Annotated in this window: 46 protein-coding genes, 1 tRNA gene, 1 pseudogene and 1 riboswitch (2 of these 49 only partly in view); of the genes and pseudogenes, 25 read left to right on the forward strand and 23 right to left on the reverse strand. The window is 59.1% G+C overall.

What is annotated here, in order from left to right:
- Positions 1-1,476, forward strand: partial view of an ExeM/NucH family extracellular endonuclease gene (locus ACVWZJ_RS00255; protein WP_457393845.1) — the 3' portion only. 921 nt of this gene lie to the left of the window's left edge; only the last 1,476 of its 2,397 coding nucleotides appear in the window; its start codon lies off the left edge, out of view; it ends in the stop codon at positions 1,474-1,476.
- 277 nt (positions 1,477-1,753) lie between these two features.
- On the opposite strand, the gene cbiD is transcribed toward ACVWZJ_RS00255, so the two are convergent.
- Entirely contained in the window at positions 1,754-2,860 is a 1,107-nt protein-coding gene (cbiD, locus tag ACVWZJ_RS00260; RefSeq protein WP_457393848.1) for a cobalt-precorrin-5B (C(1))-methyltransferase CbiD, read from the reverse strand.
- A 199-nt stretch (positions 2,861-3,059) separates the two neighbouring features.
- On the opposite strand from cbiD, the gene ACVWZJ_RS00265 reads away from it, so the two are divergent.
- Positions 3,060-3,413, forward strand: a complete 354-nt coding sequence (locus ACVWZJ_RS00265; RefSeq protein WP_414350209.1) for a hypothetical protein — start codon at positions 3,060-3,062, stop codon at positions 3,411-3,413.
- Positions 3,414-3,451: 38 nt separating this feature from the next.
- Here the strand turns inward: ACVWZJ_RS00265 and def are convergent, their stop codons facing one another.
- The 4 genes from def to ACVWZJ_RS00285 all read right to left on the reverse strand — a co-directional run bounded on the left by def (position 3,452) and on the right by ACVWZJ_RS00285 (position 5,000).
- On the reverse strand, positions 3,452-4,042 hold the full coding sequence (gene def, locus ACVWZJ_RS00270; protein ID WP_414350211.1) for a peptide deformylase: 591 nt from the start codon (positions 4,040-4,042) through the stop codon (positions 3,452-3,454).
- Positions 4,043-4,179: 137 nt separating this feature from the next.
- Positions 4,180-4,494, reverse strand: coding sequence for a DUF3593 domain-containing protein (locus tag ACVWZJ_RS00275; protein WP_011434312.1), 315 nt, complete (start codon positions 4,492-4,494; stop codon positions 4,180-4,182).
- 3 nt (positions 4,495-4,497) lie between these two features.
- Positions 4,498-4,824, reverse strand: coding sequence for a DUF2499 domain-containing protein (locus tag ACVWZJ_RS00280; RefSeq protein WP_414383209.1), 327 nt, complete (start codon positions 4,822-4,824; stop codon positions 4,498-4,500).
- On the reverse strand, positions 4,824-5,000 hold the full coding sequence (locus ACVWZJ_RS00285) for an NblA/ycf18 family protein (RefSeq protein WP_041437678.1): 177 nt from the start codon (positions 4,998-5,000) through the stop codon (positions 4,824-4,826). Before ACVWZJ_RS00285 ends, ACVWZJ_RS00280 begins: the two co-directional genes overlap by 1 nt.
- A 377-nt stretch (positions 5,001-5,377) precedes the next feature.
- Between ACVWZJ_RS00285 and ACVWZJ_RS00290 the strand changes: the two genes are divergently transcribed.
- From ACVWZJ_RS00290 to ACVWZJ_RS00300, 3 genes are all read left to right on the forward strand, one after another.
- Complete coding sequence (locus ACVWZJ_RS00290; RefSeq protein ID WP_011434316.1) at positions 5,378-5,629, forward strand: RNA recognition motif domain-containing protein; 252 nt, start codon at positions 5,378-5,380, stop codon at positions 5,627-5,629.
- 123 nt (positions 5,630-5,752) lie between these two features.
- Positions 5,753-7,057 carry a metallophosphoesterase family protein gene (locus ACVWZJ_RS00295; RefSeq protein ID WP_011434317.1) on the forward strand — a complete coding sequence of 435 codons (1,305 nt, stop codon included), beginning with the start codon at positions 5,753-5,755 and terminating at the stop codon, positions 7,055-7,057.
- Positions 7,058-7,465: 408 nt separating this feature from the next.
- Positions 7,466-8,659 carry an RNA-guided endonuclease InsQ/TnpB family protein gene (locus ACVWZJ_RS00300; protein ID WP_457393852.1) on the forward strand — a complete coding sequence of 398 codons (1,194 nt, stop codon included), beginning with the start codon at positions 7,466-7,468 and terminating at the stop codon, positions 8,657-8,659.
- 18 nt (positions 8,660-8,677) lie between these two features.
- Here ACVWZJ_RS00300 and speA read toward each other — a convergent pair whose 3' ends face one another.
- A complete protein-coding gene (speA, locus tag ACVWZJ_RS00305) occupies positions 8,678-10,600 on the reverse strand; it encodes a biosynthetic arginine decarboxylase (RefSeq protein ID WP_457393855.1) in 1,923 nt (640 codons plus the stop codon).
- A gap of 447 nt (positions 10,601-11,047) precedes the next feature.
- On the opposite strand from speA, the gene pstS reads away from it, so the two are divergent.
- The 3 genes from pstS (at position 11,048) to ACVWZJ_RS00320 (ending at position 15,499) form a co-directional block, all read left to right on the forward strand.
- Complete coding sequence (gene pstS, locus ACVWZJ_RS00310; RefSeq protein ID WP_457393858.1) at positions 11,048-12,148, forward strand: phosphate ABC transporter substrate-binding protein PstS; 1,101 nt, start codon at positions 11,048-11,050, stop codon at positions 12,146-12,148.
- Between the two features lie 290 nt (positions 12,149-12,438).
- The gene (gene dnaK / locus ACVWZJ_RS00315) at positions 12,439-14,331 is read left to right on the forward strand and encodes a molecular chaperone DnaK (protein ID WP_414329477.1); all 1,893 of its coding nucleotides are present in this window, start codon (positions 12,439-12,441) and stop codon (positions 14,329-14,331) included.
- Between the two features lie 208 nt (positions 14,332-14,539).
- On the forward strand, positions 14,540-15,499 hold the full coding sequence (locus ACVWZJ_RS00320) for a DnaJ C-terminal domain-containing protein (RefSeq protein WP_011434323.1): 960 nt from the start codon (positions 14,540-14,542) through the stop codon (positions 15,497-15,499).
- Between the two features lie 140 nt (positions 15,500-15,639).
- Here ACVWZJ_RS00320 and ACVWZJ_RS00325 read toward each other — a convergent pair whose 3' ends face one another.
- Positions 15,640-16,470 (reverse strand): RNA methyltransferase, encoded by an 831-nt coding sequence (locus ACVWZJ_RS00325; RefSeq protein WP_011434324.1) that lies wholly within the window; start codon positions 16,468-16,470, stop codon positions 15,640-15,642.
- 67 nt (positions 16,471-16,537) lie between these two features.
- Here ACVWZJ_RS00325 and ACVWZJ_RS00330 point away from each other — a divergent pair, with 67 nt between their 5' ends.
- The 5 genes from ACVWZJ_RS00330 (at position 16,538) to lpxB (ending at position 21,148) form a co-directional block, all read left to right on the forward strand.
- Complete coding sequence (locus tag ACVWZJ_RS00330; protein ID WP_457393861.1) at positions 16,538-17,119, forward strand: hypothetical protein; 582 nt, start codon at positions 16,538-16,540, stop codon at positions 17,117-17,119.
- Between the two features lie 14 nt (positions 17,120-17,133).
- The gene (gene lpxC, locus ACVWZJ_RS00335; RefSeq protein ID WP_457393864.1) at positions 17,134-17,988 is read left to right on the forward strand and encodes a UDP-3-O-acyl-N-acetylglucosamine deacetylase; all 855 of its coding nucleotides are present in this window, start codon (positions 17,134-17,136) and stop codon (positions 17,986-17,988) included.
- 213 nt (positions 17,989-18,201) lie between these two features.
- A complete protein-coding gene (gene fabZ, locus ACVWZJ_RS00340) occupies positions 18,202-18,702 on the forward strand; it encodes a 3-hydroxyacyl-ACP dehydratase FabZ (protein WP_011434327.1) in 501 nt (166 codons plus the stop codon).
- Positions 18,703-18,935: 233 nt separating this feature from the next.
- On the forward strand, positions 18,936-19,913 hold the full coding sequence (lpxA, locus tag ACVWZJ_RS00345) for an acyl-ACP--UDP-N-acetylglucosamine O-acyltransferase (protein WP_414382304.1): 978 nt from the start codon (positions 18,936-18,938) through the stop codon (positions 19,911-19,913).
- Positions 19,914-19,939: 26 nt separating this feature from the next.
- On the forward strand, positions 19,940-21,148 hold the full coding sequence (lpxB, locus tag ACVWZJ_RS00350; RefSeq protein WP_011434329.1) for a lipid-A-disaccharide synthase: 1,209 nt from the start codon (positions 19,940-19,942) through the stop codon (positions 21,146-21,148).
- Here the strand turns inward: lpxB and ACVWZJ_RS00355 are convergent.
- A complete protein-coding gene (locus tag ACVWZJ_RS00355; protein WP_011434330.1) occupies positions 21,145-22,617 on the reverse strand; it encodes an NAD(P)/FAD-dependent oxidoreductase in 1,473 nt (490 codons plus the stop codon). The genes lpxB and ACVWZJ_RS00355 overlap by 4 nt on opposite strands.
- Before the next feature lie 34 nt (positions 22,618-22,651).
- Positions 22,652-22,813: pseudogene (locus ACVWZJ_RS00360) on the reverse strand (RNA-guided endonuclease TnpB family protein); the annotation flags it as partial.
- Positions 22,814-22,989: 176 nt separating this feature from the next.
- On the opposite strand from ACVWZJ_RS00360, the gene ACVWZJ_RS00365 reads away from it, so the two are divergent.
- Positions 22,990-23,904 carry a sensor histidine kinase gene (locus ACVWZJ_RS00365; protein ID WP_457393867.1) on the forward strand — a complete coding sequence of 305 codons (915 nt, stop codon included), beginning with the start codon at positions 22,990-22,992 and terminating at the stop codon, positions 23,902-23,904.
- On the opposite strand, the gene ACVWZJ_RS00370 is transcribed toward ACVWZJ_RS00365, so the two are convergent.
- Positions 23,894-24,385, reverse strand: a complete 492-nt coding sequence (locus ACVWZJ_RS00370) for a DUF4168 domain-containing protein (protein ID WP_457393870.1) — start codon at positions 24,383-24,385, stop codon at positions 23,894-23,896. The two genes, ACVWZJ_RS00365 and ACVWZJ_RS00370, sit on opposite strands and share 11 nt — an antisense overlap.
- An 838-nt stretch (positions 24,386-25,223) precedes the next feature.
- On the opposite strand from ACVWZJ_RS00370, the gene ACVWZJ_RS00375 reads away from it, so the two are divergent.
- Complete coding sequence (locus ACVWZJ_RS00375) at positions 25,224-25,565, forward strand: DUF3155 domain-containing protein (RefSeq protein WP_049749658.1); 342 nt, start codon at positions 25,224-25,226, stop codon at positions 25,563-25,565.
- A 221-nt stretch (positions 25,566-25,786) separates the two neighbouring features.
- Positions 25,787-26,044, forward strand: coding sequence for a DUF3146 family protein (locus tag ACVWZJ_RS00380; RefSeq protein ID WP_011434334.1), 258 nt, complete (start codon positions 25,787-25,789; stop codon positions 26,042-26,044).
- Positions 26,045-26,225: 181 nt separating this feature from the next.
- Here the strand turns inward: ACVWZJ_RS00380 and ACVWZJ_RS00385 are convergent, their stop codons facing one another.
- Positions 26,226-28,151: a primary-amine oxidase gene (locus ACVWZJ_RS00385; RefSeq protein WP_457393873.1), complete on the reverse strand. Its 1,926-nt coding sequence runs from the start codon at positions 28,149-28,151 to the stop codon at positions 26,226-26,228.
- 881 nt (positions 28,152-29,032) lie between these two features.
- Here ACVWZJ_RS00385 and ACVWZJ_RS00390 point away from each other — a divergent pair.
- Complete coding sequence (locus ACVWZJ_RS00390; protein WP_457393876.1) at positions 29,033-31,693, forward strand: sensor histidine kinase; 2,661 nt, start codon at positions 29,033-29,035, stop codon at positions 31,691-31,693.
- A 13-nt stretch (positions 31,694-31,706) separates the two neighbouring features.
- Here ACVWZJ_RS00390 and ACVWZJ_RS00395 read toward each other — a convergent pair.
- Positions 31,707-31,779: transfer RNA gene (locus ACVWZJ_RS00395), tRNA-Arg, on the reverse strand.
- A gap of 486 nt (positions 31,780-32,265) precedes the next feature.
- Here ACVWZJ_RS00395 and ACVWZJ_RS00400 point away from each other — a divergent pair.
- On the forward strand, positions 32,266-32,703 hold the full coding sequence (locus ACVWZJ_RS00400) for a hypothetical protein (protein WP_187147245.1): 438 nt from the start codon (positions 32,266-32,268) through the stop codon (positions 32,701-32,703).
- A 102-nt stretch (positions 32,704-32,805) separates the two neighbouring features.
- Here ACVWZJ_RS00400 and rpsT read toward each other — a convergent pair whose 3' ends face one another.
- A complete protein-coding gene (gene rpsT, locus ACVWZJ_RS00405; RefSeq protein WP_011434338.1) occupies positions 32,806-33,135 on the reverse strand; it encodes a 30S ribosomal protein S20 in 330 nt (109 codons plus the stop codon).
- A gap of 87 nt (positions 33,136-33,222) precedes the next feature.
- Between rpsT and ACVWZJ_RS00410 the strand changes: the two genes are divergently transcribed.
- On the forward strand, positions 33,223-34,587 hold the full coding sequence (locus ACVWZJ_RS00410) for a CRTAC1 family protein (protein ID WP_011434339.1): 1,365 nt from the start codon (positions 33,223-33,225) through the stop codon (positions 34,585-34,587).
- Here ACVWZJ_RS00410 and moaA read toward each other — a convergent pair.
- On the reverse strand, positions 34,584-35,561 hold the full coding sequence (gene moaA / locus ACVWZJ_RS00415) for a GTP 3',8-cyclase MoaA (RefSeq protein WP_011434340.1): 978 nt from the start codon (positions 35,559-35,561) through the stop codon (positions 34,584-34,586). The genes ACVWZJ_RS00410 and moaA overlap by 4 nt on opposite strands.
- Before the next feature lie 196 nt (positions 35,562-35,757).
- Positions 35,758-37,665 (reverse strand): cation:proton antiporter, encoded by a 1,908-nt coding sequence (locus ACVWZJ_RS00420; protein WP_011434341.1) that lies wholly within the window; start codon positions 37,663-37,665, stop codon positions 35,758-35,760.
- A 246-nt stretch (positions 37,666-37,911) separates the two neighbouring features.
- Positions 37,912-38,010: riboswitch (Glutamine riboswitch) on the forward strand.
- A gap of 79 nt (positions 38,011-38,089) precedes the next feature.
- Here ACVWZJ_RS00420 and ACVWZJ_RS00425 point away from each other — a divergent pair.
- Positions 38,090-38,542 carry a DUF4278 domain-containing protein gene (locus ACVWZJ_RS00425; protein ID WP_011434342.1) on the forward strand — a complete coding sequence of 151 codons (453 nt, stop codon included), beginning with the start codon at positions 38,090-38,092 and terminating at the stop codon, positions 38,540-38,542.
- 248 nt (positions 38,543-38,790) lie between these two features.
- On the opposite strand, the gene glnA is transcribed toward ACVWZJ_RS00425, so the two are convergent.
- Positions 38,791-40,215: a type I glutamate--ammonia ligase gene (gene glnA / locus ACVWZJ_RS00430; RefSeq protein ID WP_011434344.1), complete on the reverse strand. Its 1,425-nt coding sequence runs from the start codon at positions 40,213-40,215 to the stop codon at positions 38,791-38,793.
- A 465-nt stretch (positions 40,216-40,680) separates the two neighbouring features.
- On the opposite strand from glnA, the gene trxB reads away from it, so the two are divergent.
- Positions 40,681-42,111 (forward strand): thioredoxin-disulfide reductase, encoded by a 1,431-nt coding sequence (gene trxB / locus ACVWZJ_RS00435; RefSeq protein WP_011434346.1) that lies wholly within the window; start codon positions 40,681-40,683, stop codon positions 42,109-42,111.
- A gap of 86 nt (positions 42,112-42,197) precedes the next feature.
- Here the strand turns inward: trxB and purL are convergent, their stop codons facing one another.
- From purL to psaM, 3 genes are all read right to left on the reverse strand, one after another.
- Positions 42,198-44,504: a phosphoribosylformylglycinamidine synthase subunit PurL gene (purL, locus tag ACVWZJ_RS00440; RefSeq protein ID WP_011434347.1), complete on the reverse strand. Its 2,307-nt coding sequence runs from the start codon at positions 44,502-44,504 to the stop codon at positions 42,198-42,200.
- Between the two features lie 21 nt (positions 44,505-44,525).
- Positions 44,526-47,039: an ATP-dependent DNA helicase RecG gene (gene recG / locus ACVWZJ_RS00445; RefSeq protein ID WP_414408264.1), complete on the reverse strand. Its 2,514-nt coding sequence runs from the start codon at positions 47,037-47,039 to the stop codon at positions 44,526-44,528.
- A gap of 206 nt (positions 47,040-47,245) precedes the next feature.
- Positions 47,246-47,338 carry a photosystem I reaction center subunit XII gene (gene psaM / locus ACVWZJ_RS00450; RefSeq protein ID WP_011434349.1) on the reverse strand — a complete coding sequence of 31 codons (93 nt, stop codon included), beginning with the start codon at positions 47,336-47,338 and terminating at the stop codon, positions 47,246-47,248.
- Between the two features lie 371 nt (positions 47,339-47,709).
- Between psaM and glyA the strand changes: the two genes are divergently transcribed.
- The 3 genes from glyA to ACVWZJ_RS00465 all read left to right on the forward strand — a co-directional run bounded on the left by glyA (position 47,710) and on the right by ACVWZJ_RS00465 (position 50,834).
- A complete protein-coding gene (glyA, locus tag ACVWZJ_RS00455) occupies positions 47,710-49,035 on the forward strand; it encodes a serine hydroxymethyltransferase (protein ID WP_049749659.1) in 1,326 nt (441 codons plus the stop codon).
- 24 nt (positions 49,036-49,059) lie between these two features.
- Positions 49,060-50,169, forward strand: a complete 1,110-nt coding sequence (locus ACVWZJ_RS00460; RefSeq protein ID WP_414342225.1) for a glycosyltransferase family 4 protein — start codon at positions 49,060-49,062, stop codon at positions 50,167-50,169.
- A 98-nt stretch (positions 50,170-50,267) separates the two neighbouring features.
- On the forward strand, positions 50,268-50,834 hold the full coding sequence (locus tag ACVWZJ_RS00465) for a hypothetical protein (protein WP_457393884.1): 567 nt from the start codon (positions 50,268-50,270) through the stop codon (positions 50,832-50,834).
- Positions 50,835-50,839: 5 nt separating this feature from the next.
- On the opposite strand, the gene ACVWZJ_RS00470 is transcribed toward ACVWZJ_RS00465, so the two are convergent.
- Positions 50,840-51,367, reverse strand: a complete 528-nt coding sequence (locus tag ACVWZJ_RS00470; protein WP_011434353.1) for an adenine phosphoribosyltransferase — start codon at positions 51,365-51,367, stop codon at positions 50,840-50,842.
- Between the two features lie 210 nt (positions 51,368-51,577).
- Here ACVWZJ_RS00470 and ACVWZJ_RS00475 point away from each other — a divergent pair, with 210 nt between their 5' ends.
- Positions 51,578-52,015 (forward strand): hypothetical protein, encoded by a 438-nt coding sequence (locus ACVWZJ_RS00475; protein ID WP_457393887.1) that lies wholly within the window; start codon positions 51,578-51,580, stop codon positions 52,013-52,015.
- Between the two features lie 45 nt (positions 52,016-52,060).
- Here the strand turns inward: ACVWZJ_RS00475 and ACVWZJ_RS00480 are convergent, their stop codons facing one another.
- From ACVWZJ_RS00480 to ACVWZJ_RS00490, 3 genes are all read right to left on the reverse strand, one after another.
- The gene (locus ACVWZJ_RS00480; RefSeq protein ID WP_457393890.1) at positions 52,061-54,010 is read right to left on the reverse strand and encodes an NHL repeat-containing protein; all 1,950 of its coding nucleotides are present in this window, start codon (positions 54,008-54,010) and stop codon (positions 52,061-52,063) included.
- 322 nt (positions 54,011-54,332) lie between these two features.
- The gene (locus tag ACVWZJ_RS00485; RefSeq protein WP_148202778.1) at positions 54,333-55,577 is read right to left on the reverse strand and encodes a C39 family peptidase; all 1,245 of its coding nucleotides are present in this window, start codon (positions 55,575-55,577) and stop codon (positions 54,333-54,335) included.
- A 454-nt stretch (positions 55,578-56,031) separates the two neighbouring features.
- A protein-coding gene (locus tag ACVWZJ_RS00490; protein ID WP_011434357.1) for a DNA-3-methyladenine glycosylase crosses the window boundary here: on the reverse strand, positions 56,032-56,458 show its 3' portion. The gene runs 152 nt beyond the window's last position; only the last 427 of its 579 coding nucleotides appear in the window; its start codon lies off the right edge, out of view — the gene reads right to left on this strand; the stop codon is at positions 56,032-56,034.

A 56,458-nucleotide genomic window follows, 5' to 3' on the forward strand; every position in this document is an offset into this window, starting at 1 on the left:
AACTACTTCAACACCTTCGGCAACGCCTGCTTCCCCAATAACTCCTCCTGTCGGGGAGCCAGCAACGCCACCGAGTTCACCCGCCAGCGGGATAAGCTCATCGAGGCTATTCGCCGCATGGATGCCGATATCGTAGGCCTCAACGAGTTAGAAAACGATGGATACGGTTCGAATAGTTCCATTCAGGATTTGGTGAACGGGCTCAACCAGGTCATGGGGGCAGGAACCTACGCCTTTGTGAATGTTGGAGTGCCCAACCTGGGCGGCGATGCCATCACCAACGGCTTTATCTACAAGCCAGCTACGGTTGAAATTGCCCCCGGCACTAACCCGGCCTTCCTGGACACAGGGGAATTCACCCAAGGCCCCGGACGCTTCCATCGTCCTCCTCTGGCTGTAACCTTCCGGCAGCGGAGCAACAACGCCACCTTCACTGTTGTGGTCAACCACTTCAAGTCCAAGGGTTCTCCCTGCGATCCTATTGACAACGATCCCTTCCAAGGCAATTGCAACGGCAACCGCACCCGGGCCGCTCAGCAACTCTTGAGCTGGCTCGCCACCAATCCAACTGGCTCCACCGATCCGGATGTGTTGATTATGGGGGATCTCAACTCCTACGCTATGGAGGATCCGATCAAAACTCTGGAGGCGGGCGGGTTCATCAACCTCAATGGCCCCAACAGCTACTCCTTTAGCTTCCAAGGACAGTGGGGATCTCTGGATCATGCCCTGGCCAACAGCAGTCTGAGACCCCAAGTTACAGGCTCAGCTAAGTGGCACATCAACGCTGATGAGCCCGTGAGCTTGGACTACACCCTGAGCTTCAAGAGTCCCTCTCAGCAGAGCCTCTTCTACGCCAGCGATCCCTTCCGCTCTTCCGACCACGATCCGGTGCTCGTTGGCTTGAACCTGACTCCGGCCCCAACACCGACGCCGACGCCCACACCGACACCAACTCCTCCTTCCGTTAACCTGCCTTTGACAGAAGGCTTTGATAACTGCAACCCTGCTCCAGCCGGCTGGCAGATTGTGGATGTGGACGGCGACACCAGTCGTTCCTGGCGTTGTGTCAACTCCCTTGCCGAGGCCAACGCTTTCAACGGTCAGCAACCGGGTAATGACTGGCTGATCACTCCTCCTCTGAACCTGGCTTCCGTCAGCAACCCAGTTCTGACCTTCCGCAATCGGAGTTCTTTTAGCGATAACGGCCTTCCTCCTTCGCAACAACTAAGCGTTCTTTACTCCACCAACTACAGCGGTGCAGGCACTCCAGCGGCAGTGAATGCAGCCACTTGGACTGCTCTGACGATTCCCACTCTCTCTACGGGCAGCTTCGTCGACTCCGGCCCGATTTCTCTGGCTGGGATCCAGCCTTCCAACCGTGTTTACATTGCCTTCCGCTATCGCTCTTCTGGTACAGCTTCCGGCTCGGCCACTCGCTGGCGGGTGGATAGTGTCAACATCTCCGGGAACTAGGTGTGGGATCCTAGTGCCAACCTGAGTCTGATTGGCAGTGGCTGGGAAAGTGGATCTGCTTCCTCAGCCGTAACGCTCTCCTATGTGGTCTTGGCCGGGATCCACCGTTGCTCAGCGGGTTTCGAGCAGAGGGATTGACTTTTGGAGCACGGACTAAAGGGAGAGGAGCCGGGGGTGGTTGCCTTTGGCGGCACGGAGCGCTTAAGACACTTCGGGAGAAAAATGGTTGAGGATCCGGGGGGATTGCAATGTCCTCGTCTCAATCGAAATGACCTCATTATGGGATCCCCACCTGGGCGCAGATGTGCCCCTGTCGGTCGAACAACGTCACCGCCAACAGCAGGGATCGACCGGCATACTTTTGCACATAGCCTGTGGCTCGCTCCAGGATTTGGCGAGCCAACTCCTGCATCACGGGTGCTGCCCAGCCAAGGCCATCCAGATGGTGCACCGCTGCCTCTACTGTCCGCAACTCCAGCACTTGCCGTGCCTGTTCTGCTGTTCCTCCGCGCCGGATCAGGGCTGCCGCCAGAATTTCCAAGCGAGCATCGGCCACGTGGCTGGAAGTGGTGAAGATCCCCCCTGCCAGCTTGATCAGCTTGCCGTGGTAGCCGATCAAATGAATGGACTCCGCCCCCCGCAGCGCCGCTTCCACCAGCAACGGCCCTATCCAATTGGCTACTCGCAGGATCTGGTCTTCCGGGATCCCTTGCCCCAGCGCCACCTGCTGCCCATGGCTGCCCACGCAAAAGATCAAATGCTTGTGCCGCTCCAACTTTTGTTGCAGCTCTTGGCGGGCTTGCTCTAAGCTCTCAACACTTGAGGAAGGCTCCACCTCCGCCCGCGTTCCCAACAGGGCCAGCCCTTCCAGCACCCCAAAAGCGGCATTGGAGGTGCGCTCGGCCAGCAGCTTTCCTTCCGGCAAAATGATGCGCACCCGCAGGCGGCAGCCCTCTGGGATCCCGGGCAAAAGATTGATCTCAAACAAACGGCGGGCATAGGCATAAATGGCCGGGCTGCCATCGGTGCGTCGCCCCAGCCCTTCCCCGGCTTCCAAGATCAAGGGGGGATCCTCGGGATCCCTCTCCTCCAACCTCACCCAAGCCCAGACCGGTGTGTCGCGGGTGAGATCCAGGTGGGGGCCGGGATCCGAGCGGGTAATGGCCAGAGCTGTTGCCTTCTCCAAGGCAGCTACCTGCTCCACCGGGATGTGGATCCGAGCCTCAGGGGACTGGGGCTCAGCCTGCACCGCAATCGCCAAGCGCCCCCCTTCCTTCTCCAAAGGGATCCCCAGAAGGTGGTGAAGAGCAGCTCTGGCCGAAGCAACGGCGAAAACCGGCAAGGTATAGCCCCGCGGTCGGGATCCCTGAACAGCATCCTGCATCTGCACAGATTTTTGCTTGGGAAATGGGTAACCGGAAAACCAAAATCTCCGGAAAATGCACACCTCAATTGTGGCTTGTGAGAGAACCCAGGAGTTTCGGGGAACACCTCCCGGAAGCAATCGTTAAATGATCTGGGGGAAGAAGAGGGGATCCGAAATTTGCCTTTTTCAATGAAGGTAGTCGAAAACTGGGGCAGCTATGAGCGAAGCAGTGCAGCACTACCTTGAGCGTCTGGAGTCGCAAATACAGGAGCTAAAAGCTGCCATCGAGCGGATGCCCGAGCAGGTGGTGGCTGTTCTCCTGGCTACCCAGGAAGCCAAAAAAAACACCCCCGCCCCCTCCCGTTACAGCGTTCTAATCTCAGACTTGGTGGAAGATGGCAGCCACAACTTCCTGCTGGATGATGAACCTACTGTGGTGAGCAACCGCAGCATGGGGCATGAGCTGGCCCCCGAAGCCCAAATACAGCGCCTGAGTGCCCAGTTAACCGCTGCCTACAACCGCATTGCCGCTCTGGAAGAGCAGCTCTTGGCCCAGCGCTTGCAACACTAAACCAAACCGACAGTCGTCCGGACCGGTCTGGAAAGGCTTCAACGGGGAACAGCAGAGGGCTTGCCTTTGCGTTGCACATCCTGCATCTGGAAGCCGTGTTTGCGCAGCTCTTGATCCAGCACCAGCTCGTTTTCCACGTGATCCACAAACAACACGCCGTTGAGGTGGTCGATTTCGTGTTGGATCACCCGCGCCAGCAAATCGTCCGCTCGAAGGGTGCGGGGCCGCCCCGTTTCATCCTTAAACGAAACCACAATCCCTTCTGGGCGCACGACCTCGCAAAACACCCCCGGAATGCTTAGACAACCCTCCTGCCCGGCAACGGCCTCGCCAATGTACTCCCGGATCTCCGGGTTGATCAGCACCAGCGGTGGCACCTCCGGCTTATCGGGATAAAGATCCACCACAATCATGCGCTTGGGAATGCCAACCTGCGGAGCCGCCAGACCAATCCCATCAAAGCTGTACATGGTCTGCAGCATGTCCCGGGCAAGCTGGCGGATCTCGTCGTTGACCTGGCTGATGCGCTTGGCCGGCTGCCGCAGCACCTTGTCCCCCATGCGATAAATGTGCAGGGGCGGATGCTTCAGCTTCACTTTGGGAACGGCAACAGAAAGGGTAGCCACCATCCGGCAGATCTCTTCAGAATAAACAGCAGGTATCGGGTCTGGATCCCCATTCTACATTCAGTCCTGGTTGTGCTGAAACCATTGTTGCCTAGCTCTCCTCTCCCTTTGGAGAGGGGGTAGAGGCTTGTTTGGGATGATCATGGCTCAGGGTTGCCGTCGCCAGCCTCTGGAAGTCGTTGGGCCTGTTGGTCAATTCCCTGCTTAAAGCCCAAGGCCACCAAAATATTGGAGAGGGTGAGAAAAGCCTCTGCCCCTCCATGCAAGGGATCCACATTGGCCAGGGAAGTGCCGTAGTGCATCTGAGCGTACAGCCCTGCCGGGATGCTGACGGCCACAAAAAGCAACAACAGCCAAAATCCAACCAAAGCCAAACGTGGGATCCGGCGCAGCCGCGACAGAAAGAATAAAAAGACCAAGTAAGGGAACAGAGAGAGGGCAAATAAACTGTTCATCGCCTAGTCGGGATCCCCCTCCTGTGCAGGCTCGTCGGCTCTCTCAGCTCGCCAAATGCGGTAGGCAGCCCAAGCCAGGGTACAGTTGCCCAGCAAGGTCAAGCTGGCCTGTGCAGTGACCACCCAGTCCAACTTGGGGTCGTTGTCAAACCAGTGCCAGGTGATTGCGCACATTGCCCCCGACAAAGCGGGCAGCATCGCCCAGCTTAGACCTCGCCATTCGGGCCGGCCCACTCGCTCCCCAAATTGCCACACGAGCACAACAGCAGCGATCCACTCCAAAACACTGGCAACGTGAATCCACCAGGTGGGAAGCGAAAGGGCGTGCATCAGGCGCTGAGGGAATGACGCAGCAGTTGGCGGTAAGTGGCCTCCTGCAACAGCATTTGCTTGTGCAGTTTGACCAAAATGTCTTTGGCCTGCTCGGGGCTCATGCGAGAAACCAAGGTCTCGAAAGCCCGCTGGCGAAATTGCTGCTCCAAAGAAAGCTCTAGCGTTTCATCCATCATTATCACCTCAGGGTGCTCAGGTAGAGAGGTCTGCAAAGAGTTCCAACAGCGCAGATCTGGCCAGGTAGTGCAAGCAGGATAATACATATCTTAACAAATCGCAACAACGTGACAAGATGCCGGATCTCGACGTGCCGGAAGGGAGCTTGGCCGAGGCGAGGGCAGAGGCATTCAACCCAATGGCAGAAAAAGTACAGGCCCGTCAAGTTTGACGAAAGCGCATTTTGGATGGGGAAGGGGGAAGATTTTCCGGCAGGGATCCCTTTACATCCCGTCATGTTCGGCGATTCGGCAGGGCTCCATGATAGAAGTGAAGTACTCTGGAGCTTTGTTGCCACCCTTGCTGATTGGTGACTTACTTTGCTTGAATTGCCATGACCATTTTTGTGGGGAACCTAAACTATAAAGCCTCAACAGAAGAACTGAAAGCTTTCTTCCAGCAGAGGTGGAACGTTAAGTCGGTTACAATCCCGATAGACCGAGAGACAGGTCAGACACGAGGCTTCGCGTTTGTGGATCTGGCAACCGAAGCTGAGGAGGACGAAGCCATCGAGAGCGCGAACGGGCAGGAATTCATGGGCCGGCCTCTGCGTTTGGATCGAGCCAGGCCCCGCCGCCAAGCCTAAGCAAAGATTGTTCAACCCTGGGTTTGCCATTCTGGGCAACCAAAGGACTCCGTCCCGCTAACGCGAACGGCAAGGTTTATCCCAACAGATGGGAGAGCTGCAAAGTCTCCAAGAGCGCCCAAGATGGTAAGGTTGCTACATCTTTCCGACATTCATCTGGGCAGTGGTCTTGCCTACGGCCACATTAACCCAGCTACCGGCCTGAATACCCGTTTGGAAGATTTTGTAGCTTCTTTGCGCTTGTGCATTGACCATGCTCTCAACCAAGCGGTGGATCTGGTGTTGTTTGGGGGCGATGCTTTCCCCGATGCGACACCCCCCCCTCTCCATCAAGAGCTTTTTGCCCAACAGTTTCGCCGCCTGGCCGATGCAGGGATCCCAACCGTCCTGTTGGTGGGCAACCACGATCAGTACGGGCAGGGACAGGGAGGCAACAGCCTGGCTATCTACCGCGCTTTGGGGGTCTCAGGCTTTATTGTGGGGGACAGACTGGAAACTCATCGGATCGAAACTCGCGGTGGCCCGGTGCAGGTGACCACTTTACCTTGGCTGAGTCGCTCTGCTCTACTCGCCCAACAGGAAAGCTTGGCGCTTGAAGGGGAAATCCTCGCGCATCAGCTCCTGCAGCGCCTCCGCCTAGCCCTAGAAGGGGAGATCCGCACCCTGCAGCCAGGGATCCCGGCGATTTTGTTGGCTCACGTCATGGTGGAGACAGCCCGCTACGGAGCAGAACGCCATCTTTCGGTGGGCAGAGGATTTACGGTGCCCCTTTCGCTGCTGGCTCGGCCTGCCTATCAATATGTTGCCTTGGGGCATGTACACCGTCACCAGGTGCTGTGTCGGGATCCCTTGATGCTCTATCCCGGCAGCATTGAGCGGGTGGATTTTGGCGAAGAAAAAGAGGAAAAAGGCTGTGTGCTGGTGGAAGTCACCCCTACGGGGGCCAGCTATGAATTTTTGCCCCTGCCAACCCGTACCTTTCACACCATTCGCCTGGATCTGAGCGCAGATCCACCCCAGCAGGCGCAGTCCAAGCTGCTGGCCGCCATCGCCAAGGCCCCCGTGGCCGGCTCCATCCTGCGGTTGATCTACCGCATACGGCCCGACCAGCTAGAGTGCATTGATGAGCGGGCTCTGCACAACGCTCTTGCCCCTGCTTTTAGCTACACCATCGCCCCAGAAGTGGTCAGCCCCAGCCGCATCCGTCTGCCGGGATGGGATCCCAGCCGACTTGAGCCCCTGACGGCTCTGGAGCAGTATTTGGCCAACCGCAGCGATCTGGCCCCCTTGCACAACGATTTGCTGGCCGCCGCCCGTCAGTTGTTGGAGGAATATGCGGATCCCTTGCAGGACTGGGATCCCAACTGGGAGGAGCCGGGAGCTTCAAGCCCTGCCTCAGCAGAAGAGGAGCAGTTGCCTTTGTTTTGAGATGCTCCCTTTGTCGCCTCAGGGTTCGTAGGGGTGGGGATGGGGGATCCCTGTACGAAGAAATCAGGACAGGAGTGCTCGCCAAAGCTGCGGGCTCCTCAAGCTTCAAGTGATCTGAATCACTTCGAAATGGCAAAAAGCAACACAAACTGAGGATTGGGTTGAAGACGTTGGCAACGACGGCATCAGCTCACTCACAGGGAACTGACTCAGACTGGTAGACCTCACACTGCCAGTCTTTTTTTGTTTAGGGCCTGGGGGCTGTGAAGTCGCAGCGAGCGGGGGATCCCTTTCTAGCATTCATGAAATTCCCATCTTCTTTTCTATAGAGTCAGCTAGAAATCGCAGGAGCCCCGCACTGTACCCGTAGGGTCAGTGCCGGGAGGAATGCGAGGTTACAATAGAACCATGACCCAAGTCCTGACCGTCTCCTGCAAGCTCAAGGTAGCCCAGTCGCAAGCCGCCAAATTGGACGCGACGATGGATGTCTTTGTGCAGGCATTGAACTGGGTCAACCAGAACACGCCGGAGAAGATCGTCAACGCGGTCAAGCTGCAATCCCTTTGCTACTACGAGATTCGAGCCCGGTTTGGCTTGTCCAGTAACTTGGCTCAACAGGTGTGCAGACGGGTAGCGGGTTCCCGCAAAGTGGCTAAGCAGAAAAAGCGTCCCGTCAAGGAGTTTAAGAGCGGCTTTGTTACCTACGACGCTCGCATCTTTTCGTTCCGTCAAAAAGACTGGACGGTGTCGCTGACCACGGTGGAAGGGAGAGAACGCTTTGAGCTAGCCATTGGTAACTACCAGAGGGGAATGCTGGCTGGCTCTAACCCCAAATCGGCCACCCTAGTCCAGCGGAAGGATGGCTCCTACTACATCCAGATTTGCGTAGAGAAAAAACCACCCAAGCAACAAGATACCGACAAGGTGATCGGGGTGGACTTGGGGAGGACAGATATTGCCCATACGTCAGACGGGGACAACTGGAATGGACAGCAGTTGAACAGAGTCCGCGACCACTACTCCAAGCTGAGGGCGGCACTCCAACGCAAAGCCAGTAAGGGCACCCGCAGTTTGCGGCGCAGATGCAGAGAACTGTTGCAACGGCTGTCTGGCAAGGAGAGACGCTTTCAAGTGTGGGTCAATCATCGCATCTCCAAAGCTATTGTCTCTAGGGCAAAAGCTACCAACAGCGCTATTGCTCTGGAAGACCTGACAGGGATCCGGGAAAGGGTCAATCAACAGCCACGCAGCAAAACCGAAAGGCGCAGGGCCAACAGTTGGGCGTTCTACCAACTACGTCAGTTTCTGGAGTACAAGGCGAGGGTTGCAGGGGTTTCTCTGATTCTTGTGCCGCCTGCCTACACGTCGCAGACCTGCCACCGGTGTTTGCACATTCATCCCGATCCTGCGCAATCCTACCGCAGTGGCAAGTCGTTCAAGTGTGGGCACTGTGGATGGGAAGGGGATGCGGATTTGAATGGTGCGAATGTGATTGCGCTCTTGGGGGCTGTCGTAAACCAGCCTAGAGGTTCGGGCCTGTTTTGTTCTCTGGTAGAGCAGAGCAGGCTCAGGGCTACTGAAAGCCCGCTCCGTACCGCTTAGCGGTCGGAGTCGGGTAGTTTACTGCAAGTAGGTGTAGGCCCGCAGATTGTCTTCAAAGTGCTGCTGCAAGGCGCGGGCTTGATCCAGCGTGATCTGCCCTCGCTGCAGGGCGGTCTCGGTGGCGTGGTGGAGGGTCTCCACCAGATCTTCGCTGTTGTACTGCACCCAGCTCAGCACCTCGCCGATGGTGTCCCCCTTGATGACTTGGGAAACGTGGTAGCCGCCGGGGCGGGAGCGGATATGCACCGCGTTGGTATCGCCAAACAGGTTGTGCAGATCTCCGAGAATCTCCTGGTAAGCGCCCCCCAGAAACACCCCCAGCAGGTAGGGATGTCCGTTGGGGTCGTGCAGCGGCAAGACCGAGGTGATCTGCCCATCTTCGCCGAAGAAGCGGTTGATCTTGCCGTCGCTGTCGCAGGTGAGATCGGCCAGGGTGGCCCATTGGCGTGGCTCCTCATCCAGACGGTGGATGGGCATGATGGGGAAGACCTGGTCGATGGCCCAGCTATCCGGCAGGGATTGGAACAGGGAGAAATTGCCGTAGTAGATGCTGGCCAACATCTCGTCCAGATCCAAGAGATCCACCGCCACCGGATGCCCCGCTTGGTGCTGCTCGTAGGCCAAGGTGCAGATCTTGTCGGAGCAGTTCCAAAACAGCCGCTCCACTTCAGCTCGCTCCTGCAGGCTGAGGGATCCCTCGGTGAACTGACGCAGAGCAGCCTCCTTCAGCTCCTGACAACGGCGGTAATTGACCACCAGAGTATCGGGCTGGATTTGGTAGTAGAGCTGGTTTAGCTTCTGGATCACCTCTGCATCGGAAGTAAGCTGGGTGGGCATGGGGTAGGGGCTGGCGGCGTTGACATCTTGCACGTCAAACACCAGCACCGACTGGTGGGACATCAGGGCGCGTCCGCTTTCGGTCACCAGTACCGGCGGCTGGATCCCGTGGGGTTCTAGGGCGGTCAGCACGGTCTGCACCACGGTGGCGGCGTAGTCCTCCATGCTGTAGCTCTGGGAAAAAGGATTGGGGGACTGGGATCCGTCGTAATCGACCCCCAAGCCGCCGCCGATATCCAGGTAGCCCATGGGGGCCCCCAGCTTGACCAGCTCGATGTAGATTTGGCTGGCCTCCCGCACGGCCCGTCCATGCACGCTCACCATCGAGATCTGGGAGCCGATGTGGTAGTGCAACAGGCGTAGACAATGCAGCTTGCCCGCTTCCCGCAGCCGTTCCACCACTTGCAAAATCTCGGTGGCCGTGAGGCCGAACTTAGCCCGATCCCCAGCCGAGGTGCCCCAGCGTCCACTGCCCTGGGCGGAGAGCTTGGCCCGTACCCCCAAGATGGGGTCAATGCCCAGTTGGTCGGCAGCCTGCAGCGCCAGCTCCAGCTCTTGCAGCCGCTCCAAAACGATGATGGGTGTGCGCCCCAGCCGCTGGGCCAAGAGAGCCGTCTCCATAAAATCCCGGTCTTTGTAGCCGTTGCAGATCAACAAAGCCCCGGGAGTATCCAGCAGAGCCAGGGCAATCAACAGCTCCGGCTTGGATCCCGCCTCCAGGCCAAAGTGGTAGGCGCGACCGTGTTTCACCACTTCTTCTACCAGGTGGCGCTGCTGGTTCACCTTGACGGGATAGACCCCCCGATAGACGTTGGGGTAGCCAAAGCGCTGGATGGCCTGCTGAAAGCTCTCGCAAATCCGCCGCATGCGGTCGGCCACGATCTCGGGAAAGCGAATCAAGAGGGGCAACTGCAGGCCCCGCGCCACCAGATCCATCACCAAGTGGTACAGGTCAATGCCCGGTTCCTGCTGCTGTAAGCCCTGTGGGGTCACCTCCACATGACCGGCGGCGTTGATACGGAAGTAGGGATCCCCCCAACCTGAGATGCGATAGAGCTTTTCGCTGTCTCGCAGTGTCCAGGGAGAACGAGTCAAAGTCGGCATAGTAGCCCCCCAGATACCGAGATGTGAACAGCGCAGGATTTCTGCACAGAATTCAGAATATATTGCCTTATTCCAGAATATGTCAAGATTTTTCTGGTGCGGGGGGACTCAGGCCCAAAAACCGCTAAGCCTTGCCAGACAAGGCTTTGGCTTGAGGATCTCTGTGCAACTGCCGCAGAAGTCATCTCGCTCAATCTCTTGTTTGCGCTGTTTTTCTTTGTTTTCCTCTTGAATTCTCCGTTTTCCGTCTCTCCTTTCTGAGCTTGGGTCGGATCCCGACTTTTGCTGGGAAGCGTAGCGAGGAATACGGGGATGGCGCAGAGGGAAAGACAGCCACCTGGGGAAAGTGGGCCACGCACGGGATCCCAAGAGCTCTCGCCGGCAACCCTTGACAGGGCCCCGTGGGCAAGACAAGGATCGGGGCGGTGACCTCGGAGAACCTGAACCATGGCTCAACTGCCCCGCTTCCGTCGCCGAGAAGTGTTGCTTTCTTTATTGGCCACCGGCGCTACCTTGAGCGCCTGCCAAAGGGGATCCCGTTCTGACCAACCCAGCGGCAGGGATCCTGTTCCTGCCTCCGGCAGCCAGCCCGCCGACAAAATTTTGCTGATCAACGGAGCCGGGTCCACCTTTCCGGCTCCTCTTTACTTGCGCTGGTTTTCCGATTACCGCCAGGTGGATCCCAAGGTGGAGATCAATTTCCAACCGGTGGGCAGCGCCGCTGGGATCCGGCAATTTATTGACCAGACAGTGGACTTTGCCGCCAGTGATGTGGCCATGACCGATGCCGAGATCGCCGAGGTGAAGCGGGGTGTGGTGATGATCCCGATGACCGCAGGCAGCATTGCCGTAGGCTACAACCTGCCGGGGATCCCTTCTGGACTCAAGCTGTCTCGACCCGTTTTGGTGAAGATCTTTCGCGGCCAAATCGACCAGTGGCGGGATCCGGAGATCCTGGCCCTGAACCCGGAGCTAACCATTCCCGATCTGCCCATCACCGTCTGCTACCGCTCCGATGGCAGCGGCACCACCGATACCTTTACCCGCCACCTGGCGGCCATCGATCCGGCTTGGGCCTCGGAAGTCGGTGCTGGCATGTCGCTGGAGTGGCCGGTGGGCATTGGGGTGAAAGGCAACGAGGGCATGAGCGCCCAAATGCTTCTCAGCGAAGGGGTGATCGGCTACGTGGAGTCGGTCTATGCCCGCGAGCTGGATCTGTCGGTGGCAGCTCTGGAGAACCGCCGCGGCGAGTTCATTCTCCCCTCCCCGGAAGCCTCGGCCCTGGCCTTGAGCGAAATTGAGCTGCCGGAAAACCTGCGGGCTTTTGTGCCGGATCCCGCTGGCCCTGGAGCGTATCCCATCGTCACCTACACCTGGATCCTGACCTACCGCCGGTACTCGGATCCCGCCATGGCCGCCGCCTTGCAAGCCGTGCTGCGTTGGGCCCTCACCGAAGGGCAATCCCTGGCCGAGGAGATGGGCTACCTGCCCCTGGCTGAAACCGTTGTGAACCGCGGCCTGGAGGCGCTGCAGCTTATCCAGAGCTAGCCTGGCAGCAGTCCCCCAAGAGTTGCCAATAGCTGCCAACCCAGGCCATACCCCAAGCGGCACCGAAAGCAAGGCTGCTGCAGGTACGGAGATCCGTAACCGGTCTGCCCTTCAGCCCCGAGAAATGGGCGGCATTCTCGCCCTGGCCTCGCCAACCAGCTGGTTAGGATCGACCCAGGAAGTGACCAAGCATCTGCCGGATTTTCACAGATTGGCTGCCCAAGCTACTTCACACAGGCTGGCGGCGGTAACCGAAGCAATGTACTCAAGAAGAGGAGAATAAGGAGCCGATGGGAAAAGTTGTAGGAATTGACCTGGGCACAACCAACTCGGTTGTCGCCGTAATGGAGGGGGGTGTCCCCACCGTCATCGCCAATGCTGAGGGTACTCGCACCACACCCTCGGTGGTTGCCTTCACCAAAGATGGAGAGCGCCTGGTGGGCCAAATGGCCCGCCGCCAAGCGGTGCTCAACCCGGAAAACACGTTTTACTCGGTTAAGCGGTTCATCGGTCGTAGGTACGATGAGCTGAATGCCGACTCCAAGCGGGTCTCCTACCAGGTACGGCGGGATGAGCGGGGCAATGTCAAGTTATACGCCCCCCGCCTGAACAAGGAATTTGCGCCGGAAGAGATTTCGGCCATGGTGCTGCGCAAGCTAGCGGATGATGCCAGCCGCTACCTGGGCCAGCCGGTCACCCAAGCGGTGATCACGGTTCCTGCTTACTTTAATGACTCGCAGCGGCAGGCCACCAAAGATGCGGGCCGCATTGCCGGTTTGGAAGTGCTGCGCATCATCAACGAGCCGACAGCAGCCTCTTTGGCCTACGGCTTGGACAAGCGCAACAACGAGACCATCCTCGTCTTCGACCTGGGCGGCGGCACCTTCGACGTGTCCATCCTGGAAGTGGGGGATGGTGTTTTCGAGGTGAAATCCACCAGCGGCGATACGCAGTTGGGGGGCGACGACTTCGACAAGAAGATCGTCGATTGGATGGCCGAGCAGTTTAAGCAAATGGAAGGGATCGACCTGCGGCAAGACCGGCAGGCGCTGCAACGGCTAACGGAAGCTGCGGAAAAAGCCAAGATCGAGCTGTCCAGCGTTTCCGAAACCACCATCAACCTGCCCTTCATCACTGCCACTGCCGATGGGCCCAAACACCTGGAGCTGAAGCTCTCCCGCGCTCAATTTGAACACCTCTGTGCCGACCTGCTGGAGCGCTGCAAGGGGCCGGTGGAACAAGCCCTGCGGGATGCCAAGCTCACCAAGGCCGACATCAACGAAGTGGTGCTGGTGGGGGGATCCACCCGCATTCCGGCGGTGCAGCGGCTGGTGAGGGAGCTGCTGGGCAAAGAACCCAACCAAAGTGTCAACCCCGATGAGGTGGTGGCGGTTGGGGCGGCCATCCAAGCGGGTGTGCTGGCGGGCGAAGTCAAAGACGTGCTGCTGCTGGATGTCACCCCCTTGTCTTTGGGGGTGGAAACCTTGGGCGGCGTGGCCACCAAGCTCATCCCGCGCAACACCACCATCCCCACCCGCAAGTCGGAGATCTTCTCCACTGCCGAAGATGGGCAGACCTCTGTGGAAATCCACGTGGTGCAAGGGGAGCGGGAGCTGGCCCGCGACAACAAATCTCTGGGCCGCTTCAAGCTGGACGGGATCCCGCCGGCCCCCCGCGGTGTGCCGCAGATCGAGGTCACCTTCGACATCGACGCCAACGGCATCCTCAAGGTGACGGCCAAAGACAAAGGCAGCGGCAAAGAGCAGAGCATCTCCATCACCGGCGCCTCTACTTTGGATAGCAAAGAGGTGGAGCGCATGATTGCTGAGGCAGAAAAATACGCTGCCGAAGACCGGGCCCGCCGGGAGAAAATTGAGCGCCGCAACAAGGCCGACTCGCTGGCCTACCAAGCCGAGCGGCAGTTGAAGGAGTTGGGCGACAAGATCTCCTCCAGCAAACGCAGCCAAATCGAGACTCTGGTGCGAGAACTGCGGGAGGCCATCCAGCGGGAGGACGACAGCGCCATCCAGAGCAAAGAGCGGGAGCTGCAAGAGGCTCTCTACGCCATGAGCAGCGAGCTGTATCAACAGCCGGGGGCCTCCTCTGGCCCCACTCCCGGCTCAGGGAAAACCTCCGGCGGCAGCGATGATGTGATCGATGCCGACTTCACCGAGAGCAAGTGACTGCTCAGGGATCCCTCCGTGGGCCGCGGGCCCAGGGCGGATCCCGCCCTTACTTGTAGCGCCGATAATGAGGAGGGACGGGATGGGCGATGGCGTCTAGCCCGCCTCCTCATTTTCTTCAGTAGGTCGGAGGGAAGGAGCCCTTGCCGGGGACGCCTAGCCTCGTGGTTTTCTGCCCACTCTCAGCGATTTGCCTGCGGACGCCTCCATGCAAAACTTTAAGGACTACTACAAGATTTTGGGGGTCAGCAAAACGGCCACTGCCGATGAGGTGAAACAAGCCTATCGGCGCCTAGCCCGCAAGTATCACCCAGATGTCAACCCCAACGACAAAGCGGCTGAAGAGAAATTCAAAGACATTAACGAAGCCTACGAAGTTCTCTCGGATCCCAGCAAGCGCAGGCAATACGACCAATTTGGCCAATACTATCAGCAGGGCGGGTTTCGCTCCAGCCGCGATGCCTACACCTACAGCAGCAGCCCCTTCAGCCAAGACTTTGGGGGGAGCGGATTTGGGGGGAGTGGCGTCGATTTCAGCCAATTTGATGATTTTCAAGACTTCATCGATCAACTGCTGGGCCGGGTGCGCAGCCAAACCGCAGACCGCAGCAGCGGATTTTCGGGATCCACTGGCAACACCAGTTACGATGCTGAGGCCACCATCCAGATCAGCATTCCAGAAGCTTTTGAGGGGGGCAAGCGTCGCCTGCGGGTGGGCGGGGATCGCGTGCTCGAGGTAAACATCCCGCCGGGAATTACGCCAGGGAAGCGGATTCGCCTGCGCGGCCAAGGCCACCCCAACCCCAACGGCGGTGCCGGTGATCTGTACCTTAAAATTGAGCTGAAAGACCACCCCTTCTATCGCCTAGAGGGATTCGACGTTTACTGCGATCTGCCCATCAGCCCCAGCGAAGCGGTTTTGGGCGCCCAGGTGGAAGTGCCCACCTTGGATGGGGTGGTGAAGCTGCGGATCCCACCTGGCATGCAGCCGGGGCGAAAGTTGCGGCTGGCGGAAAGGGGATTTCCCAAAGGCAACGGAGAACGGGGGGATTTTTACGTGGTGGTGCAGATCCATTTGCCCACCCAGATCTCCGAAGAAGAGCGAGAACTTTACGAAAAGCTGCAGCGGGTTCAATCCTACGATCCCCGCGCCACCCTTAAGCTCTAGCATTGATATTCTCCGATATTCTCCCACGGCCAAAGCCTCAAGATTCTTGACAAGCGCTCCGCGCCGCCTGAAAGCAGGAAGCCGCCCTTCTAGCTTGCTTCCAGTAGCGGTAGGGCGGGGCTGGAGGCCCAGCCTTGGGGTCAAGATGGGGTCCTGCTGGAATCTGGTTGCGTCGGCGGGACGGGAGCTGCATTTGCTTCCAGAGGTTCCTGACGAGAGCATCCCTGGCTCCATTGCAGTTGCCGCAGGATCCCGCGCAACAAGGCCACCTCGGCTACGGTCAGGCCGGCTCGCTGGAACAGGGCGCGAAACTTGAGCATTTTGCGGCGGGCTGTGTGGGGGTGCAGGTAGCCAATTTGCAGCAACAGCGCTTCTAAGTGGTCGAAAAATCCCTCCAGCAGCTCGAAGGGGGCAAGCCTTTGCGGTGAGGGCATAGGAGGAGCAGGGGAAGGGCTCTGGCAGACGAGGGTGTACAGCTCATAGCAACAAATGGCCACGGCTTGGGCCAAGTTTAAAGAGGGATAGGTCGCATCGGTGGGGATCTGGATCTGGCGATGGCAAAGGGCCAGCTCCTCGTTGCTCAAGCCGCGATCTTCGGGGCCAAACACGAGGGCGGCAGGGCCGGCGGCCAGCAGAGCGGGAAAGGCTTGGCGGGGGGACTGAATTTGCCATTCGGGTGGGTAGGTTTGGCTGCGCCCCGTTGTCCCGAAAACCTGCACACACCCTTGCAGGGCTTCGGGCAAAGTTTGCACCTTCCGGGCTTGATGGAGCAGGTCTGCCCCATGCACGGCTGTGGTGATCGCTTCTATATCGAGGGGATCGCATTGGGGATCCACCAGCACCCACTGCCTGAAGCCCATGTTTTTCATCACGCGGGCAATGGCGCCGAGGTTGCGCGGCCCAGCCGGCTGCACCAATACAAGCCGTACCTGCGCCAGTTGTTCAGGGCCAGAGTGGGGTAATATCGGCATCAGGTTGGGATCCCCCAGAGTGCCTAGAGTAGAGAAGAGGAGCTTGATTTTGTCATAGATTGCATCCATGGGATCCGCATACCGTTGTTGGCTGAGCTTGATTTGTCTGGTGTTGGTGGGATGCTGCTGGGGATCCCCGGCGTTGGCTGCCCATTCGTTGCCCTCCACAGTGGCAGAGGCGGCTCAGGTGTCGCCCCAGCTCGCTCGCGATGGGGGTATAGAGCACCTTTCCCTGACCGTAGCGCGGCAGCGGCTGGAAGCCATTGCCGAGGCCATGCGCTCAATTCGCCTGTGCAACCGGCCCAACTGCCGTTACCGAGATATCGCTGTGGAGGTGTCGGTTCACGATGGTGGTGCAGAGCCCTTCTACGAGGGCAGCATCGACGCCATGATCGACCGTCCTTCCGGCAGCTTGGATAAAGCCCACTACCGGCTGCAGTTTCGCCAGGGGCGCTGGCAGTTGCTGGGGGGCGAAGAGGTGTCCGATGTCTCTTCCTTTTTCTTTGAGGGAGATACCTACGAGGTGTTCAGCGCCTACGGCACCCGCAGCCACAAAGCCAAGTTGGCAGATGCCAGCAGCAACCTGCGCGTGGGCTATCGGGAGCTGTATTACCGCGTTTTCGACCAGGGCCAAGAGCGTTTGCACTAGCGCTGCGGAGCACGATGAGAGGCCGGCAACACACCTTAGCCAGCTCTATTGCCCTAGAAGGCGTTGGCCTGCACACCGGCCTGCCGATTCGCTGCAGTCTGCATCCAGCTCCTGCCGGCAGCGGTCGGGTTTTTGTGCGGGTGGATCAACCGGGATCCCCTGAGATCCCGGCTCGGTTGGGATCCCTGGCCCCTGCCCATCTCTGCACCCTGTTGCAGCAGGGATCCCCCTCTGTTCAAGTGCAGACGGTGGAACACCTGCTGGCCGCCCTTTACATCCTGGGCATTGACAACTGCCGCATCGAGGTGGAGGGGCCGGAGCTGCCGATTCTGGATGGCTCTGCCCTGCCCTTTGTAGAGGCCATTGCCCAGGCCGGGATCCAGGCCCAAGATCAGCCGGCCCTGCTGGGGGTGATCCAAGAACCGGTCACTGTCTGGGCGGGGGAAGCCTTTGTCAGCGCCCTCCCCCATCCTACAGCCCGCTTTACCTATGGCATCGATTTTGCCGATTGCCCGATTGGAGAACAGTGGCTGAGCTGGAGGGAGAACAGGCCGGATTTTGTCCAGTCCATTGCGCCGGCCCGCACCTTCGCCCGCCAGCAGGATGTGGAGCTGGCCCGGGAACGGGGGCTAATCCAGGGGGGCAGCCTGGAAAATGCCATTGTCTGTAGCCAAACCGAGTGGTTGGGGCCATTGCGCTACCCAGATGAGCCGGTGCGCCATAAGCTGATAGATTTACTAGGAGATCTCAGCCTCCTGGGCTGCCGACTGCAGGGGCACATTGTGGCCTACAAGGCGGGCCATGCCCTGCACCACCGTTTGGCCGAGCAGTTGCTCAAGAGTGGATCCCTGCTGATCCATGAAGAGTGAGGGGGAGCAAGGGATCCGGTTGCGCAGCAACAACCCTGCCATCCTCAGTTGCGAGAGCGGTGCGGAGCACTTGTCTTCAAGGGGATCCCCAGGGTGGGATCCGCTTCATTCCCCTCCTTTCCGCAGCTCCCTGGGTGCTCTTTTGGCTGAGTTCTGGCCTGCCGTCCTCCCCGTCCGGGATTTGGTTTTGTCCTCTGCCTCTGTGGGTTCACCATGTCCTCTGATGTCTCTCCTCCTCCCCTTCTCTCGGCTGAGGCAGCCGCTCAATTGGCAACCGCTCCCCCCGTCTTCACAACGGAGCAGATTTTGGAGATCTTGCCCCATCGCTATCCTTTCTTGCTGGTGGATCGGGTTGTGGAGTATCAACCGGGGCAACGGGCGGTGGGCCTGAAAAACGTCACCTTCAACGAGCCTTTTTTTCAAGGGCATTTCCCCAACCGACCCATCATGCCCGGCGTCCTAATCGTCGAGGCCATGGCCCAGATAGGGGGGATCGTGTTGACCAAGTTGCCGGACGTGGCCGGGCGTTTGGCCCTGTTTGCCGGGATCGATGGCGTTCGCTTTCGCCGCCCGGTACTGCCGGGGGATCAACTGCTGCTCTCCGCCGATTTGCTCACCATTCGCCAGAGGCGCATTGGCAAGATGTTCTGCCGCGCTCAGGTGGGAGGGCAACTGGTAACCGAGGGGGAGCTGATGTTCTCCCTGGTGGATTGATGGGCCAACAGCGGCCATCCAGGAGGCGCTCCGGTGTGGGTGTTCTCGCAATTGAGATAAAGTGTTGGGATAGAAAGATGGCTCAGGGGCTGCTTGCGCCTTTCTGTCGGGATACGGTAAACATGTTGTCGCGACAGTGGGGCGTAGCTCTAAGGCTCATCTCCCCTGGAGTCAAGTCTTGGTGATCCTTCGCGGGGTTGGGAGCGTAACCACAGTTGCTGGCTAGGTCGGAAATGAGTTCGTTCGCTTCAGCGGGATCCACTCCCAACATCTCTGCAAGTGCGCCGCACCGCTCACGGGAGCGGATTCATCCCACTGCGGTGATCCATCCGAAAGCTGAGCTGCACGAAACGGTGCAGGTTGGCCCCTATGCGGTGATCGGCGAGCATGTTCGCATTGCTGCCCATACGGTGGTGGGGGCCCATGTGGTGATCGATGGCTGGACGGAAATCGGCGAGGGCAACCACATTTTTCCGGGAGCAGTTGTGGGCACCGAGCCTCAGGATCTGAAGTACAGCGGCGCCCCCTCTCAAGTGGTGATCGGCAGAGGCAATCGCATCCGCGAGTTCGTCACCATCAACCGGGCTACCAATGAAGGGGAAGCCACCCTGATTGGAGATTACAACCTGCTGATGGCCTACACCCATGTCGCCCACAACTGTGTCATCGAAAATCAGGTGGTGATTACCAATGCTGTCTCTTTGGCCGGCCACATCCACATCGAGTCTCAAGCCCGCATCGGCGGCATGGTCGGGATCCACCAGTTCACCCGCATCGGGCGCTTGGCCATGGTGGGGGCGATGAGCCGGGTTGACCGCGACGTTCCCCCCTACATGTTGGTGGAAGGACATCCGGCTCGCATCCGCGGTCTGAACTTGGTGGGGCTGCGGCGAGCCCAAGGGATGGAGGGATCCCTGCCCTTGCTGCGGCAGGTCTACCGATTTTTGTACCGCTCAGGGTTGCCTTTGGAAAAAGCGCTGCAAACACTGCGCAGCAGCCTGTGTGTCGTTTGTAACAGCGGTGCGGAGGGAGAGCGCCATGTCCTTTCCCTACAGGGGAAAGAGTGGGTGGACGAGACGGGATCCCTGCAACATCTGCTGCAATTTTTGGAAGACTCCCTCTCCCAGCCCCAACGACGTGGCCCTCTGCCGGCCCTGCGCGGGAGGGGGGAAGATCCGCCGGTGCAGAGCACTTCAGAGCTGGATGATTGAGAACTGCGGTCGGGAGTGTAGCTCTGGTGAGCCACCTGTTCATCTGCACGGGCGAGGTCTCAGGGGATCTGCAGGCCGGCCATCTGATTGAAGAATTGCTGCGCCAGCGCCCTCAACTGCGCATCACAGCGGTCGGGGGAGAGCGCATGGCTGCTGCCGGGGCCCGTTTATTGCACCGCACTACCGAGATCAGCTCCGTTGGCATTTTAGAGGCTCTTCCCTTTATCGGCCCCGCCCTCTGGACGGAATGGAAGATTCGCCGCTTTTTGGCCCAAGACCCGCCAGATGTGGCTGTGCTGGTGGACTACATCGGCGTCAACAGCCGCATTGCCCGTCTGCTGCAACGGCGGCAGATCCCTGCTGTCTATTACATTGCCCCCCAAGAGTGGGTGTGGTCGCAGGACGCCCGCCTCACCTACCAACTGGCCCAGCAGATGCGGCTGATGTTGGCAATTTTCCCTGAGGAAGCCCGCTACTACGCGGCGGCAGGAGCCCATGTCCAGTATGTGGGCCATCCCCTGTTGGATATTTTGGCCGCTGTGCCCAGCCGTGCTGCCGCCAGAGCCCAGTTGGGGATCCCTGCCGAAGCCACGGTGGTGGTGGTGGTGCCGGCTTCGCGTCGGCAAGAGCTGCGCTCGGTTCTGCCTGTCTTGCTCAAGGCGGCTCAGTTGTTGCAAGCTCACCTGCCTCAGGCACAGTTTTGGGTGCCCCTGGCCTCGCCCCGTTTTGCTGCCCCGATTGCGCGGGCTGCCCGCCGCCTTGGGCTCAACCTCACCCTTTTGGATCCCCAAGCTCTGCCCTTCTTCTCCCCCCACAAAGCTCATCACCTCGCCTTGGCAGCGGCTGATTTGGTGTTGGCCAAGTCGGGCACGGTGAACTTGGAGACGGCCATCTTGGGGATCCCCCAGGTGGTGATCTATCGCCTCAACCCCCTCACCTTCTGGATCGCCCGCCATTGGCTGAGGGTGTCGGTGCCCTTCATGTCTCCGCCCAACCTGGTGCAGATGCGCCCCATTGTCCCGGAGTTGCTGCAGGAGCAGGCCCAGCCAGAGAAGATTGCCCAACTGGCGCTGGAGTTGCTAACTCGGCCCGAACGCAAAGCCCAACTGCAAGCCGACTACGCCGCGATGCGGGCAGCCCTGGGAGAACCCGGCGTTCTGGCTCGCGCTGCCAAGGCCATCCTAGAGGTGTTGGATGGCGCAGCCGGCCCCCAGCGGCATCCCTTTTGCCGCTAGCTCCGGTGACCCAGGGCCCGGGGCACCGCCCGTCCTCCCGCCAGGGCTGCCGTTGAATCTTCCTCTTCCAGATACTCAGCATCTTGGTTGACGCGCCACCCATCGTAGCGCCGTTCCCCCGCCACAATGTTGCGAGCGGCCAAAAGGCCCGTCATCATGGCGTGATCCTGGTTATTGTAGCGGTGCATGCCGTTGCGGCCTGCCACCTGCAAATTGGGCAGTGCTTCTTCCAAAAAGGTTCGAATGGTCTGGATGTGAGCTTGATAGCCGTGATTGTAAACTGGGTAGGCTTTTGGGGCGCGAATGACTGTGCCGCCCAAAACCTTTGCCCTCCCCAGCAGGCCCAACCGCTGCAATTCCAGCGTTGCCAAGGCCATCAAATCCCCATCGGTTTGTCCCCAAAAGGGATCCGTCGCTGAGCAAAAATACTCCAAACCCAAGCAGGTGACCGAGGGATCCGGAACCATGTCCGCGCTCCAATTCTTGAAGTTTTGGATACGCCCCACCCGCACCGAGGGATCGTGAATATAGATCCAGTGATCTGGAAATAGGTTGGGCTCATCCACCAGCAAAGCCACCGTCAAAAAATCCCGATACCGCAGTTGTTCGGCGGCCTCTCGCACCGGCTCCGGTGCTGCAGGTACCAAAGCCCGCACCAGAGAGCGCAGCGGCATGGTGGAAATGAACTGCTCGCCGGTCACCCAAAAGGTCTCTCCCCCTTGAGAACAGGCTTGTACAGCTTGAACTCCGGCCCGGTTCCAGTGGATTGCCGTAACCTTGCGATCCAGTTGTACCGGCTGCCCGGCTTCTGCCAGCAAGGTTTGAACGCGCTCCCACATCTGGCCTGGCCCTAGGCGAGGATAGCGAAAGCGATCGATCAGGGTTTTGATCACCCCCTCTCGGTTGGGGAAAAAGGTTTTACGGATCAAAGAAGCCATCGACAGACCCTTGATCCGCTGGGCTGCCCAGTCGGCGCTGATCTCGTGACAAGGGATCCCCCACACTTTCTCGGTGTAGGTCTTAAAAAAAGTGCGATACAGCCGTTCCCCAAATTGGTTAATGACCCAATCTTCAAAAGATACAGGATTGGGCCTGGGAAAGAGGCGCGCCTTTAGGTAACTGAGCAGACAGAGGGTGGTAAACCCTGGCCCCAGTTTGGCAAAAACATCCGTAGGTCGAATTGGATAATCAAAGAAAACACCTCGGTAAAAAATGTGGGAAAGCCGACGGCAAACCTGCATTTCCGAGCCCAAAATCTCCGTCCACAGAGCCTCAATTTCCGCCGACTTGGAGAAAAAGCGGTGTCCACCGATATCAAAGCGATAGCCTTGGTAGGTTACAGTGCGGGATAGCCCCCCTACCTGCACCGGATCCGCTTCCAAAACCGTTACCGGGTAGCCCTGCTTGTTCAGCTCGTAGGCGGCACTCAATCCAGCTGGCCCCGCCCCGATCACCACTGTGGACTGCACTCTGGATAGCTGCCTTGAGGTACCATCTGGTAATATAGCAAAGGGATTGCAGTTTGACGGCGTTGGCTGTCTTTTGTGGTGTGTTCTGATTCACCCAGTTCAACGCCTGCACAAAGGCATCTATTGTCGCATCCAATTTTGCAGCTTGCGACTGGGACACCTTGAGTTTGCAAGCTACAGTCAGGACTTGGGTCATGCGCCGATTGTACTTCATCAAGGAAGGCCGCATTCCTTCCGGCACTGACCCTGGATAGTGGTGAGTGGGTAGTGACTAGCCACTAGTCACTAGCCACTAATAGAGTGCGGGGCTCCTGCGGGTTCTAGCTGAAAACAGCACGTCCCGGTTGGCTGGCCACCAATCAGGATCTGATCTTGGCCCTGGCCGATCACCTCTCCATCGCCATTCGGCAGGCGGAATTGCTCCAACAGGTTCAGGAGCTGAACCGCACCCTGGAAGAAAAGGTACAGGCCCGCACCGCCCAACTGGATCGCCAGATACAGGAATTGCATCGGCTGGATTGCCTGAAAGATGACTTCCTTAGCACGGTGTCCCACGAGCTGCGCACCCCTCTTTCCAACATGAAAATGGCCATCCGCCTGCTCAGCTCCGTCCTGCTGCCTGCCCAGGGCGCTCCCAGATCCCCGGATCCGGCCAAAATCTCTCAGTACTTGAAGGTGTTGGACAACGAATGTGAGCGGGAGATCAGACTGGTCGAGGATCTGCTGGAACTGCAGCAGTTAGAGGTGCTCAAGGGACTCCGTCCCGCTAACGCGAACGGTTCACAGCGGCCCTGCTGGTTGGAGCTGCAAGAGTGGTTGCCCCAGATCGCGGAGCCCTTTGCTCAGGAGGCCCATAGCCGCCATCAGCGCTTCAGCCTTGGGATCCCTTCAGGACTGCCTGCCATTTTTACCCTGCCGGGAGTGCTAAAGTCGGTGCTGGCGGAATTGCTGAAAAATGCATGTAAATTCACCCCTGCTGGGCACCTGATCAGCCTTCAGGCCACCTGCCATTCCGACCACCTGGACATCCAAGTCCTCAACACCGGCGTAACCATTCCCTTGGAAGAACAAAAGCGGGTATTCGAGAAGTTCTATCGGGTGCCCAGCGTGGATCCCTGGCGGCAAGGGGGGACAGGGTTGGGGTTGGCCCTTGTGCGGCAGCGGGTAAGCCTGTTGCAAGGAAGCATTCACCTCAACAGCGAGGCCAATCGCACCTGTTTTACTTTGCGGCTGCCTCGGGTTCTCCCTGTCTTTGGCCAAGGCAAGCCAGCTCAGCCTAGGGTGTAGGCGTCGGGGTGGCCGGCTTTGGAGAGTTGGAAGCTTCTCCTTCCTGCAAAACTTCTTGCAAGCGGGCCCGAACCCGCTGGTTGAGAACAGGATTTTCGTTGGCCAAGGTCATCAATTCGCGGTATTGAAGCACTGTCAGCCCTTGCTCCTCGACAATGCGGCTGGCTTGGGTTTCTGTGCGCTGCATAATTTGCTCGTACTCCTCCTCGTTCTGGGTTTCCCGCAGTTGGGCGCTCGCTTCCCGGATCAGGGGATCCAACTCCAACAAAATCCGCACCAACTGTTCCACCTGGGCATCGGTGACTTGCTCTGGGGTTAGAGTCGGAGATGCTAGAGGGCTGGGAGTTGCTGTGGCCGGAGCCCCCCCCGAAGTCGGAGAAGCAGTGGCAGCAGGGCTAGGCAGCGGGGTTGCTCCCTGTGCCCAAACCGGCAGGGATCCCAGGCTGAGTCCCAGACCCATCAGCAATCCAAATTTCATCATGCCCAAAACTCCCTAGACCCAGACAAGATAAACCCAAATAGACTTAAGTCCTTGAGGCGCAGCCAAGCCTGAAGTAAGGCTAGCAAGATGCCTGAATTCCGTCTAATCGGTTCAGCGCAGTCCTGGCAGCCCATCAAGCCCATTCCAGCTTGCCGGTCACCTGGCGCGGGATCTATCCAATCCCTACGGTACCAGAACTCCTCACTCCAGGGCTCCCAGGATGAACTCGCGAAAGGGCTGTGTGGACATGCTGGGGATCTCTTGTAGAAACAAGAAGTTGGTTGTAGACTTAGCTAATATACTTATAGTGCACTGTTCGAGGCTAGCCTGGCACTGGAGTGCCCTTCTTTCTCGGCAGTTAAGCAGCTTCAGACTTGCAATTGACTCAGCACCTCAACCCAAGGAGGAGCCTCTTAAATCTGAGTTTAGGTATATGTTCTGTTGAGTATCGTTTCTGTTAATGTTAAACTTGAGGGCAAACTTGATGAGGATATCGTACGTCGGCACCTGACTTTCTTTGTAGGCGTCAGAGCCACTGGATTCCCATCAATGTCAACGGTCAACCTAGCATCAATATAAACGGTCAACATAAAGGGTCAACCTAGCGAGCGCCCAGTCGCCGGCCCTTTTTATAGGCGGTCTTTGCGGGGTCTCTGATTGGATTTTTTAGGGCGCGCCCATAGCTAGCCCTTCGGGGGCGTTGGGGGTAGTTTCTGTTTTTATCGCCTTTGTAAAAGATGATAACAAAAATGGGTAAAAGTTATTGCTTTTCTTAAGCAGCGCTGATATATTCTTTGCGGTTGCGGTTGTTCGGTCATCCTTCTACAGGAGGCTTACATTGGTTAGGAGAAGAAAGCGTAAGAGCCGCCGTCGTCTGGAAGGGCGCAAAATTTTAGATCACATTCCTCAATTTAATCTGGACAGTGGTGAGGAGAAGTCTGTAACCGCTGCTCGAAAATATATTCAGGAGAAGTCTATTCAGCCCCCCGCGCTGATTTTGGTGCGGCGAAATGAGCATACCGTTGATCGGTTTTTTTGGGCGGAGAAGGGGTTGTTCGGCGCGCAATATGTCGAGGAGAACCACTTCCTTTTTCCCAGCCTGCGAGCTTTGTTAGCAGAGGTTGCGGCTGAGAAGCCGGAGAAAAAATCCTCGAAGACCCTTGCAACTGCCGCTCGCTAGCTTCTGGCCAGCTTTTCCTATTAGCAGGAGCTCAGGAAACAGCCCCCCTACCCTGGGGGGTTTGTTGCAGCCGCTCTCAGAAGATCGAAAGAACTGACCCTGTGTACGGGATCCCTCCCCACGGGTTGAGCTCCTGCTGCCTCACTCGCCATACTCGACCTGCTGGCGGCAGCGAGGGAGCCACGCGCTACCCTACAAGGGATCCCGTCGGGAGATGCCGGATGAGCCGACTGCCTCAAACCACTGCCCATATCCAAATTACCCGCCGCTCTTGGCAAGAGGGTGCCATTGAGGGGGAAGTCAACGCCAATGGTTGGGCTTGGCGCTTTTGCTGGCGCTTTCGGGCCGGAGAGCTCAGAGTGGAACCCTCTGTGGGGCGGGCTTTGATTTGCGAGCCCTTGAGCCGTTTTCTGGAAAAATCCGACTATCTGCTGGAACCGGGCAGCAACTACTCGTTTGTGATTCGCAGCAGCTTGTGAACTCTCAATCTGAGCAGATGTGAGCAGAGCTTTTGCCCAGCACCAAAGACCGGGGCTGAGCAATGGAAGGCACCTGCTACGGTGACCCAGAAACCAGGTCTCAAGCCCCGTGGGCGAAGAGTGCCTCCCCTCTCACTCCTGTCGCGCCCAAGCTGTTCGCACTTGAAAGAATCCTCGCCCTCTAGGCAGGGGGGTAGTCAATAAAGCTGCAGCAGCCTTTGGTCTTCGGCGGGGGAGGAGGCACATCCAGAGCCGGGTTGCACTCAAAGAAGCCCAGGGGCTTGAGCATAAAGCCGATGTAGCTAACCGGCATCACCGGCCAGTCCTCGGTGCGGGGGAAGTGATTGCAGCCAAAGCTATACCAGAGCACCAGGCGGGTGTTTTCCAGGGAGCGGTTCGCTTGCGTCCATTTCACCAGCCCTTCGCCACCGGGGTGTTGGTTGGGGTAGTCCCCTGCTGGGAACTTCTCGCCGGGATGGTAGGGCGTGGCCCAGAGGTGGTGGGCCAGGTATCCTGCCCGTCGGTACAGCCAAGAGTCGGGGTGGGCCAAAAGCTGGACGTTTTCCCCCGGCATCAGTTTGTAGGCCACCGGCTGTCCCAGGCGGTTGTGGCGATTGGGGTTGACAATCTTCCAATAGCGGCCCCGCAAGGGATCCACCGTTTGCTTAGCCTCCTGCTCGGTTTTGAGCAGGGTGGAGCGGGCGCGAAAGGCGTTGCCGTGAGGGTTATCCGGCCCCAGAGGCAGAGGTTCTGCATGCACTTCATAGAGGGAGTTGCACGGCCCATCCACCGCCATATCGAGGCGGACAGTGAAAAAGTGCTGGTGGTTGAGGCCAGACAATTGGGGTGCCACCAAGACGCCAAACTCCGGCTCTTCCCCCGGCAACGTGGCGCAAGTGTTGATGATGCCGGTGAGCTTGGCTTCAAACTCCAGCGTGCCATCCTGGTAGAAGTACCAGAAAAAGCCGTAGTCGTAGTTGCCAATGGTGGTGAAAAAGGAAAGCACCAACCGCCGCGAGCGCCGCACCTGCGCCCGTTCCGTGCGCCAGTCGGTGTGCTTCCAAAGGATGCCAAAATCCTCCTCGTGCATGCAGACGGCATTTTTCAAAAGCATGGGCTCACCGCTGTTGGTGGGCAGCCAGGCATCGAAGTAGTAGATTTCCCCCAGACAGTCGCAGCCCAGCCGCAGGGAGTTGGCCTGCATGCCAATGCCGTATTCCCCCACATCAAAGGCATTTTTGCGACAGTGGGGATCCCGCGGATCCCCGTAGGGCACCACCATCTCGGCTACCGAGGCGCGGTAGAGAATGGGGCGAAGGCGGCCTTGATCCTCGTAGCTCACCTGGTGGAGGACGAGCCCCTCTCGCGGGTTAAAGCTGATGCGCAGATCCCACTTCTGCCAGCGGATGTGGTGGCCGTCCACCTGGAAGCTCACCCCTTGGGGCTGAGTGATTTCTAGCGGCTTCAAGTCTTGGCGAAAATCTTTGAAAAACAGCTCGTCGAAGTTACCGGACTCCGGCGGCAAGGGCCACAGACCCCGATCCTCCACCTTGACGACTTGCATGCGGTTGAGGTCAATCCAGGGGTAGAGCCCCTCGATGGGGCGGGCATAGCCGTTGTCGCAAGGGGAAGTACGTAGGAAACAAAAGCCTCGCACCAGCCGCCGCCCTTCTTCTTCCGGGATCCCGAAGTAGCCCACCGTCCAGTAGTCCACCATCACCAAATCCACATCGGCAATCCCCCGCCGCTGCAGAGCCGCCAAAAATTGGGGATCCTCCTTGAGCAGGCGGTCGCAGGCGTACACCTCATCGTCGAGCAGAGGGGGCTGCACGCCCGCAATGAGCTGCCAAGAGCGCACCTGCTGTGTTGACAGAGAGACCACGGCTTCGTAGGTGTTGCCACTGGCCGGATCCAACAGCACCACGAAAGCCTGCCGATCCCACGGCTGCCCCGGCTGCCACGCTTCCATCCAAGGCCGCTCCGGCTCTTGTAGCTGGATGGTTACAAAGCGCCCCTGAGAACTGAGGGGCCGTTGCCGGCGCAGGATCTGCACCACCTGCCGCATCTCCTCAGCACTGAGGGGATCCAAGGGGTGGCCTTGGGACAACGCAGGTTCGCTCGACTGATGCTGTCGATGCAAACTGGGAGAAACTTTACAAACCACAGCAATAACCTTGAATTCTTCGGTTGGAAAATGATTGAGTTGAGCTAGGAAAAAATAGGGAGAAGTCTGCTGAGAAAGGTCAAAGGGATCCCTTCGCTCGCCATGCCGCGGGCCAGCCCATCAACCCAACTCAGAGAATCCAGAAAACCTAACAGCAGGCTAAACAGACTATCCTGTTGCCATCGCCAACATCGGGCAACTTTGCAAGAGATACCCGGGGAAAGGAAAACTTAAGCCAAAGCCCAAGGAAGTGAAGACAACCTCGGCCCTGCTAATTGTCCAGATCTAGCAATCTTCTGTTTCCCCGTCCGCTAACCAAATGAAGAGGGCAACGGCACCTTGAGAAGCCGCGCCAGGGCGAACAGGAAACCGTCAACCCATCGGGAAAATCTGAATACAGGTCTTACTACAGATAAACCCAAACTCGAGAGCAGGAGAAGTTTTCTGTGATTAAACGTCAGGCTCAACGTTGCACAGGAAAGCATAAAAAAGAAGAAACGCTTCACGCAGGCTAAGGGCAGGATCACACCGAGAAAGCTCAACGCAACGTCAACTCTCGCAAGAGCGCAAAGACATCTCGAAGCCTGCCCTAACCCTACCTGCCAGGGGGATCCCACCACTTGGGATCCGAAACGCAACCGACCATCACTATAGCAGAGGCACCCCCCTTTCCCACAAGCCCGGCCCAAAGCCTCCCGGTCGCATCAGCAGGGTGTGACCCTAGGCCTTCTCCCCGTGAAGTTGAAGTCCAGCTCAATAGGATCTCCCAGGTTCTCTGAAAATTGTCCACAATGAGGCAGGGCTCATAGAATCTGGTGAGGGAGATGGCTTCAACTCGATACCGCCTGGTGCCGGTGCGGCCAGGAGACGGCAGCTTTTATCCAGAGCATCTCTATTTGGCCTTAGAAGCCACCCAACTGGGCTATTGGCAACTGGATCTGCGCACCTGGGAGTTGAGTGCTTCTCCCCAGTGCAAGGCCAAATACGGGCTGGATCCCGGCCAAGATCTCACCCTGGAAGTGTTTTTGCAGCGCGTTCACCCGGAAGATCGCCAAAGGGTGAAAGAAGCTTTGCAGACGGCTGGGCCCAGGGCGGTAGAGGGGGATCCCAACTTTTCGGTGGAATATCGGGTTTACCAGGCCGACGGCCAGATGCGCTGGCAGCTTTCCCAGGGGATTGTGCTCTTGGGGCCGAAAGGGGATCCCGGCCAGGTTGTCGGGGTGACCCTGGATATCAGCGAGCGCAAGCAACTAGAGGCCACCTTGGCCGAGCGAGAGCGCCACTATCGCCAGCTCCTGGAAGCCCTGCCCGACATGCTGCTTTGTCTGGATCGCCAGGGCCGCTGTCTGGAGTTCAAGCCGCCCAGCCATTTTTCTGTCCCCCATCCCCCTGCCTACTACCTGGGCAAAACTCCTGAAGAGCTGTTTCCTGATACCGGTTGCACCGGTGGGGCGGAACCCATAGCCCAAGCCATTCGCGAGCATCTGGAGCTGGCCTTGGCAACCCGGCAAGCTCAAGAGATCGAATACCCCTGCCCAGAGGGATCCCCTCAGCCCCAATATCGCCAGGCCCGCATCGTTCCCTTTGGGGAAGATCAAGTGCTGGTGATCATCAGAAACATCACCCCTCGCAAGCAAGCTGAGCTGAAACTGCAGCGGCAATTGCAGCGAGAAAGACTGTTTAATCAGCTCATTCAGGCCATCAACACCTCTCTGGACTTACCCACCCTATTTGATGTGGCGGTGCGGGAAGTGGGGGCAGTGTTGCAGGCAGCACGAGTTACCCTTTATCAGTACCTGCCCGCTGAGGCCGTGTGGTTGGGCATTGCCAGCCATAGCCGATTTCCTAATTTGCCCAACAATCTGAACCTGCGACTGCCGGATAGCAGGGATTTTATGGTTTTCGATCATTTGAAACGGCTGCAAATTTTTCATGTCCAGGATCCGGAGCAGATTGCCGATCCCTTTGCCATTTATGAGAAGCGAGAATACCAACTGGGCCCTTGGCTGGTGATCCCGGTGGCTTGTCAGGAACAAATGTGGGGCGGGCTATCGCTGCGGCGCCTGACCTCAGATCCGGATTGGCAAACCGATGAGATCGAGCTGGCCAAGGCTATCGGGGAGCACCTGGCGGTGGCCATTCAGCAGGCAGAGCTTTATCAAAAGCTGCAGCAGGCCAATGCCGAATTGGATTACCAAGTGCGGGTGCGCAATGCAGAGCTCGAACAAGCTTACAACGACGAAGCGCTACTCCAGCTCATCACCGAAGAAATTCGATCCACCTTGGACGAACAAAAAATCTTGGAAACGGTAGCCCGAGAACTGGCCCTCAGCTTGAACCTATCCAATTGCGCCATTGCCCTGTATGACCCAGAGCGGCAGGTCAGCGTTTTGGCGGTGGACTATTTGGCCGGAGAAGGGATCCGGCGCTTCCCCCTGGAGGTTTCGTTTGCGGATTTCGCCCATGTGCTTCGTCAGCTCCAGCGCGGACAGCTCTGCCAATTGAGCAACTTCCATCACCCCTGCTGGCCCAACCACGACCGCTACACCCTGATCATCGCTCCCATTTGCGACAAAAGGGATCTGACAGCTCAACACGAGGAACTGCTTGTTTTGGGGAATATTTGTGGCTCCCGTCCACCGGGGCAGATATTTACCGAGCGGGAACAACAGCTCATCCAACGGGTAGCCGGCCAATGTGCCATCGCCATTCGCCAAGCACGTCTTTATCAAACGATCCAGCGTCAGGTGCGGCAGTTGCAGGAGCTCAACCAACTCAAAGATGAGTTTCTGCACATGGTCTCCCACGAAATGCGCACACCTCTCACCAACATGAAGCTGGCTATTGGGTTTCTATCTAAAGCCAACCTAACTGAGCGGGAAAGGCGCTACTTTCAAATTTTGGAGATGGAGACCAACCGCGAGCTGGAGTTAATCAACGACCTGTTGGAATTGCAAGCCCTCGAATCCGGAAACAAAGTCCTCAGACTTACCTGTTTATCTCCCCAGGAATGGATCCCCAATCTTGCCGAGCCCTTCCGGCTGCGGGCTGCGCAGCAAGGCCAACAGTTCCAGGTGGAATGGGATCCCGACCTTTGGCCCCTCTGCACGGATGAGAGCCTCTTGTCGCGGGTGGTCAGCGAGCTTTTAAACAATGCGTGTAAGTACACCCCCCCTGGAGAAAGCATCTATCTGAGCGTGAACCAAGCTAGCTCAAATGGCCGCTTCGGCTGGCTGATCACGGTGCGCAATACAGGGGTGGAAATTCCTGCAGAAGCGTTGCCCCGCCTTTTTGAAAAGTTCTATCGCCTCCCCCAGTTGGATTGCCGCAACGCCGGGGGAACGGGCTTGGGTCTATCGCTGGTTCAAAAGGCAGTGGAGCTGCTGCAGGGATCCCTGCGGGTAGAAAGCCACTCTCGGCAGGTGATGGTTCAGATGTGGTGCCCCCATCAGGGCAGCTTGTCGGAAACCCCAAGCAAGGCTTAGAGGGCAAGGGCAGCGCCTTGCGCAGGACTCGAACCTGCAACCATCGACTTAGAAGGTCGGTGCTCTATCCATTGAGCTAGCAAGGCCGAAGAAAAGGATGCAGAGCCATTATATCCCCGACCAAGTTCCCATTCTCTGACCCCGACCAACCTGCCTCTGACCTTGAGTTCTGCATTGTTGCTTGGGCAAATTGCGCGGTTTGGCTTAGGGAGCCGGGTCGGGATCCCTTCACCATGGGAATGTTGGTTTTCGCTCAGGATATGAACGTCAAAGAGATCGTCTACCAAGCTCTTGGAACGGGACGTCTGGGCGTCTCTCAGGAAACTTGACTGTACGGATAAGGAAGACTTGCAGACGGCAGATGCTTTGAGCAGATGCTTTGATCAGTGCCTTTTTGGATGGCGCTGTGCAGCGGGAGAGCCACAACTGGGCTCCCTGTGCATCGATCCCTTAAAATGGGCGAGCCGAAAGCAGAAAAGTACTCGTTTGAGTTCGAGGATCCCATGCAACCGAGCTATTGGGTCGGAGATAAGTCCAAAATGGGTGTTGAGGTGTCGAAAATTGGGATCCCCATGCCCTTGCTCCCTGATCCTGGCTCAGTTGGGCGAAAGAAAGCTTCTTCCGGCACTCAAGCTCTGTCTCCGGCAGCCAAGCGTCTGCTGCGCCTCTATCACGGTGGTAGCTTCATCTTTCTGGGCCTGTTGTGGCTGGTGGTCGGGATCCCCAGTCTCTGGGCTTTGCGAGCGGATATAGCCCGCCTGTGGGATTACTTTACTTGGACGGGCCTGCGATATGCCTTGTTTCACCGCCCAGGATGGCCGACTTTGGGGTTGTTGCTCTGTGTCAGCTTCACGATGGGGATCCTGATCGCCCAAAGCCGCTATGAGCTGTTCGGCCTGTATCCGGTGGAGCGTCTCATGCTGGAGCAGCAATCCCGCTGGATCCTGTCCTTGCCGGTGTGGCATCCGCTGCGGCGCTGGTTGGTGCGCAGGTTGGATACTCAAGATTAGGTTTTGGCTGCCACTTGGGATCCCTGCCGGCACCGAGGCAAAATCTCGTTTGCGTGCGGCTGAAATCCCGCACAAGCACCACTTCCGAAGCAGCAGGAGAATTCAACCATGCTCAACCAAAGCCTCAGCCTGGGATTTTTCCGAGGAAGCCACAGATAGCTTCACAATCCGGGCCAGCCGAGCCTTACGACGAGCGGCTGTGTTTTTGTGCAGGACGCCGGTTTTGGCAGCTTTATCAATGCGGCTGAAAGCAGCACTCATCGCCGCCTGGATTTCCTGCAGAGTTTCTTGCTGTGGGTTGGCGGCATAGGCAGTTGAGAGGGAGATCACTTTCTTCATCAGAGCGCGCACCATGGCTTTGGTGGCTTTATTGCGCAGCCGATTACGCTCTGCGATCTGAACGCGCTTGATGGCAGATTTGATGCGTGGCATGGTTGAAGGGGAAGTTCCAGCGAAGATCCAGCATACCATCAGAGCTGGAAGCTCCACCAGTTCCTATTGTTCTCCGATGGGATCCCCATGTTCCAAGATTGCAGCTCGCAGATCCGCTTTAACCCACCTGCCCTTTTCTACGGGGTTGCCGCTTGCGATTTGGATCGGGATGGGGCCTTTGAGCTGTTTGTGTGCGGGTTCCGCGGCTCCAATCGAGTCTTGAAGTGGGATGGGCAAACCTTGGTGGATCAAGCAGACGACACCCTGGCCGATGCAGGGCGCATGGCAATTGGGGTGGCTGCCGCCGACTTTGACGGGGACGGGCAGGAAGAACTTTATGTCTTGAACACCGATACCTTCGGCGGGCGCAAGCGCTTTGGGGATCGCCTCTTCGACTGGCAGGGATCCGCCTGGGTGGACCTGTTCTCCCTGCCGCAAAACCAAGATGCCCTCAACTTGACGGCAGGTCGCTCTGTAGCCTGTGTGGATCGTCTTGGCCAGGGGAGCTATGGATTTTTCGTAGCCAACTACGGCGGCCCTATGCGCCTCTACGAGTTGGGCCCTAACCAAATGATCGCCGATGTGGCGCCAGAAGCGAGACTCAATCGGGTGACGGGCGGGCGGGGGTTGGTGGCCTTGCCCTTGGTCTCGCAGCGGATGGACATTTTTGCCGTCAATGAGCAGGGGCCCAACTTTCTGTTTCGCAACCGGGGGGATGGCACCTTTGAAGAGATTGCCGCTGAGGTGGGCCTGGCGGATCCGGACGAGCACGGACGTGGCGTGGCGGCGGTGGATCTGGATGGGGATGGACGGCTGGATTTGCTCTATGGCAACTGGGAAGGCCCCCATCGCCTCTGGATCCAGACCCCCGACGGTTTTTTTAAGGATGTAGCCCCCCCGGAGTTGGCTAGGCCCTCCCGCATTCGCACAGTCATCGCTGCCGACTTCGACAACGACGGCTACCCAGAGCTGTTTTTCAACAACATCGGCGAGCCCAACCGTCTGTTTGCTTGGCGCTCAGGCCGTTGGCAAGCCATTGACATTGGAGATGCTGCCGAGCCCCAGGGATTGGGGACAGGAGCAGCAGTGGCCGATGTGGATGGGGATGGTCGTCTGGAATTGTTGATTGCCCATGGGGAGTCTGGCGCCCAGCCTCTCAGCTTCTATCGCCCTCAGGCCAATGCCAACAACTGGCTGAGGGTTCTGCCCCTCACCCGCCAGGGAGCCCCGGCCCGCGGCGCGTTGGTAAGGCTGCTCACCTCCACCCGTACCCAGATCCAGGCCATCGACGCCGGCAGCGGCTACCTCTGTCAGATGGAGCCGGTGGCCCACTTTGGCCTGGGATCCGAAACAGGGGTCAAGGAAATCCAGATCCAGTGGCCAGATGGGAAACAGTTGCAGGTGGCCCACCCACCGGTCAACCAGCTTTTGCGGATCCCTTATCCCCGCTAGCCGCCAATCTGAGACATGGTGCGCCGGTAGGATCCCTGGCTGCCGGTGTCCCGCCCTTTGAAGTTGATATCCGGCTTGATGTCCAGCAATTCCCGCACCTGCTGCCTTAGCCTTTCGGCAGGGATCCCAGCTCGCAGCGGATCCCGCAGGTTGATTTGGCCGGATTCGTTGAGCAGGCAAGGGCGCAGCCAACCGTCGCTGGATAGCCGCATGCGGTTGCATCGATCACAAAAGCACTCCGACATCTGGCTGATAAAGCCCAAGGTGCCTTTTGCCCCCGGGATTCGAAACACATCCGCCGGCCCATTGCCGGCCACAAACCCAGGTTCCAGGCCAAAGCGAGCGCGAATTCGCTGTCGCAGCACCTCAGACTCCACCCAGCCGGCCTGCTGAAAGAGGGCGGCATTGCCAATGGGCATAAACTCGATGAAGCGCACATGCCATTGTCGCTCCAGAGTAAGGGCAGCCAGATCTTCCACTTCCGATTCGTTGAGCCCAGGGATCACCACCACATTCAACTTGAGGGGATCAAACCCCACTTGGTGGGCAACTTGGATCCCGGCCCAGACCTGCCGCCAGCGATCCCGCCCCGTGATCAGTCGAAAGGTCTCGGGGTTGAGGGAATCAAAGCTGATGTTGATGCGGCGCAACCCCGCTTCATAGAGGAGTTGAGCTTTTTGGCTGAGGTTGAAGCCGTTGGTGGTAAGGGCCACATCTCTCACCCCAGGCAGGCTGCATAGAGCCCGGATGAGGTGCTCCAGCCCCGGCCTGAGCAGGGGTTCGCCGCCGGTGAGGCGAAAGCAATCGATCCCCAACGGCAAAAACACCTCTCGAACCAACGTGAGGATTTCCTCATCCGTTAAACGCTCTGGGGCTTGCAGCCACGTCAACTCCGCCTCGTCAGGCATGCAGTACTGGCAGCGGAAATTGCAGCGATCGATCAAGCTGATGCGCAGATAGTTAACGGTCGGCATGGCAAGCTAGGCCCAAAAAAGATGTGGCACCCCCTCCCCCAAGGTGCCGAGCAACGCCGGGGACCCTTTCCGTTGCCTCTGGAAAACCTCCCAGCGTCTCCATCCGCGAAGGCAGCGGGAACTGTCTCCAGGCTTTCAACTTGCGGTGGCCACACCTCCAGTTTGCAGGATACTACGAAGATTGAGGTGCAAATCTCTACTCGGCAGAGCCAGGGATCCCTGCCCATTCGGGTTGAACAGGCCGCTGCCAGCGTTCCCACCAGGCCAGCACAGACTCAGGTGGGTGGCTGTCGTGGCTGCCGTTGGCATTGGCGGGGAGGGGGGGAGAGGGAGGTGGGGCCGGCGGTGTCAGCCAACTGACAGGCGCGGGGATCAGACAACTGGGGTGGAGAGGGCGCAGATCGCGGTAGTGGCTGCTGCGAATGGCCAGGATCTCCTGCTGAATGATGTCTGGGGGTTCTCCCAACTCCAGCAACACATGGCTGCACAGACCCAAGCTGGCCTCGAATTCGGGATGGACGACTTCTCTGGCCCCCAACTGATAGAGCTGTTCGATGTCTTCCTTGTCGGTAGCTCGCACCACCACATCCAATCGCGGCGCCAACTCCAGAGCTCGTTTCAGGCAGAGGCGGATGCTCATGCGATCCGGCAGGGCAATGACCAGAGCGCGGGCCTGGGGCAGGCCAGCTTTCTCCAGCACCAACGGGCTGGCCGCATTTCCGTAGAGGTAAGGGATCCCACGGGAACGCAGGTGTTGGATCACCCGTTCTGACTGATCGATAACCAAGAGGGGGTGACGACGGGCTTCGAGAATGCGCACAATGTCTTGCCCCACCTGCCCATAGCCGCACACCACCACGTGCCCCTGTTGAGGAGCATCGGGGGCCAAAGCGCGGGGCCGCTCGCCCGATTCCAACCAGCGGGCCAAGAAGGGGATCCCGTGTAGCCCGGAAAACAGTCGAGGAGCGCCCCTCAGCAGAAAGGGGGTGAGCAGAAGGGTAACGGCTGTAGTGCTGACAATCAACAAATAGATCTGCCGCGACACCAACCCCAAAGCCTGCCCCTCGCTGGCCAGCACAAAGGAGAATTCGCCGATTTGCGATAGGCCCAGCCCCACCACCACCGCTGCCGGCAGAGTGTAACCAAACAGCCGCGCCAAGGGAGCCACGATGCAAAACTTGCCCACCATCACCAGCCCCACCAGCCCCAGGATCAGCAACAGATGGCCGAGGATAAAGCTGGGATCGATGAGCATGCCGATGGCCGCAAAAAAGAGAGCGGCAAACACATCTCGCAAAGGCTCCACATAGTCCAGGGTTTGGTCGGCGTATTCCACCTCCGAGATCATCAGCCCGGCAATGAAGGCCCCAATCTCGCTGGAAATGCCCAGCCGCTCCGTCAACAGGGCAATCCCCACGCAGAGGCTGATCACCCCCAGCAAAAACACCTCTTTGCTCTCCTGCTGAGCCAAAAGCCGCAAGAAGGCCGGAACGAGCCAAATGCCACTCACCACTGCCCCCAGCCCCACCAGGCCAATTTCCGCTACCGACTTGACCAGGGATCCCGCCAGCTCCGGCAAGGGACAATCCAAAGCCGGCAACACCGCCAACATCAGCCCCACCGCCAAATCTTGCACAATCAGGATCCCCAGCATGGCCTGGGCTTGGGGAGTGCCCATTTGGTTGGTCTCAGTGAGACTTTTCAGCACCACCGCCGTGGAAGACAAGGAGAGCACGGCCCCCAAAAAGATCCCTTGCACCGGCGTCAACCAGCCGCTGACCACCGCCAGCACCGCCGTGATCAAAATCGTCAGGCCAATTTGCAAAATGCCTCCGCCAACGGCGATCCCCCGCACTTTGCGCAATTCTTTCAGGGAAAACTCCACCCCCAAGGTGAACAGCAAAAAGGTCACCCCAAACTGGGCCAAGGTTTCCACCTGAACCAACTCTTTGATCCACCCCAACCCGGTTGGCCCCACCAAGATCCCGGCCAGTAAGTAGCCGAGCAACACCGGCTGCCTCAGCAGCGAAGCCAAGAATCCACCTGCTGCCGCTGCCGCCAATACCGTCACAATGTCCAAAATCAGACGAAAGTCTTCCTGCACAGGGCACCCACCAAGGAATGTGAACTTTTGTAGCCAATCCTGAGGATTCTTCCACGATAATGCTTCCTCTGGCATCTCGGACAGAGTGGAGAACCTGGCCCCAAGCCCTGCACCTTACTTCCCCCAGGGATCCCGGCTGACTAGTCCCGATTAGAGGAAGCTGGCCAGAAACTCAGTGGAAATTTTTGTTAAAACTTGCTGGCAATACCTCAAAACCGTAGCTTATAATACAGAATGTAGATAGAAATCGTTCATCCTCTCGCGTGCTGGGCGGCTCGTTAATGTAGGTAGAGCGACATCACGGCCAGAGGACGGAAGTAGGGAGATATCCCGAAGGAACGCGCCTCAACTCTTCTGGTAACCGTGTGGCTTCTCTTGGGAGAAGGCGAACGGATGAAAACTCAACTCATTGGAGGCGAAGATCATGGCACTCTTTTACCGTGGCGTCGATTACACCCCCTCTTCTGCAACTGCAGCGGTTTCTCCCGGCAAAGTGGGGGGTCGTTACCGGGGGCTGGACTGGCGGTTCCGCCACCTGAGCAAGCCGGTGGTTTTGCCCACCAACCTTGACCTGCTCTATCGGGGTGTTGCTCATCACCTCAAGGCGGCCGAAGGGCCGGCTCAACCCGTTCAGACGGCAGAGGCATCTGCCCCGGTGGCTGCCAATGGCCGTTCTCATGTCTTGGATGAGCTGTCTCGCCGCTTGATGATGAGCCATCAACGCTTGATTCGGATTCGCCAGCAATCCATGCTGCTCCGCGGTACAGAGCAGATTGGCCTGCATGTCAACGTGCGCAACTTCTGGAACCGCATCCAAGGAAAAGTGCATCCCACCTTTCGGCTCAACTACGACCGTAGCCGTGTCAGCATGAGCTGATCTGCCCGTAACTGTTGATGCTCTGGCATGAGCTCAGCGAGAAGGGATCCCGGCTGGGGATCCCCTTTTGGTTTCTGGGTTGAGCTTCCTCAGGTCGATGGACGGCACAGGACGCTTCAACGCTGGCACGAGGTGCTGTTGACCAAAAGTAGCTAAGTTGCCCAAGGGATCCACAATTGAGGGGTGCTATTTCCTCGGAAAAAAACGGGATCCCATCAGGGATCCCGCTGCAGAATCGGCCACACCGCTTAGGCGTCGAAGTAAAGGGCGAACTCGTAGGGGTGAGGCCGCAGATTGATGGGGTTGATCTCGTTGTCGATCTTGTACTCGATATAGGTCTGGATCAGATCCTCAGTAAAGACACCGCCCTCTAGCAAGAAGGCATGATCCTTCTGCAGGTTTTCCAGGGCATCCAGCAGGGATCCAGGCGTGGAAGGGATCTTGGCCAGCTCTTCCGGCTCCAGATCGTAGATATCTTTGTCCAAGGGCTCGCCGGGATGGATCTTATTCTTGATCCCGTCCAGGCCAGCCATCAGCATGGCCGAAAAGGCGATGTAGGGGTTGCAGGTGGCATCCGGGCAGCGGAACTCCAGACGCTTGGCCTTGGGATTGTTGCCGGTCACCGGAATGCGAATGGCAGCGGAACGGTTGCCCTGGGAGTAAGCCAGGTTCACCGGCGCCTCGAAGCCGGGCACCAAGCGCTTGTAGGAGTTGGTGGTGGGGTTGGTGAAGGCCAGGATTGCCGGGGCATGCTTGAGCAGGCCACCGATGTAGTAGAGAGCTGTCTCGCTCAGGTTGGCATAGGTGCCTTCGCTGTAGAACAGGGGCTGGCCATCCTTCCAGAGGGACTGGTGGGTGTGCATGCCGGTGCCGTTGTCGTTAAATAGGGGCTTGGGCATGAAGGTGACGGTTTTGCCGTGCTTGCGGGCCACGTTCCGGATCACGTATTTGTAAACCATCATGTAGTCGGCAGCCGTGATCAGATCGGCAAAGCGATAGCCCAACTCCCCTTGCCCGCCGGTAGCCACCTCGTGGTGATGCTTCTCGATGGGCACCCCCAACTTGCCCATGGTCAGCAGCATCTCGGTGCGGATGTTTTGATGGGCATCGGTGGGCGGTGCCGGGAAATAGCCCTCTTTGTAGCGAGGCTTGTAGCCCAGGTTGCCACCTTTCTCCTCGCGGCCCGAGTTCCAGCGACCTTCGATGGAATCCACGAAGTAGTAGGCCGAGTTTTGGGTTTGGTCGAAGCGAACATCCTCAAAAATGAAAAACTCCGCTTCCGGCCCGAAGTAAGCCGTATCGGCAATGCCCGTCGATTGCAGATAGGCAACGGCACGGGCGGCAAGGCTGCGGGGACAGCGGCTATAGGGCTGGCCAGTGCGCGGCTCAACAATGCTGCAAGTTATGCTGAGGGTGGGCACCTCCAGAAAGGGATCAATCCAAGCCGTCTTGGGATCCGGCACCATGTACATGTCCGACTCGTTGATCGCTTTCCAGCCCCGGATACTGGATCCGTCAAAGGGAAGCCCCTCGGTGAAGGTTTCTTCCTTGATCATCGAGGTGTGGAAGGAAACATGCTGCCAGGTGCCAAAGATATCCACAAACTTGAGATCCACTATCTGGACGTTGTTGTCCTGGATCATCTGAAGCACTTCTTGGGGCGTGGATGCCATTACTCTCTCCTGATTGGGTTGCGGTTAAGACTGGGGGAACTGTGGCTGAAACAAATGGGATCCCAGCAGGTGATCCCCACGCTTCGACCCAGACAGGCCAAAAACGCTCACTCATCCTAGAAAGGCCAACACGGGTATTTTGTAGTTTCTGATACAAAATTCATTTGAGCTCCGCTTTCTGACCAAGACCAAATTGCTGGCCATCTCAGACACCTCTTTTCCTTCTGGCTTGGGTCAACCGGGATTGGGTGTTGGGGATCCAAAACTTGGGCAATGGCCGCCACTTGGCCAACCTCTGGGCAGAGATAACCCTATGGGATGGGCAAAAAAGGCCCCAATGGCCTGAGGCGAGCGAAAATGAGGCTAATAGGCCTCGGCCTCGACCGGTTCGCCAAGGGGTGTTAAGCTAAAGCGTAGTCGTTATGAGTTTGGCTTTTATTCCCATTGCAGAAGGAGAGACATCGGATGACAGAGCAAAGTCGGGTTGAGAATGTGGTGATTATCGGCTCCGGCCCTGCTGGGTTTACAGCAGCCATTTACGCTGGGCGTGCCAACCTGAAGCCGGTTGTGTTTGAGGGGTTCCAGGCGGGCGGGATCCCGGGCGGGCAACTGATGACCACCACCGAGGTGGAGAACTTTCCGGGCTTTCCCGAGGGCATCACCGGCCCCCAACTGATGAAGAACATGCGGGCTCAAGCGCAGCGGTGGGGGGCAGAACTTTACACCGAAGATGTCACCTTTGTGGATTTAAGCCAGCGGCCCTTTGTCGTCTGTTCTGACGAGCGGGAATTGCGCACCCACAGCCTGATCATCGCCACCGGGGCCACAGCCAAGCGCCTACACCTGCCGGGGGAGGAGACCTACTGGAACCGGGGCATGTCAGCTTGTGCTGTCTGCGATGGGGCTATGCCCATGTTCAGAGGGGTGGAATTGGTGGTGATCGGCGGCGGCGATACTGCCTGTGAGGAGGCCACCTACCTGACCAAGTTTGGATCCCACGTGCACATGCTGGTGCGCAGCGACAAAATGCGGGCCAGCAAGGCCATGCAGGATCGTGTTCTCAACAACCCCAAGATCACTGTGCACTGGAACACCGAGGCGGTGGAAGTGATGGGCGACGGCCTGCGCCTGACCGGGGTGAAAGTGCGGAACAACCAAACCGGCGAAATACGCGAGATGTCAGTGGGTGGCCTATTTTATGCCATTGGCCACAAGCCCAACACCGACTTGTTCAAAGGACAACTGGAACTGGATGAAGTCGGCTACATCGTCACCCGCCCGGGATCCGTGGCCACCAGTGTGGAGGGGGTGTTTGCCGCCGGCGACGTGCAGGATCACGAGTTTCGTCAGGCGATTACCGCTGCCGGCACTGGCTGTATGGCGGCCATGTTGGCAGAGCGTTGGCTCTCGGAACACGGCTTGGCCCAGGAGTATCACGTCCTTCCCCAAAGCCATCCTGAACCCAGCCCTGCTGCGACTTCTGCGGCAGAGTCTGCTGGGGATCCTGCTGTTGAGGAGGCCAGCTTTGAGGAGAATGGACAGGATGACTTAGACTTCAGCAAGACTTGCCATGAGGGGAGCTATGCCCTGCGGCGACTCTACCACGAAAGCGATCGCCTGCTCATGGTCAAGTACACCGCCCCCACCTGTGCCCCTTGTCATGCCCTCAAGCCGATCTTGAACAAGATCATCGATGAGTTCTCGGACAAGCTGCACGTGGTGGAGATCGATATTGAGAAAGATCCGGAGATTGCAGAGGCAGGGGGGGTGGCGGGCACCCCGACGGTGCAATTTTTCAAAAACAAGACGCTGGTGGCCCAGTTGGTGGGCGTTAAGCCCAAGTCCCAATATCGAGAGGTGATCCAGGCCAATTTGTGTGAGGAAAAATCCCCCTAAGGATGTTGTCCTCTCCAACCTCTGGCCCCTCTCCCCAAGGGAGAAGGGAGCTGGGCGCAGAAAACGGTTTCCCAACCGAGGCTCAGCTAGTCCGAAAAGGCACCGTGGTAGGCGGCCTGCATGGCTGCCAAAGACACCACCAGTAAGGGATCCTCTTCTGCCGTCCTTAAGAGCAGGGGATCCGCAGGGGATCCCACCTCTCCCAAAAGCTGCCACTGGCCGGCAAGCTGCGCTTCTAAGTAGGCTTCCCAAGCAGAGCGCTGGGCCGGATCCACAGAAACCAGGATGCGGCTGGATCCCTCTCCAAACAGGGCTTGATCCCAGCGCAAGGATCCAGGAGCCAGGGAGAGGGTTGCGCCGCGGCCTCCGCTCAAGCAGGCTTCTGCCAAAGCCACAGCCAATCCCCCCTCGCTGCAGTCGTGGGCAGAGCGCACCCAGCCCTGGCGGATTCCATGGCGACAGGCAGCTTGCACCCGCTTTTCCAATTCCAGATCCACTGGCGCGGGCCGGCCCGTAACTTGCTGGTGGATGACCGCCAAATACTCGCTGCCCCCCAAGCTGGTGAGGGCCTGGGATCCCAGGAGGTAAATGAGATCCCCTTCTTGCTGCCACCCCTGGCCACAGATGCATTTCAAGTCGGGAATAAGACCCACCATGCCAATGACAGGGGTAGGGTAGATAGCCTGCGATCCCTGGGGGGTGAGGGTCTCGTTGTAGAGAGAAACGTTTCCCCCCGTTACCGGCGTACCGAGGGCACGGCAGGCATCTCCAATCCCCCGACAGGCCAGGGCCAGCTGCCAGTACACCACCGGGTTTTCGGGATTGCCAAAGTTAAGGTTATCGGTAACAGCTAGGGGATCGGCCCCCACACAGGTGAGGTTGCGGGCAGCTTCCGCCACGGCTGCCTTGGCCCCCTCGTAGGGATCCAAATACACCCAGCGGCCATTGCCATCCAGGGTGGCAGCGATGGCCTTGCGGGAAGCTCGCAGGGGCGGCACCTCGCCCACGCCAAACCTTTGGGAACGGATGCGGATAACCGCCGCATCTCCCTGGCCCGGCCAAAGGACGGTGTTGTTTTGCACCTGGTGGTCGTATTGGCGATAGATCCAGGCTTTGCTGGCTAGGGTGGGGCTGGCCAAAAGCTGCAGCAGCACCTCTTTCCATGCCAGCGTTGCCTGAGCGAGGTGGATCCCCTGGCAATCACAAGGGGGTAGAGTGGCGGGATCCCATTGCCACGCTGCCTGCACGTAGGCTGGCGGCTCTGGCAACACCGGACGGACATAGACGGGGGTGTCTTCGGCCAAAGCCCGCACCGGCACCTGCACCACGCAGGATCCCTGGTGCCAGATCTCCACCAGCGGCTCGGCAATGACTTCCCCGGCCACACTAGCTTGCAAACCCCAGCGGTGGAAGATCTCCATCACCTCCGCCTCGCGGCCTTTTTGCACCACCAGCAGCATCCGCTCCTGGGATTCCGAGAGCAGGTATTCCCAGGCAGCCATGCCGCTTTCCCGCGCCGGCACTCGGTCGAGGTCAAAGCGGATCCCCACCCCTCCCTTGGCGGCCATCTCCGCGGTGGAGCAGGTGATCCCGGCTGCCCCCATATCCTGGGCAGCCACCACAGCTCCTGTGGCAAAGGCCTCCAGACAGGCCTCGATGAGGCACTTGCCCAGGAAGGGATCCCCCACCTGCACTGCCGGCCGATCCTGCTGCGCATCCTCCTTGAGCTCGGCGCTGGCAAAGCTGGCCCCGCGGATGCCATCCCGCCCGGTGGTGGCGCCCACGTACAAGACCGGGTTCCCCACCCCCCGCGCTGCCGATTTCACCACTGCCGGCGTCTCCAGCAGCCCCAGGGCCATGACGTTGACCAAGGGATTGCCGCTGTAGCAGGGATCCACGGCCACCTCGCCGCCTACGGTGGGCACCCCAACACAGTTGCCGTAGTGGGCGATCCCTTCCACCACCCTGGCCATGAGGCGGCGGTTGCGGGGATCGGTCAGCGGCCCAAAGCGCAGCGAGTTGAGGAGGGCAATGGGACGGGCGCCCAGGGTAAAGATATCCCGCAGGATCCCTCCCACGCCGGTAGCTGCCCCCTGGAAGGGCTCCACTGCCGAAGGATGGTTGTGGGACTCGATCTTAAACGCCAGCCAATCCCCCTCCCCCAGATCCACTACGCCGGCATTTTCCCCCGGCCCCACCACTACCCGCTCGCCCGTGGTGGGAAAGTTTTTCAGCAGAGGGCGGGAGTTTTTGTAGCAGCAGTGCTCTGACCACATCACCCCAAACATGGCCAGCTCGTTGGGGTTGGGATCCCGGCCCAGCTGCTGCTGGATCTGTTGATATTCCGCCGGGGAAAGGCCGTGGGCTTTTAAGTCTTCGAGAGTATAGGGCATAGTGCTCCAATTGCCCCTAGCTTAGGTCAACAACCCAGGGCCCAAGAGACGGGCCTGACGCTCTTCCAGTATGCGGCTTAAGGGGGGCCAGCGCTTCAGGTCGGGGTCTTGGACAATAAGCTGCTCTGCCGCTTGGCGGGCCAGCTGCAGCACCTCTTGATCCTCCATGAGGCTGGCCAGGGCAAAATCGGGTAGCCCCGACTGGCGGGTGCCCATCACCTCCCCTGGGCCGCGGAAGCGCAGATCCATCTCGGCAATGAAAAACCCGTCGTGGGACTGCTCCAGCACCTTGAGCCGCCGCAGGGCCTCCTCGCTTTTGGATCCTGTCATCAGGATGCAGTAGGCCTGGTCAGATCCCCGCCCTACCCGCCCCCGCAGTTGGTGCAGTTGGGAGAGCCCAAAGCGCTCCGCATGCTCCACCAGCATCACCGAGGCATTGGGCACATCTACCCCCACCTCCACCACCGTGGTAGAGACCAGAATATCCAGCTCCCGCCGGCGAAAGGCCGCAATGACAGCTTCCTTCTCGCTACTGGTCAAGCGCCCGTGCAGCAGGCCCACCCGAAATTGGGGGAAGACCTTTTCCTGCAGACGCTGGTGTTCCTCGATGGCAGATTTGAGATCCAGCTTCTCCGACTCTTCAATCAACGGCAGCACCACGTAGGCCTGCCGCCCTTGGGCAATTTCCCGCTCGATAAGCCGCATCACCTGCAGGCGATCCCCTGGCCGGGCCACCAGGGTGTGCACGGGCTTGCGCCCCGGCGGCAGCTCGTCAATTTGGGTAACATCCAGATCCCCATGCAGGGCCAGGGTGAGGGTGCGGGGGATGGGGGTGGCGGTCATAGTGAGCACATCGGGGTGATCCCCTTTCTGTTGCAGAGCGGCCCGCTGCTCCACGCCAAAGCGGTGCTGCTCGTCGATGACCACCAAGCCCAGGTTGCGAAACTGCACTGCCGGCTGGATGAGAGCATGGGTGCCCACCACCAAGGGCAATTCCCCGGTCTGCAACTGCCGCAGGATCTCCCGGCGCTTAGCAGGGGGCGTGGATCCAGTCAACAGTTCAACGGGCACCTGCAGCTGGCTGAGCCATTCCACCAACTTGCGGTAGTGTTGCTCGGCCAAAACCTCGGTGGGAGCCATGAGGGCCGCCTGCCAACCGGATTGAATGGCTGCCAGCACAGCTGCCACCGCCACCACGGTTTTGCCGGATCCCACATCTCCCTGCAAGAGGCGGTTCATGGGCAAGGGATCCCGCAGATCCGCTAGGATCTCGTCGATGGCCCGCTGCTGGGCAGCGGTAAGCTGAAAGGGCAGGATTTGGTAGAAGCGATCCAACAGCTCCCCTCTAGCCGGCTGGTAACGAGGTATGGCCTGAGCTTGGGCACGATAGCGGTGTCGCCGCTGCAATAGGCTTAGTTGTAGGTAGAAAAACTCATCGAACACCAGCCGCCGCCGGGCCTGGGCCAGCAGCTCTCGGGTCTCAGGAAAGTGGATCTGCTGCAGGGCAACAGGCAAGTCCAAAAGCTGCAACTGCCGCTTGAGATCCGCCGGCAAGGGATCCTCCACCAAGGCCGCCGCCGGCAAAGCCAGTTGCACCGCCTTGCGCACCAGATCGGCGGGGATCCCTTCTGAGAGAGGGTAAACTGGCAAGATCTTGCCCAGCCTGTCCAGCTCCTCGCCCTCTCCCCCCAGCACCTCCAGTTGCGGGTTATCCAGCGTTAGGCCCAACCGGCCCTTTTTGACCAGGCCGCTGGCAGCCACCAGGGCCCCCTTGGGGTATTGCCGCTCCAGGGAAGCTTGCCAACTGCGCTGGGCAAACTGCCGCCCGCTGTAGAAGCGGCTGAGGGTAATTACACCACTTTTGTCGGCAATCTTTAGGTTGAAGATGGTCAGCGAGGGATTCTTGGGGCTGGTAAAGCAACTGCAACTTTTCACCGTCCCTACAAGGGTAACGGTCTCCCCCACCTTGGCTTGGCGGATGAGCACCCGCCGGGAATAGTCCAGGTAGTCGCGGGGGAAGTAGTAGAGGGCATCCCGCACGCTGTGTAGGCCCAGTTGTGCCAGTTTCTCCGCCGACTTGGGACCAATCCCTTTGAGAAACTGCAGCGGCTGCTCCAGGCTGAGGCCGGCAGGGAGAGATGGGGAAATCGTGCTCCGCCCTGCCTCTGGGGGGGTTGTTGCTACGCCTACGGCAGGGAAACCAGAGCGCTGTGGCAACGAGGCTGCAAACGAGCCAGGTTGGTGGGAACTCGGTCGGGACAGCTCTTGCTGACGTCGGACTCGCTCCAGCCAGCGGCGGGTTTCGGCCACCAGGTGCTGGCGTTCGGGCAGCTCCAGCTCGGAATACAGGGTATAGCGGGATCCCAGTTCTTTCCATCGCCGCCGGTCATCTCCATTCAGCACCCAGTCAGAGGGGGGATCCTGTCCGAACACACTCCCCAAAAATTGGGAGAAGGTCTGCTCTCGCCCCCGCAGGTCGGTAAACCCCACCTCTGCTTCTAGGGAAAGGGCGCGCTGAAGCCGCTGTAGATCCACCTGGCTCAAGTTGCTTGGCTGCCGGGAGTGCTCCTTATCAATCCAACTTTAGCCAACAACGGCAGGACAACCGAAGGAGTGCAGCAGCGCAAGCCACACTTTCCATTCCTTGATAAAGAAAAAAGCCTGCCTTATTACTCCGCAACACTGTCGTGACGGGGCAGGCCGAAGGGATCCAGAGGCACTTTTTGGGAGATGCAGGAGCTTTAGCTGCGGGCCAGGGCGGATCCCAAAAGCAGAGCCATCACTGCCGGCACCAAGGCAATCGCCAGGATGGTGAAAACTTGTGCGTCCGTCATAACCAACTCCCTAACAGTGGAATTGCACAAAAGTCAGCCCCCTCACTCTACCGTAGCTTGAGGGGTAGCCTTGACACCGAGAAGAAAAGCTCAACATTCTTTACAAAGCAGCCCTTGCCCATCCCGCTTGACCGTGGCTCCCAGATCCTCTGCTTGGATCGATGTTGCTCCGCAACGCTGTCGCGACTGACATTCTCCCCACCCCTAAAGCAAGGGATTCTTTCTCAGTTTTGGGGTTTTACCCCAGGCAGAAAGGCCGGGGCCTGCGCTGCTGGTTTGCGGGTCATGCTACGATGTTGCTCCGCAACGCCGTCGCGACGGCGAAGCAGTTCTTGCCCATTCCTCCTGCGAAGTTCGGTCTTGGCGTCATCATGGTAGCTGCTCCACAAAGTCTGACCACCTCACGGGATAGCTTGGCCATCCTGGCGGAAACGGATCCCGTTGTTTACCGCCTGATCCAGCAAGAGCTCAACCGGCAGCGGGATCACCTGGAGATGATTGCCAGCGAGAACTTCACCTCTCCTGCCGTCTTGGCAGCCCAGGGCTCGGTGCTCACCAACAAGTATGCAGAAGGGCTGCCGGGCAAGCGCTACTACGGCGGCTGCGAGTTTATTGACGAGATTGAACAACTGGCCATTGACCGCGCCAAGCAACTGTTTGGGGCGGCTCACGCCAACGTGCAACCCCACTCCGGGGCGCAGGCCAATTTCGCTGTTTTCTTGGCCCTGCTGCAGCCGGGGGACACGATCATGGGCATGGATTTGTCTCATGGCGGCCACCTCACCCACGGCTCGCCGGTGAATGTCTCCGGCAAGTGGTTCCGCGTGGTGCACTACGGGGTGCATCCGCAGACGGAGCGGATTGATTTTGACCAAGTGCGGGATCTGGCTTTGCAGCATCGGCCTAAGCTGATCATCTGCGGCTACTCCGCCTACCCGCGGGCAATCGACTTTGCTGCTTTCCGCACCATTGCCGATGAGGTGGGAGCTTATCTGCTGGCCGACATTGCCCATATTGCCGGCCTGGTGGCCACCGGACACCACCCCAACCCCGTGCCCCTCTGCGATGTGGTGACCACCACCACCCACAAGACGTTGCGCGGGCCGCGTGGAGGGCTCATTCTCACCCGCGACCCAGAGCTGGGCAAAAAGCTGGATAAGGCAGTGTTCCCCGGCAGTCAAGGGGGGCCGCTGGAGCATGTTATTGCTGGCAAGGCGGTGGCCTTTGGAGAAGCCCTGCAGCCCAGCTTTGCCCAGTACTCGGCCCAAGTTATCGCCAATGCCCAAGCCCTGGCGGGATCCCTGCAACGGCGAGGCATCCGGCTAGTTTCGGGGGGCACCGACAATCACCTGATGTTGCTGGATCTGCGCTCGGTTTCGGCGGTGCTGGAAAAAACTGGGGCGGCGGATCCGGTAATGACGGGCAAACGGGCGGATCGGCTGATGGGGAAGATCCACATCACCGCCAATAAGAACACCATTCCCTTCGACCCACAGCCGCCCTTTGTAGCTAGCGGCCTGCGTCTGGGATCCCCAGCCTTGACCACCCGCGGCCTGGGGCCGGTAGAATTTGAAGAAATTGGGGAGATCATCGCCGATTGTCTGTTTCAGCCTGAGGAGCCTGCTGTGTTGGAAGAGTGTCGCCAGCGGGTGGCTCAGCTCTGTCGTCGTTTCCCCCTCTACCCCCACTTGGGATAACCGCAATCCTCGCCACGGCTTGCTATGCCCTACTTGGTTGCCTTTCTGGCTGCTGCCTGTGTGGTTCTGTGGGCAACCCCGGTGGTGAAGGCGGTCGGGATCCGCAGTGGCCAGTTGGACTTTCCCGACGAGCGCAAGATCCACCAGCAACCGATGGTGCGCCTGGGGGGGGTTTCCATCTTTTTTGGCAACTTGGTGGCCCTGCTGTTGCTCTGGGGAGCCGGAGCTTTTGGGGGCTTGCGCACCGAGCAGGAGTACGAGATTTGGGGGGTGACGATCGGTGGGGTTTTGTTTTTTTTGATTGGCCTGGCGGACGACCTGTTTCACCTGTCGCCTTTTTCCCGCTTGTTGATGCAATTCGGCGTGGCTGCTGCCGCTTGGGGAGTAGGGGTGCGCATTGAGTTCATCAGTCTGCCCGGGAGAGGGATCTGGCCCTTTCCGGTGTGGTTGAGCCTGCTGATTACCCTGTTCTGGCTGGTGGGGATGGCCAACGCCATCAACTTCATGGACGGGCTGGATGGACTGGCGGCAGGGGTGTCGGGAATTGCGGCAGTGGTGATGCTGATCGTAACCCTGCTGCTGGATCGACCGGCGGCGGCCATGCTGGCGGCGGCTTTGGCGGGAGCTTGCCTAGGCTTTTTGCGCTACAACTTCAACCCAGCGCAGATCTTCATGGGGGATGGGGGGGCCTATTTTTTGGGCTTTACCCTGGCTGGGATCGGGGTGATCGGGGTGGCCAAGGGGGTGACCACGCTGGCAGTGGCTCTGCCTTTCTTTATCTTGGCGGTGCCGATCCTGGATATGTCCACCGTAATCCTCAAGCGGCTGGCCGGGGGGAAGTCGCCTTTCCATCCCGACAAAGGCCACCTGCACCACCGCTTGCTCAAAGCCGGCCTATCCCATCGGCATTCAGTGCTGCTCATCTACGCCATGACCCTCTGGGGGGGATCCCTGGCCTTGGCCTTGGCGGGCTTGCCAGCAGGGGGCACCTACCTGGGCGGGGCCTCGCTGGTGTTGGCAGGGGTGGCTTGGGGGGCTTGGCAACGGCAACGAGCTTTGCCCTCGGAGGACAGGCCCGAACAGGAATATGTTGCTCCGCAATGCTGTTGCGACCAGGAATGTAAAGAAGATTGAGCTGGGCTTGTTCTCCATCGCTCGCCTGCCTAGACTGGAGGCGCTCTATATTTGTTGTTTTTTGTTTTGTTGTTTTTTGTTTAGCTCTGTGTTGCCTCATGCGCCCCACACCTGAGTTGGCAGCTCTCCTGCGCCGCACCGCGGATCGTATCCAATCCCAACACTGGGGCTTCTGGGACTGGGAGTACTGCTGGCGGGACAGCACCCGCTGCAATTGCGGCCTGTTGGTGCGAGAAGCCCTGGGCTGGGATCGGCAGCAACTCAGCCTGCGCATCCACCGCGGCACCTGGCGCTCCATCGCCCAAACCGCCTACCGAACTGCTGCCCTGGCCCTGCGGGATCCCTGGCAACTGGAGGGGCAGTGCGAGGCCACCGGCCTGCGGCTGGGGTATGTGTTCGAGAAAATGGCAGAGCTGGGGTTCGACCAACCGGAAGACTTTGCCGCCCTGGAGGAGCTGAGCGATCCCCTCATTCTGGCCCGCCTGGCGGAAAAAGGTGTGGAGCCAGCACAGCGCGACCAGGCGATCCATGTGGCGCTTTACATGCGGGAACTGGCGGACTGGATTGACGAACAACTGCAGGCGCAGGCTCAGATCAGACGCTTGAGCCAACCTTTGCCCAAAACACCAGGGATCCTCGTCCAACAGTCGGTGCACCTTACTTGAGGAACTCAGTTGCCTTCCTCTACCATCACCACATGGGCAGGGATCCCAGGGGGAAGAGCCTTGCAGCCGGACAAAAAGGCCAGCTCGATTAAGAAGGCAAATCCCCCCACCTCAGCGCCGCTCTGGGCCACCAATTGGGCGGTGGCAGCGGCTGTACCCCCGGTGGCAATGACATCATCCACGATCAACACCCGCTCTCCGGGGCGCAGGGCGTGGGCGTGCAGTTGGAGCTGGTCTTGGCCGTATTCCAGGCTGTAGGTCTGGCTGAGCACCGGCGGCGGCAGCTTGCCCGGCTTGCGAACCGGGACAAATCCCAAGCCCAGGTGTTGTGCCAAAGCAGCCCCCAAAATGAACCCCCGCGACTCGATGCCGACCACATAATCTAGGGATCCCATGCCGGTGGTGCCGGCGGCCAACTGTTCAATAGCCGCCCGGAAGCCTGCCGGATCCTGTAGCAGGGGGGTCATATCCCGAAAGAGGATGCCGGGTCTGGGAAAATCGGGCACCAAGCGAATGAGGGCTCGCAGATCCATCCTGTTTTCCTCGCTGGCCAGTGGCTTGCTGTTCGCGCTATTCGGACGGAGTCCTCAAAGGACGCTCCAAGCAACCCATCATACTCGGTTAGCTAATGGGCAGATGGGATCCCTTTTGGTCAGTCTGGCAACGGGGAAGATTTTCTATAATTGGCAAGGCTGGGGGCCGCGGCTCACCTAGTCGCCCATCTGTAAAATCGGAGATCTCTCATGCGCTACTACATGGCCATCGACTCCAATCCCCTGGCAAGTTTGCCGCTGGCTCTGTTTGGGGTGAGTAGCGAGGCGGCCTATGTCGATCTGCTGCAAGACAAGCTCATTGTGCGGGCGGGCAGCCTGTTCAACGAGACGTTCTCCCTGAGCGAGTTGGGACAAGGGGAGCGCTTCCCCTGGCCTTGGTACTACGGACTGGGCGTGCGCACCGATTTTCAGGGGATCGTTGGCCCGGTCACCAGCACCCAAGGGGTAATTGCCATTCCACTGGTGCAGGAAAAGCCTCTTTTTATTCCGTTGCTGAGGCCGGTGGGGCTGCAAGTGCCCTGCAAAAAGCTGGTCTTCAGCCTCAAAGATCCAGACACCTTCCTGGCCAACTTCAATCAGGGTCGCCCAGAGGTGAACGCCGGCCCGAAGAGTGTGGTGATTGAGTAGATGGGGATCCCTGTGAAACCTGAGAGACGGCGGCCTGTCAAGAGCCTACAGAGATCCCCCAGGGGTTGGGGTGACAGGCCCAGAAGCAACGCGGCTTATGCGACGCAAGCCCGGCAAGCCGGCATCCACCACCACCACACTGCCATCCGGTAAGACTGCCAAGCCGGCAGGCTGCTCAAACCGGGCTGCCGAGGTGGGGCCATCCTGCCAGCCGGGCTGATTCTGTCCGGCCAAGGTGGAAACTTGTCCCCCAGGCTGAAGACGACGAATGCGATGGTTGTCTCGGTCGGCCACCCAGAGGTTGCCTGCCGCATCGAAGGCCAGCCCCCCCAGGGTTTGAAAACGGGCCTCTGCCAGGGGGCCATCCCGATAGCCTGGCTCTGCCCCGGAGAGGGTGGTCACTCGTCCGCCAGCAGAGAGCCGGCGCAGGCGATGTCCATCGGCAATCCAGAGGTTCCCCTCCTTATCCACCGCCAGAGCCGTGGGCTGCAGGAGCTGGGCCTGTTCTGCTGGGCCGTCGGCGAATCCCGGCTGGCCCGTGCCGGCAACGGTGGTCACCTCACCGGCAGGGGTGATGCGGCGGATGCGGCGATTGGCGCGGTCGGCAACGTAGAGGCTGCCATCTGAACCCAAAGCCAGCCCAGATGGCTCCCGGAACTGAGCTCGGTCAAGCCCCCCATCTCGGTATCCGGCTATACAAGTGCCGGCAAAGGTGCTCACCTGTCGTTGCAGGTTGATATAGCGCAGGCAATGGTTGCCGCTGTCGGCCACCCACAATCCCCCCTTGGGATCCCAGAGCAGCCCCTGTGGGGAGTCAAACTGAGCTTGATTGGCTGCTTCGTCGCGGCGGCCTGCTTGGCCTGTGCCGGCCCAAACTTCCAATTCCCCCTCTGGAGACAGCCGGAAGATGCGGTGCTGGGCTCTATCGGCTAAATAGAAGGCTCCTTCAGGATCCACAGCAATGCCGCTGATTTGCTGCAGGTAGATCCTGGACTCGGTGCCGGTGTTATCAGGGGCGTTGCCGACAGGATCTGCCGCGGGCGAGGTGCGGCCATCCAGCAAAGTTTCCACCACCCAGGCCGATGCTGCCGGAGCAGTGGGGGTGGGAGAGGGGCTGGGGGAAGGAGTAGCGGCAGGCCAATCGTAGACCAGAGTGCCCAACCCTTGCCCGGAAGCATCCGCAACAGCAACCCAAACTGAGCCGGAAAGAGAAGAAGGCGGCATCACCACCAAACGGTCACCGCTGCGGGAGCGAATTTCCCCCTTCAGGATGCGCTCGGGATTGGCTGCTGCAGCAAAGAGAACTGTTTCCACCCGCTCCAGATTTTCCCCTGAGAGCAGCAACGGCTGGCCGAGAGCGGGAGTTGCCGAGCTACTGTGCAGCAGCGGCACCCCCACCTCAGAGAGCACCAACATCGAAAGGCGACGCTGACGCTCTGTATCTTGGGGAGGACGATTGACACTGCCAGAACTCCCAGAGCGGGCAGAAAGGGTCAGGGATCCCTTCCCCTGCGCCAGAGTGGTGGATCCCCGATAGGCGATGGCGCTGAGCTCCGCTTCTCCGGCGGGAGGATTGGTGAAGGTGAAAGTGGCCGGTTGCCCCAGGCGCAGAGGGGCAGTGGCGGTTTGGCGATAAGTGCCCAGGGTAATGCTCAGGTCGATCCCTTCCACCCCTGGCCAGGTGGGGGTGCGGGCCAGCCAGCGATCCACCTCTGAGGCCGGTAGCTGGGCCACCAGATCGGATCCCTGTTCCTGAAGCAGCAGAACGATGCGGTTGCTGGGCACCGACAAGCCGGACTGGCGGGCTTGCTCGAAAGTCAGAGAAAGCGGGGAGGGAGGGAGAGGAGTTGGAGTTAAAACCGGCTGTAGGGCCGCAGGGGGAACAACGCTGGGAGACAGACTAGAAGAAGAAAGCTCGCCACAGCCCGAGAGAGCCAGCACCAAGGCACTCAGCGCAGGCCAAGGTGGCGGTGTCAGGGAAGCCCGTCGTGGCATGATGCAGCTCATCCCCTCCCACAAACTGGGAAATGGCGGAAACCCAAACCCCCACGCTTACCTTCATCAGCGTACAAACCGGCGAGAATTGCCCAGCACCCTCTCTGCCGCAGGAGCCACCTCGACCAATGCCTTGGCCCCTGAACCGCATTCCTATTCATGACCAACCATCCTCACCCGCAGGTGAGTCGCACTCCTCACTCCATCTATCCTTACTCAAATCCCCACCGAAAGACCAGATAGCAGTTTCAGCGGCCAGGAAATCATCCAGGCCATAGCGGTAGCGCTGTAAGTCGATGCTGCCCGCGTTCGCCCGGTTCGGCTATAGAGTGGGGACAGGCCACTCTCGCGGATGAATCAAGTAGACGGTACCCCCGGAGTGCTCCAGCCACAAGGACTCCAGCTGTTCGCGGCGGTAGGTACGGCGAACCTCTTCGTTGGTTTTGGCCGCCGGATCGTGGAGGATGGGATCCCCGTGGCTAAACTGCTCCGCACCGCTGCCGCGAGCAAACCCCACCAGCACCGCCAGATGGCCGTTGCTTCTGGGAATTGGCGCCCCTTCCAGTTCTCCCTCACCCCAAGCATAGCTGAGGACCACCGGAACCCCTGCCGCGATCCAGGCTTCTGCTTGGGCCAAGCTCTCCAGCCGCGCCACCACGCCGGACAAACCCTGCTCTGCAGCATGGGCGACGTTGAAAGCCCAGTTGCCATGGCCCTGGTAAACCCGGTCATACACACCGGCCACTGCTGCGCGCACCAACACCTCACAGGGACGGGGATCCCGCTTCCAGTAGGCCATCACCATCGCCAAAGAGGTGGGGCTACACCAGACCTCTCCCCCATCGGGGTACACCATCTGGGAGCACCAAGGCAGATCCAAGATTTTGCCCCAGCGGCTGGGATCCCCAGGGGATAGGCGGCTGGGCCTGACCGGCTCGTTGGAAATGGCAACTGCCACCTGATCCACAACGGCAGAACGGCCTGGCTCTTGCGTGAACAGGCGCACCCTGACCTGGAAGGCTTCTGCTCCGTTGAGGGTATCCTTGAGCACCAGCAAGTCCGTGTACAGGTTGCCATCCTCATCCCCTTGTCCTTGCACTGAGTGGCTGGCCAGAGTCAAGGGATCCGCAGCCCATACCCCGCCGTGATACCACTTTGTCCAGCGGTCTGAAAGCTTGGCCCGAATCCACAGTTCCAACCAGGTGCCGGGGGGCGTGGTGGCATTCCAGGAAGCGATTGCCCCGACCATAGGGAAGCTGGTGGGGACTGCTGGGCTGGTGGCTTCTCCCACCCAGTAGGGGCCAAGGGGATAGAAAGGGCGCCCCCGATCGCGTAAGCGGTGCGGAGCATTATCGCGTAAGCGGGACGGAGTCCTTAGCGCCACCTCAGGCTCTTCAAGGCTGACTTCTTGCCGCAAACCCTCTGGATCCAAGACCAATTGCCCTCGGGCGTTCAGGCAGATCCCTTGGGTTGACCAGTCCTGAAACCCCTGAGCTTCTCCCGCCCGCCAGCGCTGAAACCCGGTGCGATAGGTGAAGTGGGTCTGGGCTTGCATCGTCAAGAGCATGACTCTAGTCAATAATAAGCTCAACTATACTGAAAATAATGTATAATATGTTCAGTACGGATTACTACCAGTTGATCTTTCTGTTTACTTTCGAGTCTGCCAACATGGTAGCCAAAGCAAAGCAGAAAATTGGTAGTAAGACGACACGGAAACTGCGCTTTGGGTATTCTACTCAAAGCTTTGCGGGATACCGCCATTCTGTTTGGACTCCGTCCCGCTAACGCGAATGGAAACAAACAGAATGCTATCGCTGCATAGTTGAACAGTGATGTTCAGCAGTGTTCAGCGTAAATGTATCAGTCCTGGAAAAGTTGGAACAGGCTGGGCCAACGCGGGCAACCCCAGCAAGAGCAGCACAACCCCGCTGACCAGCCCAGGCAGCCCCTGCCGTTCGCGTAAGCGGGACGGAGTCCTTTAGCCACTGCCTTCTGCGAGCATTGTCCGCCTGCCCCCACTAATAGCGCGACACCGCCGGATGTCCACCAATGTACCAGCGCCAGGGGATCTCGGCTCCTTGGGTGATGCCGATGCGGGTGGTTTGGACGATGGACAACTGCGTTTGCCAAGAGGGGGATCCCTCCAGCCAAATGCCTTCCTGGCCGGCTTCCGCCCGCTCTAGCCGCCAGCCGTTGTGGGATCCGTCGATGCGCAGTGCTTGACAGAGCAGGCCCGGCCCCGCCGCCGCCCGTGCTGGCTGATTCTGTTTGTTGGCCGGGATCCAGTCTGGCAGGCGATCCAACTGAGCTGCCCGGATCAGAACCGCCGCCGGGATCCCTTCTGGCTCGGTAACGATATTTAGACAGTGGTAGAGGCCGTAGATGCGATAGATGTAGAGATGCCCTGGCGGGCCAAACATGACCTGGTTGCGTTGGGTCTTGCGG

The sequence above is a fragment of the Thermostichus sp. OS-CIW-29 genome, assembly GCF_054058195.1.

What these genes read in the sequence shown, in the direction of transcription:
- ACVWZJ_RS00265 (WP_414350209.1), top strand. Translation starts at nt 3,060, where the DNA reads ATGAGCGAAGCAGTGCAGCACTACCTTGAGCGTCTGGAGTCGCAAATA.
- ACVWZJ_RS00295 (WP_011434317.1), top strand. Translation starts at nt 5,753, where the DNA reads ATGGTAAGGTTGCTACATCTTTCCGACATTCATCTGGGCAGTGGTCTT.
- ACVWZJ_RS00410 (WP_011434339.1), top strand. Translation starts at nt 33,223, where the DNA reads ATGTTCCAAGATTGCAGCTCGCAGATCCGCTTTAACCCACCTGCCCTT.
- pstS (WP_457393858.1), top strand. Translation starts at nt 11,048, where the DNA reads ATGGCTCAACTGCCCCGCTTCCGTCGCCGAGAAGTGTTGCTTTCTTTA.
- ACVWZJ_RS00290 (WP_011434316.1), top strand. Translation starts at nt 5,378, where the DNA reads ATGACCATTTTTGTGGGGAACCTAAACTATAAAGCCTCAACAGAAGAA.
- fabZ (WP_011434327.1), top strand. Translation starts at nt 18,202, where the DNA reads ATGTCCTCTGATGTCTCTCCTCCTCCCCTTCTCTCGGCTGAGGCAGCC.
- moaA (WP_011434340.1), bottom strand. Translation starts at nt 35,561, where the DNA reads ATGCCGACCGTTAACTATCTGCGCATCAGCTTGATCGATCGCTGCAAT.
- ACVWZJ_RS00330 (WP_457393861.1), top strand. Translation starts at nt 16,538, where the DNA reads ATGGGATCCGCATACCGTTGTTGGCTGAGCTTGATTTGTCTGGTGTTG.
- ACVWZJ_RS00325 (WP_011434324.1), bottom strand. Translation starts at nt 16,470, where the DNA reads ATGCCGATATTACCCCACTCTGGCCCTGAACAACTGGCGCAGGTACGG.
- ACVWZJ_RS00460 (WP_414342225.1), top strand. Translation starts at nt 49,060, where the DNA reads ATGCCCTACTTGGTTGCCTTTCTGGCTGCTGCCTGTGTGGTTCTGTGG.
- ACVWZJ_RS00320 (WP_011434323.1), top strand. Translation starts at nt 14,540, where the DNA reads ATGCAAAACTTTAAGGACTACTACAAGATTTTGGGGGTCAGCAAAACG.
- ACVWZJ_RS00485 (WP_148202778.1), bottom strand. Translation starts at nt 55,577, where the DNA reads ATGCTCTTGACGATGCAAGCCCAGACCCACTTCACCTATCGCACCGGG.
- ACVWZJ_RS00425 (WP_011434342.1), top strand. Translation starts at nt 38,090, where the DNA reads ATGGCACTCTTTTACCGTGGCGTCGATTACACCCCCTCTTCTGCAACT.
- ACVWZJ_RS00470 (WP_011434353.1), bottom strand. Translation starts at nt 51,367, where the DNA reads ATGGATCTGCGAGCCCTCATTCGCTTGGTGCCCGATTTTCCCAGACCC.
- ACVWZJ_RS00465 (WP_457393884.1), top strand. Translation starts at nt 50,268, where the DNA reads ATGCGCCCCACACCTGAGTTGGCAGCTCTCCTGCGCCGCACCGCGGAT.
- ACVWZJ_RS00475 (WP_457393887.1), top strand. Translation starts at nt 51,578, where the DNA reads ATGCGCTACTACATGGCCATCGACTCCAATCCCCTGGCAAGTTTGCCG.
- ACVWZJ_RS00275 (WP_011434312.1), bottom strand. Translation starts at nt 4,494, where the DNA reads ATGAACAGTTTATTTGCCCTCTCTCTGTTCCCTTACTTGGTCTTTTTA.
- ACVWZJ_RS00390 (WP_457393876.1), top strand. Translation starts at nt 29,033, where the DNA reads ATGGCTTCAACTCGATACCGCCTGGTGCCGGTGCGGCCAGGAGACGGC.
- lpxC (WP_457393864.1), top strand. Translation starts at nt 17,134, where the DNA reads ATGAGAGGCCGGCAACACACCTTAGCCAGCTCTATTGCCCTAGAAGGC.
- ACVWZJ_RS00400 (WP_187147245.1), top strand. Translation starts at nt 32,266, where the DNA reads ATGCCCTTGCTCCCTGATCCTGGCTCAGTTGGGCGAAAGAAAGCTTCT.
- ACVWZJ_RS00285 (WP_041437678.1), bottom strand. Translation starts at nt 5,000, where the DNA reads ATGGATGAAACGCTAGAGCTTTCTTTGGAGCAGCAATTTCGCCAGCGG.
- ACVWZJ_RS00480 (WP_457393890.1), bottom strand. Translation starts at nt 54,010, where the DNA reads ATGCCACGACGGGCTTCCCTGACACCGCCACCTTGGCCTGCGCTGAGT.
- ACVWZJ_RS00300 (WP_457393852.1), top strand. Translation starts at nt 7,466, where the DNA reads ATGACCCAAGTCCTGACCGTCTCCTGCAAGCTCAAGGTAGCCCAGTCG.
- psaM (WP_011434349.1), bottom strand. Translation starts at nt 47,338, where the DNA reads ATGACGGACGCACAAGTTTTCACCATCCTGGCGATTGCCTTGGTGCCG.
- purL (WP_011434347.1), bottom strand. Translation starts at nt 44,504, where the DNA reads ATGCCCTATACTCTCGAAGACTTAAAAGCCCACGGCCTTTCCCCGGCG.
- glyA (WP_049749659.1), top strand. Translation starts at nt 47,710, where the DNA reads ATGGTAGCTGCTCCACAAAGTCTGACCACCTCACGGGATAGCTTGGCC.
- speA (WP_457393855.1), bottom strand. Translation starts at nt 10,600, where the DNA reads ATGCCGACTTTGACTCGTTCTCCCTGGACACTGCGAGACAGCGAAAAG.
- cbiD (WP_457393848.1), bottom strand. Translation starts at nt 2,860, where the DNA reads ATGCAGGATGCTGTTCAGGGATCCCGACCGCGGGGCTATACCTTGCCG.
- ACVWZJ_RS00370 (WP_457393870.1), bottom strand. Translation starts at nt 24,385, where the DNA reads ATGATGAAATTTGGATTGCTGATGGGTCTGGGACTCAGCCTGGGATCC.
- trxB (WP_011434346.1), top strand. Translation starts at nt 40,681, where the DNA reads ATGACAGAGCAAAGTCGGGTTGAGAATGTGGTGATTATCGGCTCCGGC.
- dnaK (WP_414329477.1), top strand. Translation starts at nt 12,439, where the DNA reads ATGGGAAAAGTTGTAGGAATTGACCTGGGCACAACCAACTCGGTTGTC.
- glnA (WP_011434344.1), bottom strand. Translation starts at nt 40,215, where the DNA reads ATGGCATCCACGCCCCAAGAAGTGCTTCAGATGATCCAGGACAACAAC.
- ACVWZJ_RS00380 (WP_011434334.1), top strand. Translation starts at nt 25,787, where the DNA reads ATGAGCCGACTGCCTCAAACCACTGCCCATATCCAAATTACCCGCCGC.
- rpsT (WP_011434338.1), bottom strand. Translation starts at nt 33,135, where the DNA reads ATGCCACGCATCAAATCTGCCATCAAGCGCGTTCAGATCGCAGAGCGT.
- lpxA (WP_414382304.1), top strand. Translation starts at nt 18,936, where the DNA reads ATGAGTTCGTTCGCTTCAGCGGGATCCACTCCCAACATCTCTGCAAGT.
- ACVWZJ_RS00280 (WP_414383209.1), bottom strand. Translation starts at nt 4,824, where the DNA reads ATGCACGCCCTTTCGCTTCCCACCTGGTGGATTCACGTTGCCAGTGTT.
- def (WP_414350211.1), bottom strand. Translation starts at nt 4,042, where the DNA reads ATGGTGGCTACCCTTTCTGTTGCCGTTCCCAAAGTGAAGCTGAAGCAT.